The following is a 57,671-nucleotide window of genomic DNA, read 5'->3' on the forward strand; positions in this document are numbered from 1 at the left end:
TAATTCCTACAGGCAATACAGTAAATAAAATTGGGCAATTACTTTACTATACGCCTAAAAAACATAAAGTAGATTTATGCTTACACTTATTACGCAATACCATACAAGGACGTATTATTATTTTTAGACGCACAAAATACGGTGTTGACAAATTAGAGCAAACGCTTTTAAAAAATGGCTACAAAGCAACAAGTGTTCACGGAGATAAAACACAAATTTTACGTAACCAAGCTATTGAAGATTTTAAAAGTAATAAAGTAAATATTTTAATTGCTACCGATGTTGCTGCTCGTGGTATTGATATTAGTAAAATTGATGCTGTTATAAATGTAGACATACCAAATGTACCAGAAACTTATGTACACAGAATTGGTAGAACTGGTAGAGCTGGTAAATCTGGAATTGCATTTTCACTATGTAGTGCCGATGAAACTAGTTACATTAAAGCAATTCAAGAGTTTTTAAAGAGACCTATAAAAATTATTGAAGACCAACCTTTCCTTTTAGTAAAACCTAAGCATAAAAAACAACCAAATACCATTAGTAAAAACAAAAAAGGACGTAAGTCTGAAGCTTCTAAAAAGAAGAAAAAACGCTGGTATTAAATAACAGTTGCTCATAAAATATATCTTTCTAAAACCTCTTCAGTACACATGAAGAGGTTTTTATATTTATAGAAAAGTAATAAAAATGGATTGAAGCTATTTCCCGCTTTTCACACTCGCTCTCTGCGAGGAGCTCAAACAAATGCTTCAATCGGGGCTAAACCTATTTACTTATTATCTAAAAAACATAAAAATCCCTTTTCTTTCAGATAACCATCTGTTCTTATTATAAAAAACAAATCTTTACTTTTACCCCTTTCTTTAATAGTTTTAAAAAACTACAACCACTATGAATATAACATTAGAAGAAGCTAAAAAAGTAATTGCCAATGCAACAGCAAAAGCTGAAGCTTTAAATACTAAAATGAGTATCTCTGTGGTAGACACTAGTGCTAATTTGGTAACTTTCGAACGTATGGATGGTGCTTTTCTAGGCCCTATTGATATTGCTATAAAAAAAGCAAAAACAGCAAGTCTTTTTGGTAAAAATACGGGTGACCTTGGACAATTATCTCAACCTGGAGGTCCTTTATACAATATTGAACATTCTAATAATGGTTTAATTACTTTCCCTGGAGGAATACCTATAAAAAATAAACAAAACATAATTATTGGAGCTATTGGAGTAAGTGGTAGTACTGTTGAAAATGATTTTGAAGTAGCCAAAGCTGGTGTAACTGCACTTTTATAAAGCTATATTTTTAAATAACACTAAACAATTAGGCATGATAAGAACTATTCTATTAGGTTTTATTTTAATCTCTTTTTTAAATTGTAAACCACAAAAAGAAAAAAAAGTTAATGATAAAATTAACACACCTAAGGTTAAAGAATTAAAAAGTGACACTCTTAAAAAAACAACAAATAAAGCAAGTAAAAACGACCGTACTAAAACTCAAAAAAACAACGTTGTATTAGCCACTTTAATTCCAGTAGAGATTTTAAACGCAAAAGAAAAGGATGTATATAAAAAATATGGATTAGCTTTTTCAGGTAACTGCTATAACTGCGATTTAGCTAAATTTAGAATTGAAAACCATAGTATTTTTATAACCAATGTTTGTGCCCCTGAAACCGAATTAAGTTTTGACATTGTAAAGCTATCAACCAATAGAAATATGATTGAAATTAATACTAAAAATTACAGCTTTCAATTTTTAAGAATTGCCAATGACCCAGTATATGAATTAAAAATAATTAATGCTGATTTTAAAAATAAAGACCTGCTAATTAGTAAATATTTTACATTAAAAAAAGACCTAGTAAAATTTGAAGTTCATGATTGTGGAGACTTTGACGGATAACAAAAAATTAACTCACGCTATAAACACAAATAGAACCGATTATTTAAAGCAAAATATAAATAAGCGATTCTAAATAAACTAACTAATAACTTAAAATTAGTTAAAAGATTTAAAGTATATACCAAGAAGTGACTCATACCTCTTAAGCTCTTCAATAATATTTGCGTTTTTTTCAACATCATAAAATGGGATAGATGCCATTAAACTTAACCCTAAATATTTATTCATTGCATGAAACCCCGATAGCGCACTATCGTCAACCTTTAATTCATTAAACAACCCGGTTGCTAAAGTAAATGCTTCTTCAGGCGCATTCCAACTTGTTGTTACAATATAACTCTTGCCATTTAACAAACCTCCTGTACCATAATTATTTTTTGGGTTTTCAGCATTCCTTCCATCACTATTCCAAAGCCCATTTCTATACCCTGCTGTTAACACTTCATCCAAATACTTTTTAAACTTAAAAGGTACAGAAAACCACCAAATAGGTGTGTGATAAATTATAACATCAGCCCAGACAAACTTCAAAACTTCCTTTTCTACTTCATACACTTCATTTATTTCAGTCACTCTAACTTTATAATTATTTTTATCCTCAAAAAAAGATTTACTAATCGTAAATAAAGATTTATTGAATTCTCCTTTTGCATCTGCAAACGAATGCCAACCGTTTATTATTAATATATTTTTCATTAATATTTATTTTTATATCACACAAAAATATAGCAAGAAAACATATAACTAAAATAACACAAATCATACCTTTGTATTATAAAAATAATAGCAATGATAAACCTAGAATGGTACAGAACGTTTAAGGCAGTATATGAAGAAGGAAATTTAACAAGAGCTTCAAAAAAACTATTTTCTTCACAACCAGGAGTTAGTTTACATATTGGTTCTTTAGAATCGTATGTAGGCTACAAACTCTTTGAGAGGACATCTAGAAATATGATTGCCACAGAAAGAGCAATAATTTTATATGACTATATTTTAGAGTCTTTACAAAAATTAGAAAAATCTGAAAATCATTTCAAGAAAATAGGAAACGGCATTAGGCAAACATTAAGCATAGGAATGTGCTCAGAAGTTTTTCAAACTTTTTTCGAACCCAATATGAGTAGTTTTGATTTTGATATTATAGCACATTTTGGTGAATATCCACAAATGTTAAAAGAATTAGAAGAAGGTATTTTAGATTTAGTTATTACACCTAAAAAAAACACGAATCAAAATATTGATTACACTCCTTTTTTTCATCAAGATATATGGTTAGTTGCAAACAATAAAACAGATACAAAAAAAATAGAAACTACTATTGAGAACCAAGATTGGAAATCATTAGAAAACGAACTTAAAAAGCAAATTTGGTATAGTTCTTCTAATGTAACAGGATTTATAAAACAATTCTGGCTTACAAACTTTAATAAAAAAGAGTATAATAAACCGAATTACATTGTTCCAAACATGAATTCAATTATTAGATGTTTAAAAACAAGTAAAGGAATTGCATTAATTCCAAGTTTTTTATGCACTGAAGAACTTAAAAACAAAAACCTAAAGCTTATATGGAAAAGTAACAATCAATTAAAAGATGTTTTTTATTTCGCTAAGAAAAAGAACAAAAAATTAAAAGCCGCAGCAACCATAATAGAAACCATCATAACAGAGGAATCATTAAAATACAAGGAATAAAATCAACACGTTTAATTACAATAGTGTATAAATAACTTAATTAAAACACTTAAAGATCAGTATATAATTATCTATATTTTAATTAAAACACCTTGAAAAATGTCTGATTGAGCGCAGTCGAAACCTATTTTTAACAGGCTAATAATTCTCGACTGCGCTCGAACCGACAATAAAAATTTAATCAAAAAACCAAATACTTAACAGCACGTATTTAATTACTAACTTCTAAAAAAGCATACCTAAACTCTATAAAGTGGTTAGCCCCGATTGTAGCATTTGTTTGAGCTCCTCGCAGAGAGCGAGTGCGAAAAGCGGGAAATAGCTTCAAAAAAATTAGAGAATAAAAACTATTTCTTTTTTTAACGTCCACGCATAACTACTATAAAAAATAAGGTGATTTTGTCAAATCAATTATTAATCGTAATATTGCAATATAATAATTAAACAAATGGGACTTACCAAGTCAGAAATATTTACACCAGAACAAAATGATCTTGCTAAAATAGCAAAGGTACTTGGGCATCCTGCTCGCATTGCCATTTTACAACATTTATTTAAAATAAACTCTTGCGTTTGTGGTGATTTAGTAAATGAAATCGGATTAGCACAACCTACTATTTCTCAACATTTAAAGGAATTAAAAAATATGAAGCTTATTAAAGGTAACATAGAAGGCACGAGTGTTTGTTATTGTATAGACCAAGAAAACTGGAAAGAAATAAAAACATTATTAAATAGCTTTTTAAATCTTGATGGAAACTCAAGTAATTGCTGTTAAAAAAATTTACAATAATCTATCGCAATATTACAATTAAAATAAAAAGACATGAAATTATCAGAAATTAAAAGACATTTAGCTTCATTAAAAACAATTGCTTTTCAATTACCTAATGGAGAATTAGTACCAAATCATTTTCACGTAACTGAAGTTGGAAAAATAACGAAAAACTTTATTGACTGTGGCGGTACTGTAAGAAATGAAGAGGTTGTAAACTTTCAATTATGGAAAGCTGATGATTATGATCACAGGTTACATCCAGAAAAATTGGTTCATATTATTGAACTCTCAGAAAAAACATTAAACATTCCTGATTTAGATATTGAGGTAGAGTATCAAGGTGCTACAATTGGTAAATATGGTTTAGACTTCGACGGAACAAATTTTTTACTTACAACAAAACAAACAGATTGTTTAGCAAAAGATAACTGTGGAATTCCTGAAGAAAAGCCAAAAGTAAAATTATCAAACATACAAGTACAAAATAGTTGCGACCCTAATTCTGGTTGTTGTTAAATTTTAAAATATAAGAAATGTACGCTCAAATAAATAAAAGCATCCATAACTTACCTGTAGTTTCTAACGAAAGGAAAGAAATATTGGCCCCCTTAGTGCAATATATACAAGATAAAGTAAACAAAAAACAGGTTATTAACCTCAACTTTATTTGTACTCATAATTCTAGGCGAAGTCATTTATCTCAAATATGGGCACAGGTAATGGCTTATAATTATAACATTAACAATGTTTATACATATTCTGGCGGTACAGAAGCCACTAGAATGAATGGTACCATTGTTAATACTTTGGTTGATTTTGGATTTAAAATTCAACAATTATCAGATAACAGCAATCCCGTTTTTGCTATAAAATATACAAATAACGGGCTACCTATAATTGGTTTTTCTAAAAAGTATGACGATGATTTTAATCCTGTTTCTGAATTTGGAGCAATTATGACGTGTTCGCAAGCAGATGATGGATGTCCTTTTATAACAGGAGCCGAAGGTCGTTTTCCTATAACGTTTGAAGACCCGAAAGCATATGATAACACACCTTTAGAAAAAGAAAAATATGCTGCTTGTTGTTTATTAATTGCCTCGGAAATGAACTACGTATTTTCGGTTATTAAAAAATAAAAACTTTGATTAATATAAAAAAGGCATTCGATTTTTAATCAAATGCCTTTTTTTATTACTCTTTAGTGAACTTATTTAGCTCTTAAATTTCATTCCTAAATGCACCACTTTTTTAGTTTCAAAGAAATCCTCTTCAAAAAAATCTGGTAAATTATAAATTGTTGCTGATGTATATTTTTCTAACTCTTCGGTTAAATCACCACCTTTTAAATACAAAATTCCGTTTTTTAAATCGTGATTTTGCTTTTTAGCAATCTTCCCTTTTGTCCAACCAACAAAAGTCTCCATTTGTGCAACGGCTCTACTTACAATAAAATCATACGTATCTTTTACCTCCTCTACACGTCCGTTCGTTGTTTTTACGTTTAACAAACCTAAACCTTCAACTACTTCATTTACCACTTTTATTTTTTTACCAATAGAATCAACTAAATGAAATTGTGTTTCAGGAAATAAAATAGCCAACGGAATTCCAGGAAAACCTCCACCTGTACCAACATCCATTACTTTAGAACCTGGTTTAAAAGACATAACCTTTGCAATACCTAATGAATGTAAAACATGACGTAAGTACAATTCATCAATATCCTTACGAGAAACAACATTAATTTTTAAGTTCCAATCTTCATACAAACCTTGTAATTTAGAGAACTGCTCTAACTGTGTTTCAGTTAAATCGGTAAAGTATTTTTTTATAAGTTCCATTAAATATATTTTTCGTTGCAAAAGTAAAAAACTAAATGGTAATTGTCATTTATATAACAAAAGATATCTTTCTTGTTAAAAAGTTGCCTCTTAGCAATAACCATACAGTAAAAACGTTTATTTTTGTCTCTTATAACCCTGAATCAATGAAGACAATAAACTTCTCGAGAACAAATAACACAAAGTTCTTTCGAACTCTAAACAAAAGAGTTAACACATATTTTAAAGAAAACAATATTAAACGTACAGGTAATTGGAAATTATACTCAAAAGCCATAATCATGTTTGCCGCTTTCTTAGTTCCTTTTATATTAATTTTAACCGTAAGCATGCCACAATGGGTAATGGTTTTACTAGTAATGATTACAGGTATTGGTATGGCTGGTGTTGGTATGAATGTAATGCACGATGCTAACCACGATTCTTTTTCAAGCAAAAACTGGTTAAATAAATTAATGGGTAGTAGTATTTACATTTTAGCAGGAAATGTATATAACTGGAAAGTACAACACAATGTACTACACCATACTTTTACAAATATTAAAGGACATGATGAAGATATTGATGCTGGTAGAATTATCCGTTTTTCTAAACATTCAAAATGGTTACCTATACACCAATTTCAGAAATTTTACTCAATTTTCTTATACGGACTATTAACTATTAACTGGGCTATTACTACTGATTTTAAACAAATGAGCAGTTATTTAAAACGTAAATTATCGTACGGTAAGTTCCCAAACCCGAAGGTAGAATGGACAAAGTTGGTAATTTCTAAAGTAGTGTATTACTGTTTATGGGTTATATTACCATTACTTGTTATGGATATTGCTTGGTATAAAGTTTTAATAGGCTTCTTTATAATGCACTACACAGCAGGTATGATTTTAAGTGTTGTTTTTCAATTAGCACACGTAGTACCTAATACAGAAATGCCTTTACCTGATAAAGATGGTAATTTAGAGCACACTTGGGCAGTTCATCAATTATATACTACGTCTAATTTTGCACCAAAAAACTGGTTAGTTAATTTTTATACTGGTGGATTAAATCATCAAGTTGAACACCATATTTTCCCGCATATTTCGCATGTTCATTATAATAAATTAGCGAAAATAGTAAAGGAAACGGCAGAAGAATTTAATTTGCCATACAACGAATACAAAACAATGACAAGAGCTTTTATCGAGCACTTTAAACAATTAGGTTCTTTAGGAAAAGAACCAAAACTAGCATAAACAACACACAACTTAACAACACAATGTCAAACGCATTATCAAACAGAATTAACAGTTTACCTGTATCACAGACTTTAGCAATGGCTGCTAAAGCAAGAGAATTAAAACTAGCTGGAAAAGATATCATTAGCTTAAGTTTAGGAGAACCAGATTTTAATACTCCTGATTTTATTAAAGATTCAGCTATTGAAGCAATTAATCAAGATTATAATTCATACACTCCTGTTGATGGATATGTAGAGTTGAAAGAAGCTATTTGCGTAAAATTTAAACGTGATAATAATTTAAACTACGCTCCTAATCAGATTGTAGTATCAACTGGTGCAAAACAATCTATTGCTAACATCGCACAAGTTTTATTAAACCCAGGAGATGAAGTTTTATTACCTGCTCCTTATTGGGTAAGTTATTCAGCAATTGCAACTTTATGTGAAGCAAAATTTGTTGAAATTCCTTCTTCTATTGAGAATGATTTTAAAATTACTCCAGCGCAATTAGAAGCAGCAATCACACCTAAAACAAAAATGATTTTCTTTAATTCACCTAACAACCCAAGTGGTACTATTTATAGTGAGGCTGAATACAGAGCATTGGCTAAAGTTTTAGAAAATCACCCGAATATCTATATTTTATCTGACGAAATATATGAACACATTAACTATGGTACAAAGCCTTTTAGTTTTGGTGCTATTGAAAGCATGTATGATCGTACAATTACTGTAAATGGTTTAGCTAAAGCATTTGCTATGACCGGTTGGAGAATTGGTTTTATTGGTGCGCCACAATGGATTGCTAAGGCATGTACAAAAATGCAAGGACAAATTACTTCAGGAACAAACTGTATTGCACAACGTGCTGCAATTACTGCCGTTTTAGCAGAACCAAGTAAAGTTCAATACATGGTAGATGAATTTAAAACTCGTAGAGATTTAGTTTTAGATTTATTAGGTAAAATTGATGGTTTTAAACTTAATGTACCTGAAGGTGCTTTTTATGTTTTTCCAGATATATCTGCTTTCTTTGGTAAAACCTTTAAAGGTAAAGAAATTAAGGATGCTAATGATTTTTCTATGCTTTTATTAGAAGAAGCAAATGTAGCTACCGTTACTGGTGCTGCTTTTGGAGCTCCAGATTGTATTCGTATGTCTTACGCGGCGTCAGAATTACAATTACGTGAAGCTATTAAGAGAATTAAAGAAGTATTAAGTTAATCTTTATACGTTTTATATATAAAAAGGGTAGTAATTTTAAAATTACTACCCTTTTTTATTTCTTTTAAGATATTTTTACAAGACTCTAACTTAGAGAAGACCGAACATTCAAAAGTTTTTACTGAACATCAAATGAATATATTACTTGCTATTACTAATATACTTTTTAATCCTTTTTCTTTTTTAATTTTTATATCTTTTTCATTTAAAAAAGATTCGTATTTCTTTACTAAAGAGGGTACAAATGTTACGAAACTGAAATTAGTACCCTATTTACTCTTCTACTCAATTTATCTAACCGCTATACTCTGTGTAACTTATCTTTTTAGTTTTTACATTGATTTTAATTTCTGGGAAGTTTTTATTCCTAAAAACTTATATATTTCATCAATTACTTGGCTAATAACAGTTGTTACTTTACGTACCTACTTAAAAGGAATGGAAGGTAATATTATGGGCTTCATATTTTTCCCCTTACTTATACTATCAATATTAACCTTAACCGCATTTAGCTTTTTTGATATATTATCTTATCCAAAACTACTAACATCAAACCTACCTATACTAAAAATAAATTTCTGGCTTAGACTACTCATACATTCATTTTGCCCTTTTTACATTATAGTTTTTCTTAATTCTAAAGAACATGAGAAAAGAGAAAAAGATGATTTTATTACACCTCTTTTAAGCAGTCTAATACTACAGTTTATGTTTTTTAGTATTAATTGGGTTATTACTTATTTATTTGGCACCCCGCTCACCTTTTCACTATTTTTTGGAGAAGGACAAACCATTGTGTACTATATACCAATGATTGGAGGTTTCTTGCTTTTCGTACTATTCTTTTTATCTAAAATAATACCTACAGAAAAAAGTAAACGATACAAACTAGAAGCCATATCCTACTATGTAACCTTTATTAACTTTGGTCTTATAATTTTAGAACTTATAAATTACCTCAACTTAATAAGTGTTTCTTTTTAATAAAAAAATCTTAGAATTAAAACGGAACTTTCATCATTCTTTTTCGCTTCTTTTTATTTAGTTTTTTAAGATAAAGCACCTTCTTGTCATAATCTATAAAGGCTTTTCCACTCTCTAAGATATCGGCTCCTATAATTCCATCAACTTTTTCAGCATCGTGCTGCGTTAATGCGGTATTAACATGACTCAAGTCAAACAACACCAAATCGCATTGAGCCGTTTTCCATTTGCCTATTTTTAAACTATTACTTACCGATTTTCTTGTCTCCATATCTGTAGCTCCTGCACCAGCAGCTTTTATTTCACTTTCTTCAGATATTAATTTAAAATGTTCAATTAAATCTAATCCAACACAAGAATTTGAAGCACCTGTATCTAAAATAAACCTCCCTTTAACTCCATTTATCTCTGCTTTTAATTCTAAATGATTCGTTACTATCTTTTTCAGCTTTATTTTAAGGTATTTCTTTTTCTTTAATATTTTTTTCAAACTTGCCATTTCTCGTACTTTTGCTTATCGTAAATATACATAAATGATTACCGATACACACACACATTTATATTCAGAAGAATTTGACCAAGATAGAGACGAAATGATGCAGCGCGCTAAAGATGCTGGAGTATCTCGTTTTTTTATACCAGCTATAGACAGTGGATCTACAGAACGAATGCTTGACCTAGAAAAAAACTACCCTAACGACGTATTTTTAATGATGGGACTGCACCCAACCTATGTTAAGGAAAATTACAAGGAAGAACTTGCCCATGTAAGAGAATGGATTGATAAACGTAATTTTTATGCTATTGGAGAAATAGGAATTGACTTGTATTGGGATAAAACGTTTTTAATACAACAACAAGAAGCTTTTAGAACTCAAATTCAATGGGCTAAAGAGAAGAAATTACCTATTGTAATTCATTGCCGTGAAGCTTTTGATGAAATTTTTGAAGTATTAGAAAGTGAAAAAGGAGATGACTTATTCGGTATTTTTCATTGTTTTACAGGCACTTTAGAACAAGCTAAAAAAGCCTTGTCATATAATATGAAATTAGGAATTGGTGGTGTTGCTACTTTTAAAAATGGTAAGATTAATAAATTTTTAAACGAAATAGATATTAAACATATCGTTTTAGAAACTGATGCCCCCTATTTAGCACCGACTCCTTACCGTGGAAAAAGAAATGAAAGTGCTTATGTTAGTAATGTTGTAGATAAATTAGTTGACATTTACGGTTTAACTTTCGAAGAAATTGCCGAAATTACAACACAGAACTCTAAAGATATATTTGGTGTCTAATACACAAACTACATATTATAAAACTCCAATAGGAACCGCCAAAATTGTTGGTAATGAAAACGGAATTCAATCAGTTTCTGTTTTAGATGATGACTTCTCGACTCCGCTCGAAATAACAAAAACTAAAAATACCCCAATCTGCTTACAAAACTGTGTAACCCAATTAGAAGAATATTTTGCAGGAACGAGAACTGTTTTTGATTTAAAATTAAATCCACAAGGAACCGTATTTCAACAATCGGTTTGGAATGAATTACTGAATATTCCTTTTGCAAAAAGCAACACTTATTTAGAACAAACAAAACAAATTGGAGACCCAAAAGCAATTAGAGCTGTTGCTTCTGCAAATGGGAAAAACCCTATTTGGATTATTATTCCATGTCATCGAGTTATAGGCTCAAATGGATCTTTAACGGGTTATGCTGGTGGGATATGGCGAAAAAAATGGTTATTAGAACACGAAAGTGGTTGTAAACAACAAACACTATTTTAATCGCAGGGCAATAGCCTAAAAATTAATTTAACTAAGCCTGTTTAAAAAAGAAACTATTTATATAAACAACTCGTACTCTTATATCACAATCATTCATTTTGTTATTACTAACATAGTGAAGTAGTCTATTAATTCTAATTAAGAAATTTCTTGCTTTTAGTAGCAGTGATTGAGTTAATTCAAATTGCGTTTTTCTATAAAAAATCGTTTTATCAAAAAGCTACATTCTTCTTCTAGCACTCCTGATACAATTTTAGTTTTTGGATGCAATTTTGTTCCCAAAACACTAAACCCTAATCTTGGTTCACTTGCACCATAAACAATTTTACCAATTTGCGTCCAATAACTAGCTCCTGCACACATTTGGCAAGGCTCTAATGTAACATAAAGCACACAGTCTTTTAAATATTTACCACCTAAAAAATCTGCAGCAGCAGTAAAAGCTTGCATTTCGGCATGTGCGGTAACATCATTTAAAAGTTCTGTTAAATTATGAGCCCTTGCAATAATTTTATCTTTAAAAACAATAACTGCTCCTACAGGAACCTCCCCTTTATCAAAAGCTATTTGAGCTTCTCTTAAAGCCTTTTTCATAAAATAAGTATCGTCAAACGGATTTATTTCCATGGTATTCTAAGCGTTTATTACAAAAGTAGCTCAAATTAGTTATTTTTACCAAAAAATACAATTTGATTTCAATTAAAACAACCAATAATAAAAAAGTATATTTCGCTTCAGATCAACATTTAGGAGCACCTACCGCTGAAGCTAGTTTCCCTAGAGAACAAAAATTTATTCGTTGGTTAAATGAAGTTAAAGAAGATGCTGAAGCTATTTTTTTACTAGGTGATTTATTTGATTTTTGGTTTGAATATAAAACCGTTGTTCCAAAAGGATTTGTTCGAGTTTTAGGAAAACTTGCTGAAATTAAAGATAGTGGAATTCCTATTTATTTTTTTGTAGGAAATCATGATTTATGGATGAGTGATTATTTTGAAAAAGAATTAAACATTCCCATATTCCATACTCCACAAAAATTTAACATTGACGGCAAAACACTTTTAATAGGCCATGGTGATGGTTTAGGCCCACATGACAAAGGTTATAAAAGAATGAAAAAAGTCTTTACTTTTAAACCGTTTAAATGGTTATTTCGTTGGTTACACCCAGATTTAGGAGTACGTTTAGGGCAATACATGTCGGTTAAAAATAAAATGATTTCTGGTGATGAAGATTTTAAATTTTTAGGCGAAGATAAAGAATGGCTAGTACAGTATTGTAAACGTAAACTAGAAACAGAAGATTATGATTATTTTGTTTTTGGGCACCGCCATCTTCCTTTAGAAATTAAATTACAAGAAAACAGTATGTATATAAACACTGGTGATTGGGTAAATTATTTTACTTATGGTGTTTTTGAAAATAAAAAATTATCTTTAAAAGAATATAATTCATAAAAAAAAGCACCTTTAAAAAGGTGCTTTTTTTTATGAATTATATGTCTCGTCCTGAAATAGTTTTACATTAAAACTTAAACGTTAAACCAGCTTTAAAAATTGTTCCGCTAAATCCAAATTGATTTACTTCCCAAGGATACTTAAAACGTCCTCCTAAATCAGTTACAACGTCACCTTTAGTATCTATTTGATCTGGATACACGTCAAATAAGTTATTCACTTGTGCAGTGAAAGAAATAACATCTGAGAACTCATAACCGAAAGACAAATCAGTTACAACTTTACCTCCGAATGTTTGATCTTTACCTGCATCAACTGCATGTTGCCATGTTACTTCTCCAAAATACGTATTATTTAAATTTGCTGTAAATTTATTAAGCTTATAATTTGCTCCGAATAAGAACTTTGTATTAGGTCTAGCGCTAATAATTCTTGACTGTTCCTTTCTATTAAAAATAGCGTTTTTATATCCTGATAATTTAGTTGGTGTTTTTACTTCTCCTTCTAATTTTGTGCTATTTATATTTAAAGCTAAATTAAGCCCTAATTTACCTGAGGCAAAATCAATATTTTTATAGTGCATTGAATAATCAAAACCTTGCGTTTTAGTATCGGCAGCATTTATAAAAAATTTAATACTCGTTACACTATTATCATCTAATACTTGTTGTACTTCAGCATTTGCATTACCATTATCATCAACCCCGCCTATTTCACCAGAAAATACAACTCTATCTTCTACTTTAATATTATAATAATCTAACGAAATTGTAAAATCTCTAGATGCTTTTACTGTTAAACCTGCAGAGAAACTTTTAGATGTTTCAGCAAATAACGAAGCGACTCCTAACCCTTTAATTACTGGACTTACATTATTAAAAGTTCCTTGGTTTGAAATTGTACCTTGAGAAACCAATGTTTGTACATTACTTAAATATACTTGATGTAATGATGGTGCTCTAAACCCTGTACCATATGAAGCCCTTAAAACACCTGCTTCACCTAACTTGTATCTTGAGTTTACTTTCCAAGAAGTATTACCACCAAAATCAGAATAATTCTCATAGCGAGCAGCTCCTCCTATTAGGAAGTCATCAGAAATATCCCAATCTAAAGTCGCGTACCCACCTATATTTGTTCTCGTTTCACTTAAAGCATTCCCTGGCTGTATTCCTGGAAAAGATTGTGAATGCCCTCCATCACCAGGTATAAGTCCTTCGTAAGATTCAGCCTGACCAGCAGTTGTATCGAATTGCTCTTGACGTCCTTCTACGCCAAAACCTACACTTATTTCACCAAATGAACGACTTACATCAAAATTACCAATGATGTTACTAAAAGCATAAGCTCCTGCATCAAAAGACCTAGGGCTATTTAAACCTAAAACAGTATTAAATGTATTACCTATTGTATACCCTACAGAGTTTCTACCATAACTAGCACTTAAATCGGCATCAAATCCTCCTAAATTGAATTTGCTTCCTACCGTAAACAAAATATCTTTAATATCAGTTTCAAAAGTTGGTTGAAAACCTTCATAAACTCCTGTCCCATTATTAAATGGATTCTCTGCTGGACCTGTAGGTATCCCAGGAAAACCTGGTAATCTATAAAGTGCAAAACTTTTACCTTGTCTAATATTAAATCCTCCGAAAGCATATAATTTAGTATTCTCATTTAAAGGGTACTCTCCATTAATAAACAAATCTCCTTTTTTCATCTCTGGCTGACCTATTATCATACCCAAAGATGGATTATCTTTTGTCCATTGATTATCAATTCCAAATAAATTATCTCTACCAGGCTCTCCTGCTCTATTTGTTTTTTCTTGGTAACTTACACCTAATGTTGAATTAAAAAAACCTCCATCTCCAAATGTAAAAGTATGATTTACATCAGCTGCTGCATTAAATCCATCTCCTTCTTTTGTTACCCCAGAACTAACATTTACTTGAGTAAAATCTACATCTTTCTTTAAAATAATGTTTATAACACCTGCAACTGCATCAGAACCATATTGAGCAGATGCTCCATCACGTAAAACTTCAACTCTTTCAATTGCCGCTGTAGGTATACTTTTCATATCGACTCCTACCTCACCTTTTCCTGGCGTATCATTTACGTACACTAATGCACTTTGATTTTTACGTTTACCATTTACCAAAACTAAAGTTCTACTTGGTCCCAATCCTCTTAAATCTGCTGGATCAAAATGAGCTGTACCATCAGAAACTGTTTGACTACTCGCATTATAAGAAGGTATTGCATATGTTAACATTTGATCAATACTTGTTTGCCCTGTAGCTTGTAATTCTCTTACACTTACATTATCAATAGGCACTGCTGAATCTAAAATAGTTCTAGGCTTTGAACGGTTACCTGTTAATACTATTTCATTTAATACATTACCTGCTATTAGAGTTATAGTTATATAAGAATCATTAGAGATTTTTTGCTCTACTGTAGCAAAACCTACCGAAGAAAACACTAAAGTCAGTGGTAATTTTTTCACATTCAAAACAAACTCTCCTTCCCCGTCTGTACTAACACCTTTAATTGTATTTTTTTCTAAGACATTTACAAAAGGCAGCGGAGTACCGCTTTCATCAACAACTTTACCTTTAATTTGCTGAGAGAAAATCACAACTGTGGTTAAGAAAAAACTCAAAACAAACAACTTTAATTTTAAATTCATAATTTATAGTTTTACAGATTAGTTTTAACAATAATAACAATTTTTAACATAAAATCATATTAATAACACATCAAAACAAATAAATTATTGAAAATCACATTTTTTATTCTAAAAAAAAATCCTTTTTATCTTTAACCATACTTTAACAGCGCTTATTTTCTTATTATTGTAGTTTTGTTTCACGAAAATTATAATATATTTTAATTACTATGGATGTAGATGTAAGAGCTATTAATGAGAAAATCGAAAGAGAAAGCGCTTTTGTTGATTTACTAACAAATGAAATGAGTAAAGTCATCGTTGGTCAAAAATATATGATTGAACGATTACTTATTGGACTTCTTGGTAATGGACACATATTACTAGAAGGGGTTCCTGGACTAGCAAAAACACTAGCCATAAACACTCTATCTAAAGCAGTACAAGCTAGTTTTAGTCGTGTTCAATTTACTCCAGATTTATTACCTGCTGATATTGTGGGTACCATGATTTATAATGTAAAAGAAAGTGATTTCGTAATTAAAAAAGGACCAATTTTCGCTAATTTTGTATTGGCTGATGAAATTAACCGTGCTCCTGCGAAAGTGCAATCTGCATTATTAGAAGCAATGCAAGAGCGTCAAATTACAATTGGTGATGAGACTTTTAAATTAGACGAACCTTTTTTAGTTATGGCAACTCAAAACCCAGTTGAACAAGAAGGAACATATCCGCTACCTGAAGCTCAGGTTGACCGTTTCATGCTAAAAACAGTTATTGATTATCCAAAACTTGAAGATGAGCAGGCAATTATGCGCGCTAACCTAAATGGAAGTTTTGAAAAAGTAAACCCTGTAATTTCTGTAGAACAAATTATAAATGCTCGTAAATTTGTTAACGAAGTATATATGGATGAGAAAATTGAAAAATATATTCTTGATATTATATTTGCTACTCGTTACCCTGAACGATATAATTTAGAAAAATTGAAGCCTTTAATTAGTTTCGGTGCTTCACCTCGTGGAAGTATTAACTTAGCAAAAGCTGCTAAATGTTATGCTTTTATAAAACGAAGAGGCTATGTAATACCTGAAGATGTTCGTGCAATTGTAAATGATGTTTTACGTCATAGAATTGGAATTACATATGAAGCTGAAGCTGAGAACATCACTTCTCTTGATATCATTAACTCGATTATAAACGAAGTACAAGTGCCTTAAAATATTATATGGACACGAAAGAATTACTTAAAAAAGTTCGTAAAATAGAAATTAAGACACGCCGTTTGTCTAATCATATTTTTGGAGGAGAATACCATTCTACTTTTAAAGGTCGTGGTATGACTTTTTCTGAAGTACGTCAATACCAATACGGAGACGATATTAGAGCTATTGATTGGAATGTAACTGCACGTTATAACGAACCTTATATAAAAGTTTTTGAAGAAGAACGTGAATTAACCATGATGCTGGTTGTTGATGTTTCGGGTTCAGAATCTTTTGGTACTTCTGAACAATTTAAAAAAGATACCGTTACTGAAATTGCTGCAACATTAGCTTTTTCGGCAATTCAAAATAATGATAAAGTTGGATTGATTTTATTTTCAGATCAAATGGAACTTTTTATTCCTCCTAAAAAAGGAAAAAGTCATGTTTTAAGAATCATTCGAGAACTAATAGAGTTTCAACCAAAAAGTAAACAAACGAATATTAGTGAAGCTTTAAAATTCTTATCAAACATTATGAAAAAGAGAGCGATTGTATTTATGCTGTCTGATTTTATGGATGATGATTATGAACGTACTCTAAAAATTGTTGGAAACAAACACGATGTAACAGGTATACGTGTTTATGATAAACATGACGAAGAAATTCCTAATTTAGGAATGGTTCCTATGGTTGATGCTGAGACAGGAAGTACACATTTGGTAAACACTAGCTCAGCATCTGTGAGAAATCAATATAAAGCCAATGCGCTACGATTAGCCGATTATTTCGAAAGTACTTTTAAGAAAAGTGGGGCTGGAACAATTAATACTCGTGTAGATGAAGGCTACGTTAAAAAACTATTAGGCTATTTTAAAAGAAAATAAAAATTGTCTTCTTTAATGACAGCATAAAAAAATGAAAACTAAATTATTCTACATACTCTTATTTATTTATTGCGTTGGATTTTCACAGTCAAACGAAATAAAAGTTGAAGTTGATACCACCAATATTAGAATTGGAGAGCAATTTCAATATAAAATTTCTGTAAATGAGACTGAAAATGTTATTATACCTAAATTAACTAATTTAAAAGGTTTAGAGATTATTGATACTCTAAAAATTGATACAATTAAAAATAAATTAGTTCAAAAATATATTTTAACTGGTTTTGACAGTGGTGCTTTTTACATTCCTCAACAGCAAATATTCATTAAAAATCAAGCTTTTTTAACTGATAGCCTACTTATTAATGTGGCAACTATAGCTATTGACACAACCAAAATTAAAAAATTCCCTATAAAAGGCATTAAGGGTGAAGCTTATCAATTTGATGATTTCAAATATTATGTTTGGTGGGCATTAGGAATACTTATTTTAATTATAGCATTGCTTTATTTCTTTGTCTTGAAAAATAAGAAAGAAGAAACAGAAGACGTTTTTGTTCCGAAAATTCCACCATATGAAGAAGCTATCGAGAAACTTCAAGAACTAGACGAAAAACTACTTTGGCAAAATAATAAAACAAAAAAATATTATAGTGAATTAACAGCCATTGTTAGAAGTTATATTGAAAGAGAATTAAAGGTACCTGCCTTAGAAATAACAACAGATGAATTAATTGATCTTTTAAATGACTTTAGAGACGTAAAATCTATTGATACTGATAAAGAAACTATTTATAAATTAAAAAAATTATTACAAGAATCAGATTTAGTGAAATTTGCAAAATCTAAGCCAATGGCGCATCAAATTGAACAAGATCGTAAAGATGCAAAAACTGTAATAGATAATTTAAAACCTAAAGAAGAAGTAGCAGATGAACTGGAATAATTTTGAATTTCATAGCCCTGAATTTTTATGGTTACTCCTATTAATTCCGTTATTAGCTTTCTGGAATTTTTATTCCAGAAAAAAAGACAGCTCTCAATTAACAATATCTAGTGTTAAAGGTTTTAAAGTACAAGAATCTATAGTATCTAAACTAAAACCTTTGCTATATATATTTCGATTACTAGCACTAACTTCTTTAATTGTTGCCTTGGCAAGACCTAGAAACGTAGCGGTAAGTAAAAAAACTAAAACAAACCGAGGTATTGATATTGTTATGGCAGTTGATGTATCTGCAAGTATGTTAGCAAAAGATTTAAAGCCAAATAGATTGGAAGCTTTAAAAAAAGTAGCTATAGACTTTGTAAATCGTAGACCTAATGATAGGATAGGTATTGTAGCCTATGCTGGAGAGAGTTTTACTAAGACACCTATTACAAGTGATAAATCTATTATAAAAAGAACCATTTCTGAAATTAAGTGGGGACAATTAGAAGGTGGTACTGCTATTGGTATGGGCTTAGGTTCGGCAGTAAACAGATTAAAAGAGAGTAAAGCTAAAAGTAAAATTATTATACTTTTAACTGATGGGGTAAATAATGCTGGATTTGTAGACCCTAAAACAGCAACAGAACTAGCTAAAGGAAATGACATTAAAGTTTATACAATTGGTATTGGAACTAACGGAATGGCTCCTTTTCCTTGGGCAAAAGATCCAAGAACAGGTAGAATTTCGTTTAGAAATCAACAAGTAGAGATAGACGAAGCTTTATTAAAACATATTGCTAAACAAACAGATGGTAAATATTTTAGAGCTACAGATAACTCTAAACTAAAAGCTATTTATGATGAAATTGACAAACTAGAAAAAACAAAAATAGAGGAATTTAAATATTATAATTACACTGAAAAATACCGATTACTGGTATTAATAGCAGGTATTTTTTTATTACTAGAATTCTTATTAAAAAACACACTATTTAAAAGTTTTATATAAACATGTTATATAGATTCGAAGAACCAGTATATTTTTATCTTTTTACAATTATTCCAATAATAATTGTAGTTTTCTTGTTGGTTTTATGGTGGAAAAAAAGAACGCAGAAAAAGTTTGCAAGTGCTAAACTTTTAGCTAAAATAGCACCCAACTCATCAACCTTTAAATCAGTTTTAAAATTAATATTCTTTTTAATTGGACTTTCTTTTTTAATAATTTCTTTAGTAAACCCTAAAATGGGAACTAAATTAAAAACAGTAAAAAGAGAAGGAGTTGACGTTGTCTTTGCCCTAGATGTTTCTAAGAGTATGTTAGCTGAAGACATTGCTCCTAATCGTTTAGAAAAATCAAAGCAAATTATTTCTAAGATTGTAGACAAATTAGGAAGTGACAGAGTTGGAATTATTATTTACGCAGGTAACGCGTATCCATTGCTACCAATTACAACCGATCATGCTGCTGCTAAAATGTTTTTACAAAACGCAAACCCAGACATGGTTTCAAGTCAAGGAACTGCTATTAATGAAGCATTAAACTTAGCTAAAACTTACTACAATAATGATGAGCAAACCAATCGTTTTTTAATTATAATTTCTGATGGTGAAGATCATCAAGAAGAAACAAAACAGGTAGCACAAAACATTTCAAACGAAGGTATAAAAGTTTATACAATTGGAGTAGGTACAGAAAAAGGTGGCCCTATTCCTATAAAATTAAATGGCGCACTTATTGGTTACAAAAAAGACAGAAAAGGTGAAACCGTAATTACTAAAAGGAAATCGGACGTTTTAGAAGATATTGCTCAGGCTTCTAATGGAAAATATATTGATGGTAATAAAACAGATAATCCTGTTAAAATCATTGAAAATATTATTACCAATGCACAAAAGAGTGAATTTGAAACAAAACAATTTTCAGATTACAAGGATCAATTTCAATGGTTTTTAGGTATCGGATTACTATTTTTAATCATTGATTTATTTTTCTTCGAAAGAAAAACTAAATGGGTTAAAAAAGCAGATTTATTTAATGAACATTCAAAAAAGTAACAAAAGAAGATGAAAATTTTACCATACACTATGTTCTTGCTACTAATTATGTTCTCTGCAAATAATTATGCGCAACAAGATACTCTAAAACTAAAGCGTGAAGCTAGAAATTTATTACGTGAAGGAAATAAATTATACAACAAGCAAAAGTTTGGCGACGCTGCAATTTCTTACCGTAAGGCATTAGGAAAAGATAGTCAATATGGCAAAGCCAGTTATAACTTCGGAAATACTTTGTATCAAGAAAAAAAATACAAAGAAGCTATTGCTCAATTTGAAGTGACGGCGAAAACAGCAAAAAATAAATTTGATAAAGCAGAAGCGTATCATAACATAGGAAATTCTCAAATGGAGCAAAAACAGTTCCAACAGGCTGTAGATGCTTATAAAAGTGCATTAAGAGAAAACCCTAATGATGATGAAACTCGTTATAATTTGGCTGTTGCCCAGAAAAATCTAAAAAAACAACAGCAAGAAGACAAGAAAAAAGATAAGAATAAAGACAAGAACAAGGATAAAAAAGATAAGGATAAGAAAGATAAAAAGGACCAAAACGACAAAGACAAGCAAAAAGATAAAAACAAAGACAAAAAAGGCGACGACAAAGACAAAAAGGATGAAAAAAAGAATCCTGAAGATCAAAAAAAGCCCAATGAAAAAGATAAAAAAGATCAAAAACAGAAGCCTCAAGCAGGAAAAATGTCTCCTGAACAGATGAAGCAATTGTTAGAAAGTCTAAACAATGAAGAGAAGAAGACTCAAAAGAAAATGAATGTTAAAAAATCGAAAGGAAGAAAAGTAAAACAAGAAAAAGATTGGTAAATTTACAATTGTTAAAATCTTAAATTATTTTTACGCTTTTTGAAAATGAATATAAAATTGAAATTATACATATCATTATTAATCTGTTTTGTAACATTTAGTTTTAATGCACAAGAACCTGCATTAAAAGCTAGTGTTAATAAAAGCGAATTGAGTGTAAACCAACGTTTACGCATCAAGTTTTCTACAAACAAACAAAATGCAGATAATTTTAAAGCGCCTAACTTCTTAAACTTTAAAGTAATCAGTGGTCCTAGTCAATCTGTTACACATTCGTCGGTAAACAATAAAATTACTGTTTCTAAATCCTATTCTTATATTATTCAACCTAAGCAAGAAGGTGAATTTAATATCCCCGCAGCTAGTATTGATATTGAAGGTAAATCTGTTTTATCTAATACCATAAAAATAATTGTTCTGAACCCTGTTCACACTCCTAAGAACAATAATAACGTCAATTATATTACTAATCAAAATGTACACTTAGTTGCTGAACTTTCAAAAACAAAACCTTATGTAGGCGAAAGTATTAATCTAAAATATGTGTTATATATAAGCGATAAAGTAAAAATACATGATTCTCCAATTATTCATATTCCAAAATACAAAGGTTTTTGGAGTAAACAGATAAATAAAAAAAAGTTTCAAACAAAGAAAGAAAATTTTTATGGTAAACACTATCAAGGTTTTGTTTTACATGAAACTTTATTAATCCCTACTAAAGATGGCCCGTTAACAATACCTACTTTTAACGCAAATGTTACCATCCTTGTGCAAACTGACCTCATAGATTTATTTGAAAAGACGACAACACGTAAAGTTAAAAAACAATTATATTCACCTCAAAAGATCGTATATGTAAAAAAATTACCGATCAAAAACAAACCCACAAATTTCAGTGGAGCTGTAGGTCAATTTACCATTAACACTACCCTTTATAAATACAATTTAAAAAATACAGAAATCCCTCAAATAAAGTTTACCATTAATGGGGAAGGGAATTTAGAATTATTTGAGTTACCAAAAATTAAAAACCCAAAAGGAGTAGGAATTAATTACTTATACAAAAAAGAAAAAATCATTGTTAATTCTAATAATTTAAAAGGTAAAATAACAACTATTTATACAATTATCCCTCAGCAAAAAGGAAAATATAAAATCCCAAAAATTAATTTTTCTTATTTTAATCCAAAAGAAGAAAAATATAAAACAATTACCAGTGATGATTTAAGTGTTGATATTTTAGATGTTAAGAAATCAACAAAGAACGACAACTCTAATAAAAAGAAAGCGAATCCATAACCACGGAAACATTTACTGAAAATAATTATTTGAGACTTTAAATCAAACCCGTAATTTTACACTATTAGAATAATTTTATGAAGTTGAAATTATATATATCTTTATTAATCTATTTTATAACACTAGGTCTTAATGCACAAGATTCAGCATTAAAAGCTAGTGTTAGTAAAAACAAATTAGGAGTAAACCAACGTTTACGTATTGAATTTTCTACAAACAATCAAAGTGCGGATAATTTTAAACGCCCTAATTTCACTAATTTTAGAATTGTAAGTGGTCCTAGTCAGTCAGTCAGCCAATCTTGGATAAACGGAAAAGTTAGTTTTTCTAAATCTTATACCTATATAATTCAACCAAAACGTAAGGGTGAATTTAATATACCAGCTGCCACAATTGATATTGATGGCGAAAAAGTTTTATCTAACACCATAAAGGTAATTGTTCTAAGCGCTGTTGATATTCCAAAGAACCCTAATGATCCTAATTATATTGCTGATCAAAACATACATTTGGTTGCTGAACTCTCTAAATCAAAACCTTACGTAGGTGAGAGTATTCATGTTGAGTATCGTTTGTATTTTAGTGATAATGTAGGTATTTATGATAATGCAATTACTCAAAATCCACAATATAATGGCTTCTGGAATCAAGAAATTAAAAGAAACGGAACTTCTGTAAAACAAGGAAAATATAACGGAGAAAACTATCGTTACGCAGTACTACACAAAGCTTTATTAATACCTACCAAAGAAGGTAAATTAACAATAGACCCTATGAAAATGGATATTATTGTTGCTGTTCCTACTGGTGGTGCCGATTTTTTTGGAAATTTATCTACAAAACAAATTCGTAAAGAATTCTTTTCTCCTAAAAAAACGATTTATGCAAAAGCATTACCACTTAATAATAAACCTTTAAATTTTACAGGTGCAGTTGGTGAATATTCTTTTAATGTTTCTTTAAACAAACATACCTTAAAAGCAAATGAATCTTCTCAAATGAAAGTAGCTGTTAAAGGAAAAGGGAATTTAAAATTGTTTGAACTTCCAAAAATTACAACACCTAAAGAACTAGAAGTATATCAACCCGAAAGAAAAGAAAGAGTTAGTGTTACCTCTAGTGGATTAAAGGGTTCGGTTGCTGATACCTATACTGTAGTTCCTGAATTTAAAGGAAAATATAAAATTCCTAAAACTAGTTTTTCTTACTTTAACCCTAAACAAGAAGTATATCAAACTATAACGACAAATGATTTATATGTTGATGTTTTAGAAGGAAAAGAGTTACCTACAAGTAAAAATAACAAAACAACAGACAAACAAGAGGTTAAGATTACTGGAGATGACTTTAGATATATCCAAACATCAAGTGATTTCCAACCAATAACTACAAGTGATTTTTTTAAATCTATATTATTTTATGCTTTATTACTCTTGCCTATTATAACCATTCCTATAGCTATTTACATTAATAAGAAGAAAGAAGAGCGTAACGGTGATATAATTGGAAACAAGCAAAGAAAAGCTGATAGGTTAGCTAAAAAATATTTATCTGAAGCGCAAAAAAAACTAGGTGATAAAGAACCTTTTTATGAAGCCTTAGAAAGAGCCTTACATAATTATTTAAAAGCCAAATTAGGTATAGAAACGCTAGATATTAGTCGTGATAAAATCACTGAGTTATTAGAAGAAAAAAGTGTTAGTACAGAAACTATAAAAAACTTTATTGCCGTTTTTAACGATTGTGACTTTGCGAGGTATACTCCTATTACAAAAGTGCAAATGAAAGAGGAATATGAAAAGGCTAAACAAGTAATAACAGAATTAGATAAGCAACTATAATGAAACAGGTTATTATACTATTATTGTTTTTAATTTCAAACATTGTATCATCACAAACCGCTGATGAACTGTTTGATAGTGCTAATAATTTATATAAAGATGGTAAATATCAAGAAGCTATAAAATTATATCAAAAAATAGAAAGCAGTAAAAATATTTCATCTGAATTATATTTTAATTTAGGTAATTCATTTTCTAAATTAAACCAAATTGCTCCTTCTATTTATAATTATGAAAAAGCACTTCAATTAAATCCTTTAAACGAAGATGCTCAAAATAATTTAATTATAATAAAACGTTTAACTTTAGATAGGATAGAAAAATTACCTGCTTCAATTCTTCAAAAAATAAATAAAAATTTCTTTCAAAAATTCTCATATAATACTTGGGCTATTTTTACCATAATACTATCTTTTTTAGCATCTTTCTTATTTTTATGCTATTACTTCTCTTATTCTTCTACTAAAAAAAGATTGTTTTTTACTACTAGTATTTTATCCTTTTTAATATTAGTTATTACTTTAACTATTACCTACTCACAATATAATCAATCAAAAAACACTATTGAAGCTATTATTTTCTCTGAAATAATTAAAGTAAAAAATGCACCTACAAAAGATGCTCACCAGTTATTTACTTTACACGAAGGAACGAAAGTAAGCATACTAGATAATGTAGATGAATGGAAAAAAATAAAGTTAGTAGATGGAAAAATAGGATGGGTGTTATCTAAAAATTTAAAGGAACTATAACATTTAAACTATAAAAATTTAACTACTTTCGTTAGCACATATAAATATATGGCTCAACTATTTAAAAACAGCTATTTAAAATATTTTCTTTTAGTGATTCTAGCTCTAAAAGGAATAGACTTTGTTGTTAAAAATATAAGCTCTATAACTAATAATGAAATTTGTTACCAACTAGATACTGATGATTTTGAGGATGAAACTGAAGATCAGAAAGAACTTAATGAACTTGAAAAAATAAATCAAATTTCACATATTTTCTATAATTTTTATAAAAGCAAGCTAGTAAATGAAAATATAGTAATTATTAGAGAATATCGGATTGAATATATCGAATTCACTACACCACCTCCTCAACTTACATAAGCTTATTACTTTTTAAAGTAGCCTACTTTAAATACACTCACACATATTTAATAAAATTTCTTATCTAAAAAAAGAAAAGAATTATCGCATATTTAAACACATGAAAAATTTATTTAGCAATTTTAAAGGAGATTTATTTGGTGGTATAACTGCAGGTATTGTAGCATTACCATTAGCTCTAGCCTTTGGTGTAAGTTCTGGTTTAGGCCCGAGTGCTGGATTATACGGTGCAATTTTCATTGCCTTTTTTGCGGCTTTATTTGGTGGTACTGATACTCAAATATCTGGTCCTACCGCACCAATGACTGCTGTAAGTATGGTTGTAATAGCAAGTATCCTTGCTACTAACGAAGGAGACATTGCCAAAGCAATGCCAACCATTTTAATGGTTTTCTTATTAGCTGGTGTATTTCAAATATTATTAGGAGTATTAGGATTAGGTAAATACATACGATATATACCATACCCTGTAGTTTCTGGTTTTATGACTGCAATTGGTGTAATTATCTTAGTAACACAAATATTACCTTCTGTTGGTTATTATGCTAAGGAAGACACTAAATTTGTTGAACAATTTAAACCGCTAGCAGAAGAGTTAATTTTAGAAAACATTTTAAAAGATGAAGCTGGTGAAGGAATTTTAGTTCTTGAAAATTTTAAAGAAACTATTAAAAGATCTGAAGCAACAACACAAGCTGATATTTTAAAAGAAAGTAAAACTTTAGCAGGTAAAGAAGCTTCTGGTGTTTTAGGAACGTTTAAAGTATTACCCAGAGCTTTACAAAATATTAATTGGTTAGAGCTAATTTTAGCTTTAGGTACAATATTTATTATATATGGTTTTAAACGTATTACAACTGCCGTACCAAGTACTTTAGTTGCTCTAGTAGTTATGACTCTTATTGCCATTGGTTTTGTATTACCTTATCGTCCTATCGAAGAAATTCCTGGAGGGTTTCCAATGCCGAATCTAAAGATCTTTACAACCTTTAGTCTATCTAGTATCACTCCATATATTTTTACGGCTTTAACCTTATCATTATTAGGAGCAATTGATTCATTACTAACTTCGGTAGTTGCAGATAATATGACGAAGACAAAACATAAACCAAATAAAGAATTAATTGGTCAGGGTATTGGAAATACTATTGCTGCTATCTTTGGTGGAATACCTGGAGCAGGTGCAACAATTCGTACTGTTGTAAACATTAATTCTGGTGGTAAAACCAAATTATCAGGTATGGTTGCTGGTGTTATGCTTCTTATAATATTATTAGGTTTGGGACCTATTGCTTCATTAATTCCTGCTGCTGTGTTGGCTGGTATTTTAATTACAGTTGGTATTGGTGTTATGGATTATAAAGGCCTAAAAGCTATTCCCAATTTACCTCGTGATGCTAAAATTGGCCCTTTTAAAGTAAGCTCTGAAGTTATTATTATGCTAGTCGTATTACTATTATCAACTTTTTGGAACTTAGTATATGCGGTTGGTATTGGTTTAGTAATTGCCTCTTTAATGTTTATGAAAAAAATTGGAGATTTAAGTGCCGAGCGTTCTGATGTAAAATCATTAGACGAAGAAGCTTGGGGTGATGAAAAAGATTTCCCTAAGAATTTAGCAGAAGAAGTATTTATAAAACATATTAAAGGACCTTTGTTCTTCGGTTCTACTAGTGATTTTCAAGCACTAACAAAACAAATTCCCACTACGGCATCTGCTGTGATAGTTCGTATGGGAAGAATGCAGTATATAGATCAATCTGGTTTATATGCACTAGAAGATATGTTAATCGATTTAGAAAAAAACGGAATTACAGTTTTATTAGTAGATCTTTTAAAACAACCACGTTATATGATGGAACGTATTGATATCATTCCTGATTTAATTTCTGAAGAACATATTTTCACTAATTTCAATGAATGCCTGACTTGGATAAAGTCAAACGTAAAAGATAATAATTAAAAAAAGATAAGATGAGAGATACAGCTTTAACAAAAAACATACAAACGGCATTAACACCGAAAGGAATTTTAACAGGTTTATTAGAAGGTAACGAACGTTATGTTGCTAATAATTTGACCCCTTCTAATGTTAACAAATTAGTACAACAAACTATTGACGGACAGTTTCCAAAAGCTGTAATTTTATCATGTATTGATTCTCGTGTACCAGTAGAATTAGTTTTCGATCAAACTATTGGTGATGTTTTCGTTGCTCGTGTAGCAGGGAACTTCGAAAACGTTGATATTTTAGGAAGCATGGAATATTCTTGTGCTGTTGCAGGAAGTAAATTAGTATTTGTTTTAGGTCATGAAAGTTGTGGGGCTGTAAAAGCTGCTTGCGACGGTGTAGAACTGGGAAATATTACTGCAATGCTAGATAATATTATTCCTGCTGCAAAAATGGCATCTGATCAAGTAGAAGGAGAGGCAAATTCAACAAACAAAGCATTTGTTGCTAAAACTGTTGAAAATAATGTAAAACTAACCATTGAACGTATTCGTGAAAAGAGTAAGATTTTACAAGAAATGGAAGATAATGGAGAAATTGCTATTGTTGGTGGAGTCTATTCATTACATACGGGTAAAGTAACCATGTTATAATTCAGTTCTATTTTATAAAACTAAAAAACCGAAGCTAATAACTTCGGTTTTTTAGTTTTATATTTCTGGTACTTCAATTTCTATTTCTCCATCTCCTTTAATTATAGATGGAAAAATCATTGGAGCAATATTCTTAACAGGTTTATATAATATAGATTCCTCTAAACTTTCTTTTTTTACAAACGGAAAAGTATCATTCATTTTTCCGAAGAAAATAAAAACCACACTTAAAATTAATCCGATTTTTAAAGCACCAAATACACCTCCTAATATTTTATTTAAAACTCCTAGAGAAGCAAAATCTGCAATTTTTGTTAATACCTTCCCTAACAAAGCTATCGTAATTATAATTACTACAAATGTTGCTGCAAAGGCTGCTAATGAAATGTATTTCTCATCCCAAGTAACGCTGTCTTTTAACCAATCTCCAATAAAATAAGAAAAATGAATTGCTCCATAAACTCCTGCAATTAAAGCTACCAGCGAAGCTACTTCAACAAATAATCCTTTCATTAATCCACGTACAAAACCAAAAAGTAACAATGCTGCAATAATAATATCAAATGTACTCATGCTATATTTAAAATAAAAACACACAAAAAACAATTATGTGTGTCAATCCGACACAAATATACATAACTCAGTTGTATCTTTGTATATTCAAAAAACACAGATGACTAAAGAAGTTAAGTTAAAAGAAAAATGGGATTTTCTGGTAAAAAATTTATCTCAACAATTTGCTGATGGAGATGAGTTAAATGTAGATGCTATTATTTATCTAATTGGTGTACAAGAATTAGGGCAAGGGCAACGAAAATTTAAAAAAGATGAAAAGGTAAACCTAATGCATATTGCTATATGTAAACTTTTAGAACCTTATGGATATTATGAATTTGACTTTTTTGATGAAGAAGGATGGCCACACTATAAAACTTTAACTGAACTACCTAATTTAAAACCAGGAGAACAATCAGTATTAATAAAAGAAGCTATTATTAACTATTTTGATTTAATTGATTTTTTCAAATAAAATTAAGTAACTTTTATTTTTCGAATCATTCTTGATAAAAACTTAGGAAAAAAACGCTTTGCATATACCGCTAACTTTTCTTTTGCGCCAGCTATATAAACCTCTTCTTGTTTATTCTTTATTGCTTTTACCATTAATTTAGCAAATGTATCTGGGTGAATTCCATTAGCTGTTGCTGTATCCATTTTATTTTGAGGAATTCCATCTCCAGTTAAGGCATTTTTAGACACATTTGTTTTTACAAACCCTGGACAAATCAATGTAACAGCTATGTTATCTTTGTAATGCTCAGCTCGTAAACTATCAAAAAAACCATGTAAAGCATGTTTTGTTGCTGCATATGTAGATCGTAATGGCGTACCTATTTTACCTACAATACTCGTTGTAACTACAAAATAACCTTCTTTTCTTTTAATAAAATGAGGTAACAATGCTTTTGTTAAAGCCACTGTACCTAAATAATTAACATCCATTAAGCGCTTGTCAACAGAAATATCAGTATCCTTTACTAATGACCGTTGACTAATCCCTCCATTATTAACTAAAACATCTACCCTACCATAACATGAAATTGCTGCTAACACTTTAGAATTCATGCTTTCATATTTTTCTAAATCTAATACTACTATTTTTACATTAGATGGATTTTTGCATTTACTTTTAACCTCATTTAACTTATTTTCGTCTCTTGAAGATAAAATTAAACTCACATCATAATTTGATAATTCAATCGCTAATGATTTACCTATGCCAGAAGAGGCTCCGGTAACCCAAAATACTTTATTTTTGAACTCCATATTTTTCATTTTGTTTGTAAAATTCCCCTAAAATAAACAAGAAAAAATAAAAATGGTACACTTCTTGGAAAGAAGTTAGCAAATGATTAGTTTTAAAACCTTATTAATAATCCTTTAAATTATAATAATGAAAAAATTACTGGCTCTTTTAATGTTCGCCACCTCAATAGTTAACGCTCAATACACCATTAAAGGAACGATGACTCCTCCTGAAAAAAGTGATTGGTTAGCTCTTTATAAAATTGAAGGTGCTAAACAAAAATTTATTACCAATACAACCATAAAATTTGATACAATAGCTGTTGGTGGAGAAAAACAAGTACTAGGAAGATTTCAACTTGATTTACCAAAAAGTACTAAACCTGGTGTTTATAGAGCAACTTATAGAAATAAAGGTGCTGGTTTTGTAGATTTCTATTTCAATAAAGAAAACGTTGAGTTTATATTCAATCCTAAATACCCTGATGAATCAGTTGTATTTACATCTTCTAGAGAAAATAAATTGTTTAATGAATATTTAGAAGCTTATACTTTAGTACAAAACAAAATTGACAAGAATCAACTTGCTTTTATTAAAAGTGAAGATAAAGACGCTAAAAAAGCTTACAAAAAAGCTATAAAAGAACTTGAAGACGTACAAGAAACTTATGAAAATAAGTCTGAGGGGATGTTAGTAAATAACTTTATTGTAGCTTCACAAAGATATAACCCATCAAGTCCTTTTGATAATATGCAGGAGTACTTATCATCAACTGTAGGTAATTTCTTTAAAAACGTTAATTTTAATAATGATGCGCTTTATAATTCGTCTTTTATAATTGATAAAATTACTGACTATGTTTTTTACTTAAACTCTTCAGAAAATAAACAATTACAACAAAAACTATATAGAACATCTATTGTAAAAGTAATGGAAATTCTTCCTAAAGGTAAATTAAGAAAAGGAGTAACAGAATTTTTAATTACTTCTTTAGCTGATAAACGTAATGGTGAAGCTGTAGATTGGATGTTTTCTACCTATTATGATGTATTACCAGAAGACCAACAAGATGCTGAATTTAAAAAAGAAAAAATACAATTATTATTAGCTTCAGTTGGTAGAATTGCTCCTGACTTTTCTTGGAAAGAAGAAGGTAAAGAAGTTATGTTATCTACTTTAAATGATAATGAAAGATATTTATTAGTTTTTTGGAGTACAGCTTGTCCTCACTGTGTTAAAGATGTTCCTAAACTATATGAATTTATGCAAGCACATAAAAATGTTTCTGTAATTTCTTTTTCTGTTGAAGATGCTAACGGTATTAACAATTGGAACGAGTTTATAAAAAAATTACCTAACTGGCATAATGTTATGGGAACACACCCTGACCATAAGTGGGATAACGAAACTGTTAGATCATATAATCTATTAGGTACACCTTCTTTCTTTGTATTAGATCAAAACAAGAAAATAATTGCTGCACCTGATCAATTAGAAGACGTTAAAAATTATTTTGCTAAATAATTACAAATCATATTTTAAAACAAAAAACCAACAATTTAATTGTTGGTTTTTTGTTTTAAAAATATAAAAAAGCATCTTTTATATGATGTATATTATAAGTCTCTTTGTTTCTTAAAATTGCAATTATATCAAATCGTATCTCTACATCTAAATCTCTTTTTACTACATAATCATCTATTGCAGTAACAAGTAATTTTATTTTTTTAGGATTTACGAAATCTTGCGGGTTTCCAAAATAGTTAGAAGACCGCGTTTTAACCTCAACGACTACTAATACTGTATCCTTCCTTGCTATTATATCTACCTCAGCTTTTCTATACCGATAATTTTTCTCTACAATTAAATACCCATTCTTTTCTAGATACTCAATTGCTAGTTCCTCTCCCTTTAAACCAAGATCATTGTGCTGCGCCACTTAATTAAAGTTTATAATTGCTTTTTTTTCTAGAATACTAACGTTAACAGTTCTACCCATTATTAAAGCTCTATTATCAGGCTCATGACCAGCAGGAAAATTAAATACAATCGGAACGTTTTTAGGAATAACGTCTAAAATTAGTTGCTCTATAGAGCTTCCCCAAGGAGTTGAATTTTTCTTAACCTTCGTCATATCACCAACTATAATCCCTTTAACTTTCGTAAAATATCCAGCACGTTTTAAACTCTGCAACATACGATCGATCGAATACTTATACTCACCTATCTCTTCAATAAACAAAATTTTATTATCTGTTGATATTTGGCTACTAGACCCTAACATTGACGTTAAAATAGCAATATTACCTCCTACTAACTCTCCTTCAAATTCACCTTGCCTGTTATATTTAGAAAAAGATGTTTCATAATGCAAACGCTCACCAAATAATGCTTTTTTAAGCGATGTAACACTCTTTTCAATTACCTCTGGTTTATCTTGCATACTTGTACCCATTATTCCATGAATAGTTTCTACACCTATATTATGAATATGATTATGAAACGCAGTTATATCAGAATAACCAATAACCCACTTAGGATTCTGCTTAAATTTTGAAAAATCTAATTTATCTAGTATTCGAACAGAACCATAACCTCCACGAGCTGACCAAATTGCTTTTATATTCGGATTATCTAAAGCATCTTGAAAATCCTGGCATCGTTGATCATCAGTTCCAGCAAAGTGGTGTGCTTGATTAAACATATGTTTACCATAAATAACTTTTAAACCCCAACTTTCGGCAAGTTTTTTCGCTTTATCAATAACGTGTTTTCTATTTTTTAAAATTCCTGCAGGTGCAACAATTGCAATTGTATCACCCTTTTGTAATGAAGGTGGTGTTATTAATTTCATAGGTTTATTTTGAGCATTTATTATCGTTAAAAAAAATAACGAAAAACATAAAAGAAATTGCTTCATAGAAAAATCAATTATTTAGATTAATTCTGCTCAAAGTAATAAAACTAACAATAACCAACTAGTTTTTTAAGCTGTTTTAACAAACTAATAATTAAAAGAAATTGTATTATTATATGTTATATGGTTTTATAAACATCAATTCGAGTGAATTTCACGAAGTAATAATACAGAGAACTAAACGAACATCTAAAATTCTTATGCTATCTATAATTTTCATTTACTTATATCGCAAAACCCACTCTAATTGACTGCATCTAATAAAATACACTGCGGGGGAACTGTCTATTTTTATTCTATATTTAAATTAGTTATAACTTTTACTCTAGTAGTGTTGTATTTTTTCCCTTTATAAACACCACTTATTTTCTTTTCTGTTTGATAAATAGCTTGATAGGTTCCTTTTACGTAAGGCGTAAAATTAAACAGACCGTTTTTGTCAGTTTTAGCTATTGAAATCCATCCATCAGGACTATAAACTTTTATTTCTTTTTGTATAGCTACTTTTCCATCAATATAAAATACAGCGAATACTTTTTCCTTTACTCTCCAAGTAGCTTTATGACTATTATAGTTTCCATAACCATTTTTAGCAGGAAAAGGAACAATATCATACTTCATCATTGGTGATAAATTAACCTCTCCTTTTTGCTTTTCTCTCCACGAAGTTGCTTCGAAAGTAGTACGTAAATAGGTAGAGTCTTTTAACAATCCTAAACCATGCTTTGTATAATCTTTTACAGTACCTGTTTCATTAAATGCTATAATTTGATAAATACCTGCTCTTTTTGGGGTAAAAACTGCTGATAATGATTCTTTTGAAGGAGTTAATAATAAAGCCTCTTTATTTAAAGAACTGTGCGGTTTTACATAAGCCTTAAATTCTTTAAAAATTGCACCTTCATACCATTTTAAACCTTTTTCTATAACTTGTTTTCTTATTTCACCAAAATACATATTTACGATAGCCTTGCTTCCAATTTTACCTGTATTGTTTACATATATCCAAACACTATGAGACATTAGTACTGGAATTACAATTAATAATATTAATAACTTACTTCTTTTCATTTTTTTGTTTTTAAAACCGACACGATTATAATAATCGCATCGGTTCTTAGGGTACAGGGGGAATTAAAAACTTGTATATTGTAATTGTATTAAATTGCTTCGGTTATATTAGGTTACCATATCTATAGATAAAAAAACATCTAAAAACATTTGTAACTTTCTAATTAATATCAAACTTATTATACTCTAAAGTAACACCAGTGTTTAACAAAGTATATACCTTTTAAATATTAAAAAGTGTTACAGATATAATTAATAATATTGTCACGTTAATTGTTTTAAACAAGGCAAAAATAGAACCTTATTTTTATTTAGACAAAATATAAATAAGGTTTTTTAAGTGTTACTCCATAACATTAAGCGAAGTGCTTAATTTTAAGTATTTTTGCGCTTTAAATTTTAGGATAAAAAATGAGTACACCAAAAAGATATACAATTACAGCAGCATTACCTTATACAAACGGACCAATTCATATTGGTCATTTAGCAGGCGTATATGTTCCTGGAGATATTTATGCACGTTTTCTTCGTCAAAAAGGAAAAGACGTAGCTTACATTTGTGGTTCTGATGAACACGGTGTTGCAATACCAATGCGTGCAAAAAAAGAAGGTGTTACTCCACAAGATATTATTGATAAGTATCACGGAATCATTAAAAAATCTTTTGTTGATTTTGGAATTTCGTTTGATAATTATTCTCGTACATCTTCTGAAATTCATCATAAAACAGCCTCAGAGTTTTTTATAAAATTATATAATGATGGCGAATTTATTGAAGAAGTTACCGAACAGTTATATGATGCAGAAGCAAATCAATACTTAGCTGATCGTTTTGTTGTGGGTACATGCCCAAAATGTGGAAACGAAGAAAGCTATGGTGATCAATGTGAAAAGTGTGGTACAAGTCATAACGCTACCGATTTAATCAACCCTAAATCGGCAATTACTGGTAACGTTCCTTCTTTAAAAGAAACTAAACACTGGTTTTTACCTTTAGATAAACATGAAGATTTTTTACGTAAATGGATTGTTGAAGGACATAAACATGATTGGAAACCTAATGTTTTAGGTCAATGTAAATCTTGGATTGATGACGGATTACGACCTAGAGCCGTAACCCGTGATTTAGATTGGGGAATTCCTGTTCCTATTGAAGGAGCTGACGGAAAAGTATTGTACGTTTGGTTTGATGCACCTATCGGTTATATTTCTGCAACCAAAGAATGGGCTGCTCGCGAAGGTAAAAACTGGGAGGATTATTGGAAAAAAGACGATACTAAGTTAGTACACTTTATTGGTAAAGATAATATTGTATTTCACTGTCTTATTTTCCCTAGTATGTTAAAGGCACATGGTGATTTCATTTTACCAGAAAATGTACCTGCAAACGAGTTTTTAAATTTAGAGGGTAATAAATTATCTACTTCTAAAAACTGGGCGGTTTGGTTACATGAATATTTAGAAGAGTTTCCTAACCAACAAGATGTGTTACGTTATACCTTAACGGCAAACGCACCAGAGAGTAAAGACAATGATTTTACTTGGAAAGATTTTCAGGCAAAAAACAATAATGAGTTAGTTGCTATTTTTGGTAACTTTATAAATCGTGTAGTTGTTTTAACTAACAAATATTATGGTGGGCAGGTCCCACCTGCTGGGGAGCTATCTGAGATTGATGAAGACACTTTAGCTACTCTGAAAGAATTCCCTAATGTAATTGCAAAATCTATAGAGCGTTACCGTTTTAGAGAAGCTTCTCAAGAGTTAATGAATTTAGCGCGTTTAGGTAATAAATACTTAGCAGATGAAGAGCCTTGGAAAATGATTAAGGTTGATGAAGAGCGCACTAAAACAATTATGAATGTTGCTTTACAAATTGCTGCAGGATTAGCTGTTTTATCAGAACCTTTTTTACCTTTTACTTCTACGAAGTTAAAATCAATTTTAAATATTGATGCTAATTTAACTTGGGAGGATGTTTCTGAAAAACAAGTTTTAATTGCTGCTGATCATCAAATTAACGAAGCTGAATTATTGTTTTCTAAAATTGAAGATGTTGAAATTGAAAAACAACTAGCAAAACTAGAAGCTACTAAAAAAGCAAACGAAGCTGAAAACAGAGTTTTAGATCCTCAAAAAGATACTATTGAGTTTGATGATTTCACAAAAATAGACATTCGTGTAGGTACAATTATAGAAGCTGAAAAAGTTGCTAAAACTAAAAAGCTTTTAAAACTTACTGTTAATGTTGGTTTAGATACTCGTACCATTGTTTCGGGTATTGCTGAAAGCTTTAAACCAGAAGCTATTATTGGACAACAAGTAAGTGTTGTTTGTAATTTAGCACCACGTAAATTAAAAGGAATAGAAAGTCAAGGAATGATTTTAATGACTGATACTCCTGATGGTAAACTAGCCTTTGTTCAGCCTTCTGAAAAAGTAACTAACGGAGAGTTTATTTCTTAAAGAAAACAACATTTTAATATATTCGTAGCCTCGCAATAATTTGCGAGGCTTTTTTATTATGTATCACATACTAAATACATATTAGTTTTAAGTTTAGTTAATCTCTTTATAACTTCCTTAACCTTAAAGTAAGATTTAAAAAATATACTTGTAACTTTCTACTAACTTTTATAAAACTTAATTAGCGGTAAATAGAAATAATTTTGTCAGCAACAAAAATTCACCAAATGAATAAAATATTTCTATTACTTACAGTATTAACTACTTCCATCATTTTTTCTCAAAAAAAAGCTGGAATAAAAGGTAGAATCTTAGATGAAAACAATATGCCTTTAACAGGTGCAACCATTATCATTAATTCTGAAAACCACGGAAATTATGCCGATTTTAATGGTTATTATGAAGTATTAAATTTAACAAAAGGAGTTTATCAACTTCACGTTTCATTTATAGGTTATCAAACCCTAAGTAAAACAATTACGGTAACCAATACTATTCAGTTAGAAAACTTCTTTTTAAAACCAAAAACAAACAACTTAGAAGAAGTTATTATTAAAGGAAGTATTACTCGCGGACAAGCCAAAGCTTTAAATCAACAAAAAAGTAAAGATAATATCACAAATATTATTGCAGCAGATCAAATTGGAAAATTTCCAGACGCAAATATAGGAGACGCCCTAAAAAGAGTTTCGGGTATTACAATGCAAAATGACCAAGGGGAAGCACGTGATATTATAATTAGGGGATTAGCTCCACAATTAAACTCAGTAACTTTAAATGGCGATAAAATTCCTTCTGCAGAAGGTGATAATCGTCGCGTTCAAATGGATTTAATTCCAACCGAAATGATTCAATTAATAGAAGTAAACAAAGCTGTTACTGCAGATATGGAAGGAGACGCTATTGGAGGTTCAGTAAATCTTGTTACTCGTTCTGCTCCTGCTAATTTTAGAGCTTATTTAACTGGTTCTTACGGGCAAAACCCTATTCGACAAACTCCAAACTATAATTTTTCTGCTTTAATAGCTAATAGAATTGCTAATAAAAAATTAGGTTTTGTAATTAATGCCACATATAATTCTAATGAATATGGATCAGATAATGTAGAATTTGAATGGGATTCTCCTACTGAAATTAAAGAGCATGATATTCGTCGTTACGATGTTAAACGTAACCGTATGAGTGTAGCTGCCAATTTAGACTACTCAATAAATCAAAACAGCACCCTATATTTTAAATCAATTTACACCAAACGAAATGATTATGAAAATCGTTATCGCTTGCGCTATAAAAAGAAAGGTGATGATTATAAAATTTCAAGACAAACCAAAGGAGGTATTAATAATAATGAAAATGATAATACTCGTTTAGAAAGACAAAGTGTTTATAAATTCTCTTTAGGTGGTGAACACATTATATTTGGTAATATAAAATTAAACTGGAAAACAGGTTTATCAAAAGCAAAGGAAGAACGACCAAATGAGCGTTATATAACATATCAAGCTAAACAAGAAGATCCTGATATTGATATTTCTCAAGAAGGATTAAATACTCGTTTTCCTTATTTTACTTCAGCCTCTGGATTCGATAATGACCCTAGTGAATTTGAATTAGACGAAATTTCTGAAGAAAACAAATATACCGAAGAAAAGAAGTATAGCTCTAAACTCGATATCAAAATACCTTTCAACAATTCTAGTGATTATAAAAATTCTTTAAAATTTGGTGCTAAAAATAAGTACAAAGAAAAATTAAGAGATAATATTTTTTATGAGTTCGATACTGATGATTTTAGCTCATACGAAACACTAGCAACTACACCAAGTGCAAATTATACTTTAAAAGGATTTTTGCCAGGAAGCCAATATAAATCAGGAACATATGCAAGTAGAGAGTTTTTAGGAGATTTAGATTTAAAAAACGGTGAGTTCGTTTTAGATGAATTTGTACCAGAAAATTACAATGCAAACGAAAATATATTTGCGGCATACGCATTATGGAAACAACGTTTAGGTAATAAATTAAGACTTTCAGCTGGTTTACGTGTAGAAAAAACAAATACAGAATACACAGGGTATTCTATTGATATTGAAACGGCATCTAATTTAGATGATGTAACAACTATTACACAAACTAAAAATTATACTAATTGGTTACCTAACTTACAAGCAAAATATAATTTTACAAGTAACACTATTGCTAGAATAGCATGGACAAACACTATAGCACGTCCTAATTATTTCGATTTAGTTCCTTATCGTAATTTAAATAGTGATGATCAAGAAGCTGAATTTGGTAATCCGAACTTAAAACCTACCGAATCTATGAATTTCGATTTAATGTTTGAACATTATTTTGCTAATGTTGGTATTATTTCTGTCGGAGGATTTTATAAAAATTTAGATAATTTTATTTATGAAATCACAAAAGATGAAGATTTAACAATCGGTGGAACTACAGATACTTACCAAGTAACTCGTCCTTTAAACGGTGGTACTGCTGAAATATATGGATTTGAAGCGTCAATACAACGAAAATTAAACTTTTTACCAGGTTTCTTACGTAATATTACAGTTTATGGTAATTATACTTATACCGATTCAAAAACTACTGGAATTCAAGAAAGAGAAGATGGTTTAGCATTGGCTGGTGCGGTAAAAAATATGATAAATGGTTCTTTAGCTTATGAAACAAATAAGTTTACATTAAGAGGTTCATTAAATTATGCAGGTGATTATATAGACGAATATGGTAGCGAAACTTTTAAGGATAGGTTCTACGACTCACAATTTTTTGTTGATATAAATACAAGTTACACCATTACTAAAAATTTACGTGTTTTTGCTGAAGCTAAAAACTTAACCAATCAAGAATTGCGTTTTTATCAAGGAACAAAAAATCAAACTATGCAATCAGAATTCTATAATTTTAATTGGAATGCTGGTATAAAATATAATTTTTAATTGATGAAAAACTTTTTAATACTTAGTATAATATGTGCAATTTTAGGCGCATGTAAAGCAGAAAAAATACTACATACTAACCCACACTTAAAACCTGTAGTAGCAATAACAGCCAATGCAGAAACTACACCAGTTACTTCTTTTGATGATGCTGCTGATGACCCTTGTGTTTGGATAAACCCAAATAACGTAATGCAATCAGTAATTATAGGAACCAATAAAAAAGAAGGTTTAGAAACCTATAATTTAGATGGTAAACGTTTGGCAACCTATAAAATAGGACGCGTTAATAATATTGATATTCGTAATGGTTTCATTTTAAACGGAAAACCTGTTTCTGTTGTCACAGGAAGTAATAGAACCTATAATACATTATCTATTTTAATTGTAAAAGAAAACGGAGAGTTACAAGATATTGCGGCACGTTCTATTAAATCAACTTTAAAAGAAGTATATGGTTTAGGGATGTATAAAAACCCAAAAGCAAATATTTTTTATGTTTTTATTGTTGGTAAAAAAGGTGGAGTAGAGCAATGGGAGTTATTCGAAAGTAACGGAAAAATAGATGCTAAAATTGTTAGAAATATTGTTTTAGGCGGACAAGGAGAAGGTATTGTTGCCGATGATTTTCATGGAAAAGTATATATAGGTCAAGAAGATAAAGCGCTTTGGAAATATGATGCAGAACCAACTTTATCAAACAACAGAGTAAAAGTTATAGGAACAAGAGACTTAAATATGAAAGACGATTTTGAAGGTGTAACTTTATATGATTCTGGAAACGGAAAAGGCTATATTTTATTATCTTCTCAAGGAAACAATAGTTACGCAGCTTTCGATAGAATTACTAATCAATATTTAGGAAGTTTTTCATTAAAAAATGGTATTGTTGATGGTACAAATGACACGGATGGTATTGATGTCACTAGTGTTTCATTCGGCGATAAATATCCTAAAGGATTTTTTCTTGCCCAAGACGGAACTAATAATACAGCCAAAGATAGTTTAGCACAAAACTTTAAAATAGTAGATTGGCGAAAGATAGAAAATGCTTTAAAGCTTAAATAAAAACAATATTTTAATATATTCGTAGCCTCGCAATAATTTGTGGGGCTTTTTATTTTAAATAAAGATTGACATGAAAAATATACTAGTAATTACATTATATATTACTTGCTTTACCATGTATGGACAAGAAAAACTAACCCAATTTAAAAACACGTTAAGCTTTTCTAATTCAAACTTGAAAGATATTTATACATTAGTAAACGATAAAAATGATTTTTTTTCGATTTTTATTACCGATGCTAAAAATGTGTATATCTATGATTTTGATAATAATTTTTCTATAAAAGACAAAAAATTATTTAAAAATAAAAGAAGAAAATACAAAGATATTATTGGTTATAGTATCCTTGAAAACGGAGATTACAAACTTTACCTTAAGAACAAGAAAAATGATTTTTTAGAAATTCATTTTGACATGGGAAAAAAAAACTCAACAGCTAAAGAATTTAAACTCTTAAGAGACTACGAAACCTACTTACAATCTGTTACTATTAATAATAAGTTTTACCTTATCTCTAGTTCAAAAAATGTTAATGGATTATATTTTTACACGTTTGGCAGTGGTAATCCTAAAAGAAATAAAATAGATGTAAATAAATTAACCTTTTTGTCTTCATCAGGACAAAAAGAAGAACTAATGTCTATCCTAACTAAATCCTTACCCTTACTTAAATTTGATGAGAGTACACCGAATTCAATCGAAGTCTCATCTAAAAAACAAAAAATGTATGTTCAAGGCGAAACAATTATTTTCACTCTAAATAATAACTCAGAATACACACAACTTGTAAAAGTAGATTTAAAAACATTTACAGCATCATCTTTTAAATTAGAAACTCCATTCAAAGAAATTAAAAGACGTAAAAAGGAATCTAATTCCTATTTAATAGATAATAATCTTTTTACTGTAACACTTTCAAAGGAAAGGTTTAATTTTAGAATTACAGATTTAACCAATAAGGAAATTAAAAAAGAGTTTTTAGTTTCAAAAACAGATACTATTAAATTTAAGAACACTCCAATTACAACATCTTATAGTGCGTTTAAAAAGTTTAAAGAATTAAAAACAACAAAAAAATTCTTACGAATGATGAGTAATTATGCAAAACCTGCTATCAATGTTCAATTAAACAATAATAAATACTATGTAACTATTGGCGGCTTATTAGGAGCCCCTTCTACACATAGTGGAAATATAGGAAGTGGAGATATTTTTTCTTTTTCTAACAATATAAATTACAGTTACAATAGTTACATGTATTCCTCTAATTTTATAAAGTTTTCTAGTATACTTGATGAAAAATTTTCTCACTTAAAAAATGAAAAAACTATTAATGCTTTTGAAAAAATTAAAAATCATTTAGACCCAGAGAGGGCAAAACTTAAATTTTCTGATTTTTTCAACATACCTTTTAAAGCAGAAAAATACGATACAAGCAACGCTGTTTTTAAATACAAAGATTTTTACATCTACATTGATTATAATAAAAAAGAAAAGTCTTTTGAACTTCTAAAATTTACTAATTAAAAATCAGACTACATTCATAGTCTTAAAAATTATTATGAAGCTTTTTTTATCAAAAAACTATGAAAAAAAAACACTTATTTATTCTTATACTAGGGTTTATCTTTGGTTCTTTATCTGCTCAAAATGAAATTTTCAACTTTAAAAACTCTCTAAAAGAAAATTCTACTGATATTAAAAATGTTATTCCTATTGTAAATAAAGAAAATGGAAACCTTGCTTATTTTATAGCAGATGCAAAAAATGTATATGCATATAAATTCAATGAAAATTTTGTTTTACAGGATAAACTATCTTCAGAAGAAAAAAGAAGGAAGTTTAAAACATTAATTGGTTATAGTATTTCTAAAAATGGTAGTTATAGTGCTTTTCTTACCAACAAGAATAAAAAGAAATTCTTAATGGTTAATTTTTCTTTTTTAAAGAAAAAAACTACTTCAAAAGAATTCAAGCTTGAATCTAATGGTGAGAAATTTATTCAAACTGCTTCAGTTAAAAACAATTTTTACTTAATTTCTACTAAAACCGGTATTGATGGTCTTTTTATTTATGAATTCAATGAAAAAGGTACTATAAAAAGAAATAAGATTGATTTATCTCACTTAAAATTCACCTCAAGACTAGGACGAAAAACTAAAATAGTAAATTTACTTTCCTACTCTAAAAAAGACATTAATAAAATAGATGAAAACTCACCTAATCCAATAGAAATTGTAGCTGATAAGGAAAAAATGTACGTTAGAAAAAACAAAATAATTTTCACCTTTGATAGTAATAAATCATTTTCACAAGTTCTTATTATTGACTTAAATACATTTAAAGCAACTTCAAAAATATTCAACAAACCTCTTCCTGAAATAAAGTCAATTAAAAAGAAGACGAATTCGTTCATTCTTCATAATAATATTTTTGTATTAGCTTCTACAAAAAACGAATTGATTTTAGATATTATTGATTATGATTCTGGTAAATCGAAAAAAAAACTTACCATTTTTAAAGAAGAACCTATTCTTTTTAAAAATACTCCAATAATTCAAGAAGGTGGTTACTACGCTAACTATAGAGAGCTGAATAAAACAAAAAAATTTCTCAGAAAGATAAACGCTGGGAAAATAGGAATTTCAGCAAGAAAATATAACGAAAAATTTCAGCTAACTATTGGTGGTCATACAATACAACACAATTCTGGAATGATGATAGGAAGTATGATTGGAGGAATATCAACTGGAATAGCTATCGCTTCATTAGGAAATACTACTGTTTTTTTCAACCCAACGCAATTTACCTTTAACGCTACCCTTAACTCAAAATCTACTAGAATAGAATGTCTGTTTGATCAAAATTTTAATCATATTAATGGAGAAATTGACAAAAATGTTTTTGACAAAATGCAAAAAGATAATGAAAATTTCACCAATGACATGACAGTTATAAAATATAAAAACTATTTTATTAAAGGCTCGTATAATAAAAAAATGAAAATGTACACTTTAAAAAAGTATACTGATTAAAAAATATTCACGAGCTATAATTACAATCTTTTACTTAATATTTCACCTATGAAAAAACTATTTAAACGTGTTTATTTAATCATCAATTTAAAAACAGTTATTATCGCTGGTTTATCTGTTTTATCAACTATTGTTTGTTTACATTATCACATTAAAGCAAACTTTCCATTAACATTAATAAGTACGGCTATTGTTTTTCCTATTGTCTTTTCTATTGGTGGTGCGTACAAGCGTAGAGAGGTTGCTTTAGATGAATATGGATCAATAAAAGCACATGGTAGAGCTTTATATTTTGCAGTAAACCATTGGTTAGAAAATCCTCCTAAAGAATTAACTACAGAATTAAAAAAACATTTAAGAGAATTGCTGCAATCTTGTAAGGAAATGTTTACACACCCTATACCAGAATTAGAAAAAAGAGAAAAAGATATTTACAATAGCTTTGAAAGCTTATCGTTGTTTATAAAAAAATTAAGAAGCCACGGATTGCCTTCTGGTGAAGCCTCTCGTTCAAATCAATTTTTAAGTAAAATGATGATTTCTTTCGAACGCATTAAACATATTTATCAATATAGAACTCCGAGAACATTACGAACCTATAGTGATATTTTCATTGTATTCCTTCCAATTGTTTACGGTCCTCATTTTGCTGAAAATGCCACAAATTTTAATTACGGATTGCAATTTGCTGTTCCGGTTTTATTTAGTGTTATTTTGGTTGCTTTAGATAACATTCAATCGCATTTAGAAAATCCGTTTGACCAACAAGGAGAAGATGATATAGATATTAACGTAGATAAGTTTATTAAAAACTTAGGATAATACCCTACCTCTTTAAAATACATATAACAAACCTCACAAATTTAAAATATATGAGGTTTGTTCGTTTTAATTATTTCTTTACAACTTCTTTAATTTTTGATAAAAACTTTTCTCCATCAGATTTCCCTAAACGGATAATAATTAAATCTTCACTAGGTACTATGTATACTATTTGTCCTAAAATACCCAATGCATAATAATCTTCAGAACACTCATAACTATACCATTGGTATTGGTAACAATCATTCTCTTTATTCCCTTTCGTTAGTTTGTTAATCCATTTTTCAGAAACTATTTGCTTTCCTTTAAACCTACCCCCATTCATAATTAAACGTGCAATTTTTGCCAAATCAATTGCTGTAGTATTTAAACAACAAAACGCTTTTGTATTTTTACGTGTTTTATCATCAATACTCCAAGTTGCATTATTTTCCATTTGTAGAGGTTTCCATATTTTTTTCTCTAAATATTTCCCTAATTCCTCTTTTGTTACTCTTTCAATTGCTATTCCTAAAAGTGTTGTACAAACACTTTGGTAATCATGGTAAGTTCCTGGTACATGAATAAAATCCAACTTAGAAATTTGTTTAACCTGATTTGTTCCATAATACAGTTTACTAACCTCATCAAATGGGCTACGGTAACTTTCATTGAATTTTAATCCAGAACGCATATTTAATAAATGCTTTATAGTTAGTTTATCAAATGTTTTATTTGCAATAGAAAGTTCAGGAATGTATTTAGTAATTGGATCATTTACATCTTTTATCAGCCCTTCATCTATAGCAATTCCCATTAATAAAGATGTAACTGATTTTGATACCGAAAATATATTTGAAATAGAATCACGTTTATAGCCTTCATAATATTTTTCAAAAAGAATCGTATCATTTTTTATAACTAGAAAGGAAGTCGTTTCAGTTTTATTCTTTAAAAAATCATTTATAAAATAATTCTCATCACCTTTAGTAACACTAATATTATTTATCCTATTCGCTAATTCTGAATTTGTACCATCTTTAAAATAAAAGATTTCTTCTCCTTTGTTAACCTCTGTGTAAGGAAAAATTTTATGATCGTCTATATCTGCCTTATAATACCTAATCATCCTTCCAATATGGCAAGATTGCAAACATAATAGTACTAAAAGGAATGTGATTTTTTTTATCATTATCTTATTTTTAAATTAATTTGATATGACAAAAATATCTTAGACACTTCTCAAAACCTCTTTAAAAATAGAGCTTGTGGCGAAATGTTACTTATTTGTGGCTATTTGTAATTCACTTTTAATTGAGGCTTGTAAATTTCTAGAAACAGGTATTCGATAACCAAACCCTACCTCTATTAAAAGTTTCTTATTTTCAGTTTTAAAATGTTTAAAATGTATTGGGTTTATTAAAAACGAACGATGCGTTTTTAATAAAAAAGGAAATGATCTTTGTATTTCCGAAATGGTTTCTCTTATTATTTTTTTTTTGATAATATCTTTTTCAATAAAATTAACCTCTATATAATTATCTGAAGATTGAACAAAAACTAATTCATTTGGTTTTAATGCAATAAAATCAAGTTTCCCTTTTCCTTTTATTACGATCTTATCTTCAATAATATTATTCTCAGAGAATTTTCCGGTAATATATCTTCCTATTAAAATGAATGGAAGTATGATTGCCAATGCAGGTAAATAAACCCATTTAAAATAATGATAATAATTATAGGTTCCTAGCTCATTGTAAGCAACAAAGTTTTTGTAAAACAAAAAATTAATACAAAAACCAATAAGAATCATTAATCCAATAAAAATAAATTCTTTTTTAAACGACCATTTATTCTGGTTGAATTTATGTTGATACCATAAAGGAATGCAATAACAAATACTTTGAATAATGCCATAGATAGGTAATAGTGTAATTTTCTCAATTTTGGTAAATCGATTAATATCAAAGGGTTCTGCAAAATATAGAAACATAAAAACCCAAATACCTAATGCCAAAGAAATCCATAAGTGATTTTTTATATTTTTATTTAAAGGATATTCTTTATTCACAATTTTATTTTTAAATTCAAATCTAACAAATTAGATTGTTTATCTAAGACTACATTCAACTCATTTTTATCTATTTTTGTTATTAATACAGTAATTAACGCCTATTCTTTTGATAAACTACATTTCATCTCGCACAGATATTTCTTTAAAATCAATTCAAAACACTGTTGAATTATTAAATGAAGATTGTACCATTCCTTTTATTTCTCGTTACCGAAAAGAAAAAACAGGAAACTTAGATGAAGTTGAAATTGGTAAAATAGTACAGTTAAAAGAACAGTTTGATACTATTGAAAAGAGAAAAATAACCATTCTTAAAGTATTAGAAGAACAAGCTTGTTTAACAGATGATTTAAAGATTAAAATTAACAAAACCTACGACCTTACCGTTCTAGAAGATATTTATCTTCCATATAAAAAGAAACGAAAAACAAAAGCTGAGACTGCTCGTAAAAATGGACTGGAGCCTTTAGCTAAAATGATTATGAGTCAGCGAATAAATGATTTAGAGTTTACAGCTGCTAAATACATAAATGATGCCGTTGATACAGATGAGAAGGTTTTAGAAGGAGCACGACATATTATTGCTGAATGGGTAAATGAACGTACTGATGTTCGTAATAACATTCGTCATCAATTAGAACGATATGCTGCAATTTCAACCAAAGTTGTTAAAACTAAAAAAGACGATGAAGGCGCTCAAAAATTTAAAGATTATTTTGATTGGGAGGAAAACTTAAACCGTATTCCTTCACATAGGTTACTTGCTATTTTACGTGCCGAAAAAGAGGGGTTTATTCGTGTAAAAATTGAGATAGACGATGAACGTACGCTTCAAAAAATAGAAAACAGAATTATTAGTTCTCAAAATGAATGTGCTCATCAAATTGAACTAGCAATTGCTGACTCTTATAAACGATTATTACTTCCTTCATTAACAAACGAAGCTGTATCAATTGCTAAAGACAAAGCAGATGAAAGTGCCATAACTGTATTTGCTAAAAACTTACAGCAACTTTTATTAGGAGCCCCATTAGGTGAAAAACGAATTTTAGCTATTGACCCTGGCTTTAGATCGGGTTGTAAAGTGGTTTGTTTAAATGAACAAGGCGATTTATTGCATAACGAAAACATATATCCGCATGCACCTCAACATCAATCTACCAAAGCTATCGAAAAAATTAATTCTTTAGTTGATACTCATAAAATTGAAGCCATTGCTATTGGTAACGGAACTGCTTCTAGAGAAACCGAACAATTAATAAAACGTATTCCGTTTAAAAATAATATTGAAATATTTGTGATAAGTGAAGCTGGTGCTTCTATTTATTCAGCTTCAAAAATTGCACGTGATGAATTTCCTACATACGATGTTACGGTACGTGGTGCCATTTCTATTGGTCGTAGATTGGCTGATCCATTAGCCGAATTGGTTAAAATTGATGCTAAATCAATTGGTGTAGGACAATATCAACATGATGTAGAACAATCTAAATTAAATAAATCATTAGATACCGTTGTTGAACATTGTGTTAATAAGGTAGGTGTCAATATTAATACGGCAAGTGCTTCTTTACTAAGTTATGTTTCTGGTATTGGACCCAAATTAGCTGAAAAAATTGTGAATTACCGAAATGAAAACGGTGCCTTTATTAATAGAACTGCTATAAAAAAAGTACCTCGATTAGGAGGAAAGGCTTTTGAACAATCTGCTGGTTTTTTACGTATTAAAAACGGTAATAATCCGCTAGATGATTCTGCTGTTCACCCAGAGCGTTATACTTTAGTCAAACAAATGGCGAAAGATTCTGGTAGTAAAATAATTGATTTAATAGGAAATACCACTGCTCTAAAACAATTAAAACTGCAACAGTATGTTACTGATTCTTTCGGATTACCTACATTACAAGATATTGTAAAAGAATTAGAAAAACCAGGATTAGATCCTCGTGAAAAAGCGAAAGCTTTTAGTTTTAATGAGCATATTAAAACAATTGATGATATAAGAACAGGTATGATACTTCCTGGAATCGTAAATAACATTACCAATTTTGGCTGCTTTGTTGATATTGGTGTTAAAGAAAGTGGTTTAGTGCATGTTTCTAACCTATCAAATACTTTTGTTAAAGATGTAAATGAACACGTAAGTTTAAGTCAACACGTACAGGTAAAAGTATTAGAAGTTGACATTCAAAGAAAACGAATTCAACTTTCTATGAATTATAAATAATTCATAGAAAGTTGAATTGTTTATTTAATTTCTCTTGAAGAACCTAATAATTCTGTTGCCTCTAAGACAATCATATATGCCTCAGGATCGTGTTTTTCAACAAGGTTCTTAAGCGTCATAATCCTATTCTTATTTATCGATAAAAAAATAACATTTCTTTGATTGGTTTGAGATAAATCATTTCCTTGTATTAATGTACCTGAAATTCCCATTTTTGAGGCAATTATACTTTTAAGTGCATTTAAATCTTCTGAGGCTATGTGTACAATTTTATTTTGCTTTCGTCCAGTAAGTACTAAATCTATAAATTTACTTGCAACAAAAATACTAAGCATAGCCCATAACGCAAGTTCCAGATTTTTAAAAACAATTGCTGATAAAAGAACCACTAAGATATCTAATGTTAAAATTACTGACCCTGGTTTAAAACCGTACTTGTCTTTTAAAATACGAGCTATAATAGCTCCTCCCCCTGCCGAAGCATCTCCTTTAAAAATAACTCCAATTCCTAACCCTACAAGAGCTCCTCCATAAATAGTAGAAAGTAGTGTATTAGTACTTAATGTTGGAAAGTGCATAATTTCTCTAAATAAATCAATAAATAAAGCTAGAGAAATAATAGAAATCATTGTTCTAAAAGCAAATCGTTTCCCTATGTATTTTACACTTATTAAAAGTAATGGAGCATTTAAAAATAATAATAACATTCCTATTGGAATATTAGAAATGTAATTTAAAACAATTGACAATCCCGAAGTTCCACCAGTTGCAATTTTATTTGGCGCTAAAAAACCAACAACACCAACAGCTAAAATCAAACTACCACTAAGTATAAATAAATAATTTTTTAGTTCTCTCTTTAGTTTCTCTCGTATCATTCTCTTAATATTTACTGGCACAAAAGTACTCTTAAAATAAAAATTAGTTGCTGTTATTTACTTTAAGTTTAAAACAAAAAAACTCAGAATTAAATATAATTCTGAGTTCTAAAACATAAAACGATTATGATTTTCTGTTACTCACCTACTTATTACCTAACATTAACAACTCATTGCAAACAACCTCAGTAACATATCTCTTTTCCCCCTCAGAAGTTTCATATGAACGAGAGGTTAATTTTCCCTCAATAGCAATCTCACTTCCTTTCTGAAGGTATTTTTCTATGATTTCTGCGGTTTTATTCCATGCAACAACATTGTGCCATTGTGTATCGATTATCTTCTCTCCTTCTGAATTTTTATAGCTTTCATTCGTTGCAATAGAGAATTTTGCTAATTTTTTACCACTATCTAAAGTTATAATTTCTGGGTTATTTCCTAAATTTCCAATTAACTGCACTTTGTTTCTTAACGTACTCATAAGATAAGTTTTAATGATTATTATTTGCCAATTCGTTTTGACACTGCAAAGATGAAACACTACACAAATTAAAATCGGTTAGTAATCGTTTGTTTTCGTTTGTAAATGAATGTAATCGTTTGTTTATTTTTAATATATTTGTTATCAAATAATTACATCATGAAATTCTATTTAGAAACAGACAGATTAATTTTAAGAGAATTAAAAGAAACAGACGTTGAAGGAATGTTTGCATTAGATTCTGATAAAAAAGTTCATCAATATTTAGGAAACAGCCCTATAAAAACAAAACTAGAAGCAGAAAAAAATATTCAGTTTATTCTTAATCAATATAAAGAATTGGGTATTGGTAGATTTGCCTGTATAGAAAAATCTTCTGGTGAATTTATTGGATGGTCTGGATTAAAATTAAACACTGGAGAGAAAGAAGAGCTAAACGGATATCAAAATTTTGTTGATATCGGCTACCGATTTATCCCAGAATTTTGGGGCAAAGGTTATGCTTCTGAAACAGCTTTTGCTTGTTTAGATTTTGGCTTTAAAAAAATGAACTATGATATAATTTATGGCGCTGCTGATGTAAAAAATACAGGCTCTAATAAAATTTTAAAAAAGATAGGGTTACAATTTGTAAATCAATTTAATTTTAAAGGAACACCAGTAAATTGGTATGAGCTAAAAAATGTTAATTATGAAAAGTAAAAAATGTTTAGAATGCAATGATAAGGTAATCGGTAGAATTGATAAAAAATTCTGTTCAGATTATTGTAGAAACTCTTACAATAACAAAATTAATAAAGAAAGTAAAAATCTAATAAGAAATACAAATAACCGCTTACGTAAAAATTATAAAATTCTTACAGAACTTAACATTTCTGGTAAAACTAAAGTTAGTAGACGTATGTTATTTGATAAAGGTTTTGATTTTAAATTTATCACATCATTATATATTACCAAAACAAATAACACTTATTTTTATGTTTATGACCAAGGTTATTTAGAATTAGAAAATGAACGTTATTTATTAGTTAAGCAAGATTAACTACTTCCAAGTATTTCCCTTAAGCATTATTGCTGCTTTTAATACATCTTTCTGGCTAATCTGACCTACTAACTTACCGTTTTCAATAATAGGAAATCGTCTTCTTTTCGATTCTAAAAACTTGTTTGCAGCGTCAAAAATATTCATATTTCCATCAATTGTTTCTACTTGTTTAACCATTGATTTTCCAACAGTATTATTTTTATCAATTGGTAAGTTATAATACCTACTTTCAGATATTTGCTTTATACAATCTCCCTCTGAAATAACACCAACTAATTCATTTTTATCATTTACTACTGGTCCTCCAGATATTTTATTTTTAATCAATGAATCTATAACGTCTTCTATTGATTCATTTTCTTTAAAAGTAATTAAATTCCTAGTCATATAATCTGAAACTAATAATTTTGTTACTTTGTTTTCTGTTTGTCCCGTTCGTTTTCCTTGAAAGTTTATAATCCCCATAATAGTTTACTTATATCTATAAATATACTAATTACCAACCACTTAACAACAATTTTAATTAACCGATTAATTTTGCTTATTTTTATAACGTATAAAATATTACTATGAAATCATCTAATAATTTTCTTGCTGTTATAATTATCTTATTTACTGTTTATTGGAGTTTTAGTGATATAACACCAACACTTATACCTGATGACAAGGAATTAAAACCTACAGATTTCTCAATAAATAATGCGCTTTATCATTTAAAAAATATATCAAAAAAAGCACATCATACAGGTTCTCCTGAACACAAATTAGTTCAATATTATATTATTAATGAATTAAAAAAACTAGGATTAACTGCCGAAGTTCAACAAAAAACAGCAATAAATAAAAAGTGGAGAGCAAGTACAACAACCGAAAATATTGTTGCTAAAATTAAAGGAACAGAAAAAGGAAAATCGTTATTACTACTAACACATTACGATTCAAACCCACATTCATCATTAGGTGCAAGTGATGCAGGTTCGGGCGTTGTAACAATTCTTGAAGGACTTCGCGCTTTTTTAGCCAAAAATGCTCAACCAAAAAACGATATTATTATTCTTTTTTCTGACGCAGAAGAATTAGGCTTATTGGGTGCTCAGGCTTTTGTTGAAAATCACCCTTTTGCAAAAAATATTGGATTGGTATTAAATTTTGAAGCTAGAGGAAGTGGTGGTGCTAGTTATATGTTGATGGAAACAAACGGAAAGAACAAAAAAATACTAACAGAGTTTTTAAATTCAAAACCAAACTATCCAGCTGCCAACTCCTTAATGTACAGTATTTATAAAAAACTACCTAACGATACTGATTTAACAGTATTTAGAGAAAACGGAAATATAAACGGTTTTAATTTCGCTTTTATTGATGATCATTTCGATTACCATACCGTTCAAGATTCTTATGAGAGACTTAATAGAGAAACATTACAACATCAAGCAGAATACTTCACGACTTCTATCAACTATTTTGCAAATTCAAATTTAAACGACACAAATAGTAATGAAGATTATATCTACGTTAATTTTCCTTTTACAAAACTTTTAATTTATCCCTTTTCATGGGTTTTACCTATGTTTATTCTAGCATTAGTAATTTTCTTAGCATTATTATATCTGGGTATTAAAAATGAAAAATTAACATTAAGTGGATTACTAAAAGGGTTTATTCCTTACTTTATATCTATTACTCTTTGTGTAGGTCTTTCATACGGATTATGGAAATTAATTTTATTAATTCACCCTGAATATACCGACATTTTACATGGTTTTACCTACAATGGATATCAATACATTATTGCATTTATCTTCTTAAATAGTTGGATTTTATTTAAAATTTATAATAAATTTAATACTAAAAAAACTGCTGATCTTTATATCGCACCCATTTTTACAGGGCTTGTTTTAAACTATTTTATTATGCAATATATGCCTGGTGCAGGATTCTTTATAATTCCTATATATGCTTGCTTAATAATTTTAGCAATTTTAATTTTTATGGATCTTAGAAATCGATCTAGGGCTACATTATTTGCTATAATTTCTATACCAACGATATATATGATTTCACCTATGTTACAATTATTTCCTGTTGCTTTAGGCTTAAAAATATTATTCGTTTCCGCTTTTTTACTTACACTAATATTTGGCTTTACCCTACCTGTTTTTCATCAACAAAAAAAGAAAAATGGTTGGCAAGTAATTGCTGGATTTGTTTCAATTGTATTTTTCGGACTTGCAACTTTTAATAGTGGTTATTCTATTGATAAAAGAAAACCTAACAGCATTGTTTTTATACAAAACTCAGATACTGATACTTCTTATTGGGCTACTTATAATAAAAAACTAGATGGTTTTACTAAGCAAGTTTTTAAAAATGATTATTTAGAGGGAACAATCCCTTTTATTGAAGGAAAAAGTAAATACAATACAGGCTTTAGTTATCATAAAAAAGCAGAAAATAAAAACTTCCCTATTTCTAACATAACTATTAATAAGGATACCATTATTAATAATGAAAGAGAGTTAAATTTTACAATAACTCCTACTCGCAAAATAAATAGGTATGAATTTAATAACAATTCAATTCTTAAATTAAAAAACTTAACAATAAATGGTGTTTTTTATGATGGTGGTAAAGAATTTACAGCCAATAAAGGAACTCTTTTAATTTATCAAATGGCAAACTCTGATAAAAATGTAACCATATCTTTTTCTATTGATAAAAACATAAAACCAGATATTACATTAAACGAAATATCTTACGACTTGTTATCTAATAAAAAATTTAATTTAAAACCACGAAGTGAAATTATGATGCCAATGCCTTTTGTGGTAAATGACGCTATTATTTGCTCAAGAAAAATTAAGTTATAACAAAAAGAGCCTTTTTCTTCTAGAAGAAAAAGGCTCTTTTTTACATCTTTAAAAAAGATATTATTCTATATGAGAAACACGTAAAGTGTTTACCATTCCTTTTGCTTTAACAGGCATAGATGATAAATTAATCATAAAATTCCCTGTCTTAACAAAACCTTTTTCTTTTGCTATTTCATTTATATCTTCAAGCGTATCATCAGTACTTAAATCTCTGTCGTAATAATAAGCTCTAACACCCCATAAAAGATTTAACTTACCAAGTATCCTTTTTTCAGAAGAAAAGGCTAAAACGTGTGATTTTGGCCTCCATGCTGAAACTTGGAATGCAGTATATCCACTATTTGTTAATGTTGTAATAGCTGCAGCATTCATATCATCTGCCATTAAAGCTGCATGATGACAGATTGATTTTGTAACAAATCTATTCGTACGAATATGTGGTGGTGATTGTGGAACTTTTATTAAATCAGAAAACTCAACACTACCAATAATTTCGGTCATCTTTTTAATAACTCTTAAAGGGTGTTTCCCTACTGATGTTTCTCCTGAAAGCATTACAGCATCAGCACCATCCATAATTGAATTTGCAACATCGTTTACTTCAGCTCTTGTTGGAACAGCGTTTTCAATCATCGTTTCCATCATTTGAGTTGCAATAATAACAGGTATTCTTGCTTCTTTAGCCCTTCTAACTAACATCTTCTGAATTAACGGTACGTCTTGCATAGGTACTTCTACCCCTAAATCACCACGCGCTACCATTAATCCATCACAATATGGTATTAAAGCATCTATGTTTTCTACTGCTTCTGGTTTTTCAATTTTAGCAATTACAGGAACTCTATATCTTGACTTCTGCTTAATTAAATCTCTAAGAATACGTAAGTCTTCAGGTGTTCTTACAAACGATAATGCAATCCAATCAACTTCTTGCTCTAAAGCAAAAGTTGCATCTTTTTTGTCTTTATCAGTTAAAGCAGGTAACGATATGTTTGTGTTTGGTAAATTAACTCCTTTCTTAGACTTTAAAGCACCTCCAATAATAACCTTCGTAACTACTTCTTTATCCTTATCTGTAGAAACTACTTCAAATAATAGTTTACCATCATCTACTAAAATTTGTTCTCCAACTTTAACATCTTTAGGAAAACGTTTATAAGTCATAAACGCTTTTTCTTTAGTTCCTTCACATTCCTCTGTTGTAAAAACAAAAGCATCACCTGCTTTTACTTCTACTCCTTCCTTCATTATTCCTACTCTTAATTTTGGTCCTTGTAGGTCAGCTAAAATTGCCACGTTGTAACCTCTTTCCTCATTAATTTCTCTTATTTGTCGAATACGTTCTTTTACATCATCATAATCTGCATGAGAAAAATTAACTCTAAAAACATTTACTCCTGCAGCAGCCATATCAGCTAAAATCTCTTTTGTGTTTGTTGCGGGTCCTAATGTTGCTACAATTTTTGTTTTTTTGTTGTGTGGCATAATTTAAAATATTAAAAAGTCTTTCGACTTTAAAGATTCTACCTCTACTTCGTATGAGGTTATAATTTGTGGAATTTGATTTATCTTTTCAATTGTCTTTACAATATATTCAAAATCAAAACCTCCTTCTATTTTTAAAAAAAAATCAACTTTCTTTTTCTCTGGTATAAGGCAACTTATTGAATCGCTTTCATTAAAAAGGTTTGTTGAAGTTGCTTTAAGGGTTGATTTACACACATTCGCTATTAAGAACCAATCATAATCTAATTCTGTATTTGTATATTCATATACAGTATAAGAAGCTTGATTTTTTTTTTGAGTAAAATCTAAATTGTAACTCGCTTTGCTAAATTTTATATGTAAATGCTTATTTAGCAAATATGCTAATTGATATTCACTAAGTACTGTATGAATAGCTATTAACGCAAAATCATTAGTAGAAAATTCATTAATATTTAATGCATAAGTAACCATAAAAACAACTGTTTGTTTTTTGCTAAATTACTGAATGTATCTAAAATATAATGTAAAATTTACGAAAAGGTTTTCGCATTAATGTTAAGAGTTTTCCATTTGAGTTTGCATAGCATAATATACTCTTTTCGCTGCTATTTCCTCTGCTTTTTTCTTTGAAGTCGATCTTCCTTTACCAATAACATTACCATCGATGCTAACCCTTACACTAAAGTGTCTTTTACTCTGGTTTCCAGAATCTTCATATGATTCGAACTTATATTTCCTCTTGTTCTTTTGGCACCATTCAATAATATATCCTTTATAACTCGAAATTTTACCTTCTAGTTTCTCTATATTAACATAAGGTAATACAACTTGTTCGTAAATAAATTGATGGCAATAATTGTAACCTCTATCTAAATAAATGGCTCCAATTAAAGCTTCAAAGATATTTCCGTAAAGATTATTACTAATATGTTCTTTAGCTATATTACTTTTTACAAATCTAATTAAGTCTAAATCCTTACCTAAAGTATTTAAGTGCTCTCTACTAACCACTTTAGATCGCATTTGAGTTAAATACCCTTCGTCGCCTTCTGGAACTTTCTTATACAAGTATGAAGCCATTACTGACCCTAAAATTGCATCTCCTAAGAACTCTAAACGTTCGTAATTAATCGGATTCCCCTTTTTATCTATTAATTTCAAAGACCTATGTGTAAAAGCTTTCTTGTAATGCGAAAGCTTTATAGGTTTAAAATTAAGCAGTTCTTTTAATTCGTAGTAAAAATTCTCGTCCTCTTTATTTTGGGGTTTAACTATTCTACGAAGAAAATTCATAAAGGATTAATCTAGTTTTCTAAAAGCTACACAAGCGTTATGCCCTCCGAAACCAAATGTATTGCTCATTGCAACTTTAATTTCTCGTTTTTGAGGTTTGTTTAACGTTAAGTTTAACTCTGGATTAATATTTTCATCAACATTAACATGATTAATTGTTGGAGGAATAATACCATGCTCCATAGCTAAAATAGATGCTATAGATTCTACAGCTCCAGCAGCACCAAGTAAGTGCCCTGTCATAGATTTTGTTGAATTAATATTAATACTCTTAGCATGGTCTCCAAAAACTTCAGAAATAGCCTTTAACTCAGCTACATCTCCTAATGGTGTAGAGGTACCATGTGTATTAATATGATCTACATCTTCTGGTTTTAAACCTGCATTTTCAAGACAGTTTTTCATTACAGCAATTACACCTATACCTTCTGGATGTGGTGCTGTCATATGGTAAGCATCTGACGACATACCTCCACCAATAACTTCTGCATAAATTTTTGCTCCTCTTGCTTTTGCGTGTTCGTATTCTTCTAATACAAGTGCTCCTGCTCCTTCACCTAAAACAAAACCATCACGTTCACTATCAAAAGGTTTTGATGCTGATTTATGATTCTCGTTGTTTGTAGAAAGTGCATGCATTGCATTAAATCCGCCAACACCAGCAATTGTAACTGCAGCTTCACTACCACCTGTTACGATTACATCACAGTGTCCTAATCGGATATAGTTTAATGCATCAATCATCGCATTTGCAGATGATGCACATGCAGATACTGTTGTGTAGTTAGGTCCCATAAATCCATTGTTTATAGAAATCCAACCTGGTGCAATATC

General features: G+C 29.5%; 56 protein-coding genes (2 of these 56 running past the window's edge). 37 read left to right on the forward strand and 19 right to left on the reverse strand.

Annotated elements, in window-relative coordinates:
- From H518_RS0100930 to H518_RS18970, 3 genes are all read left to right on the forward strand, one after another.
- On the forward strand, positions 1 to 605 hold the 3' end of the coding sequence (locus H518_RS0100930) for a DEAD/DEAH box helicase (RefSeq protein WP_028887331.1). The gene continues 628 nt to the left of window position 1, outside the view; only the last 605 of its 1,233 coding nucleotides appear in the window; its start codon lies beyond the left edge, outside the window; the stop codon is at positions 603 to 605.
- Positions 606 to 894: 289 nt separating this feature from the next.
- Positions 895 to 1,296: a GlcG/HbpS family heme-binding protein gene (locus tag H518_RS0100935; protein WP_028887332.1), complete on the forward strand. Its 402-nt coding sequence runs from the start codon at positions 895 to 897 to the stop codon at positions 1,294 to 1,296.
- 34 nt (positions 1,297 to 1,330) lie between these two features.
- The gene (locus H518_RS18970) at positions 1,331 to 1,909 is read left to right on the forward strand and encodes a hypothetical protein (RefSeq protein WP_051263616.1); all 579 of its coding nucleotides are present in this window, start codon (positions 1,331 to 1,333) and stop codon (positions 1,907 to 1,909) included.
- Between the two features lie 96 nt (positions 1,910 to 2,005).
- On the opposite strand, the gene H518_RS0100945 is transcribed toward H518_RS18970, so the two are convergent.
- The gene (locus H518_RS0100945; protein ID WP_028887333.1) at positions 2,006 to 2,605 is read right to left on the reverse strand and encodes an NAD(P)H-dependent oxidoreductase; all 600 of its coding nucleotides are present in this window, start codon (positions 2,603 to 2,605) and stop codon (positions 2,006 to 2,008) included.
- 93 nt (positions 2,606 to 2,698) lie between these two features.
- Between H518_RS0100945 and H518_RS0100950 the strand changes: the two genes are divergently transcribed.
- The 4 genes from H518_RS0100950 to H518_RS0100965 all read left to right on the forward strand — a co-directional run bounded on the left by H518_RS0100950 (position 2,699) and on the right by H518_RS0100965 (position 5,524).
- The gene (locus H518_RS0100950; RefSeq protein WP_028887334.1) at positions 2,699 to 3,607 is read left to right on the forward strand and encodes a LysR family transcriptional regulator; all 909 of its coding nucleotides are present in this window, start codon (positions 2,699 to 2,701) and stop codon (positions 3,605 to 3,607) included.
- Positions 3,608 to 4,055: 448 nt separating this feature from the next.
- Complete coding sequence (locus H518_RS0100955) at positions 4,056 to 4,385, forward strand: ArsR/SmtB family transcription factor (protein WP_028887335.1); 330 nt, start codon at positions 4,056 to 4,058, stop codon at positions 4,383 to 4,385.
- Between the two features lie 48 nt (positions 4,386 to 4,433).
- A complete protein-coding gene (locus H518_RS0100960) occupies positions 4,434 to 4,901 on the forward strand; it encodes a DUF6428 family protein (RefSeq protein ID WP_028887336.1) in 468 nt (155 codons plus the stop codon).
- A 17-nt stretch (positions 4,902 to 4,918) separates the two neighbouring features.
- The gene (locus H518_RS0100965; protein ID WP_028887337.1) at positions 4,919 to 5,524 is read left to right on the forward strand and encodes a low molecular weight phosphatase family protein; all 606 of its coding nucleotides are present in this window, start codon (positions 4,919 to 4,921) and stop codon (positions 5,522 to 5,524) included.
- 75 nt (positions 5,525 to 5,599) lie between these two features.
- Here H518_RS0100965 and rsmG read toward each other — a convergent pair whose 3' ends face one another.
- A complete protein-coding gene (rsmG, locus tag H518_RS0100970; RefSeq protein ID WP_028887338.1) occupies positions 5,600 to 6,229 on the reverse strand; it encodes a 16S rRNA (guanine(527)-N(7))-methyltransferase RsmG in 630 nt (209 codons plus the stop codon).
- A 146-nt stretch (positions 6,230 to 6,375) separates the two neighbouring features.
- On the opposite strand from rsmG, the gene H518_RS0100975 reads away from it, so the two are divergent.
- From H518_RS0100975 to H518_RS0100985, 3 genes are all read left to right on the forward strand, one after another.
- The gene (locus tag H518_RS0100975) at positions 6,376 to 7,467 is read left to right on the forward strand and encodes a fatty acid desaturase family protein (protein ID WP_028887339.1); all 1,092 of its coding nucleotides are present in this window, start codon (positions 6,376 to 6,378) and stop codon (positions 7,465 to 7,467) included.
- Positions 7,468 to 7,490: 23 nt separating this feature from the next.
- Positions 7,491 to 8,678, forward strand: a complete 1,188-nt coding sequence (locus H518_RS0100980) for a pyridoxal phosphate-dependent aminotransferase (RefSeq protein ID WP_028887340.1) — start codon at positions 7,491 to 7,493, stop codon at positions 8,676 to 8,678.
- Positions 8,679 to 8,810: 132 nt separating this feature from the next.
- Complete coding sequence (locus H518_RS0100985) at positions 8,811 to 9,662, forward strand: hypothetical protein (RefSeq protein ID WP_028887341.1); 852 nt, start codon at positions 8,811 to 8,813, stop codon at positions 9,660 to 9,662.
- 16 nt (positions 9,663 to 9,678) lie between these two features.
- Here the strand turns inward: H518_RS0100985 and H518_RS0100990 are convergent, their stop codons facing one another.
- Positions 9,679 to 10,161, reverse strand: a complete 483-nt coding sequence (locus H518_RS0100990; protein WP_028887342.1) for a retropepsin-like aspartic protease — start codon at positions 10,159 to 10,161, stop codon at positions 9,679 to 9,681.
- A 34-nt stretch (positions 10,162 to 10,195) separates the two neighbouring features.
- Here H518_RS0100990 and H518_RS0100995 point away from each other — a divergent pair, with 34 nt between their 5' ends.
- On the forward strand, positions 10,196 to 10,960 hold the full coding sequence (locus H518_RS0100995) for a TatD family hydrolase (protein ID WP_028887343.1): 765 nt from the start codon (positions 10,196 to 10,198) through the stop codon (positions 10,958 to 10,960).
- Positions 10,953 to 11,453, forward strand: coding sequence for a methylated-DNA--[protein]-cysteine S-methyltransferase (locus H518_RS0101000; protein ID WP_043706295.1), 501 nt, complete (start codon positions 10,953 to 10,955; stop codon positions 11,451 to 11,453). The genes H518_RS0100995 and H518_RS0101000 overlap by 8 nt, the downstream gene beginning before the upstream one ends.
- 174 nt (positions 11,454 to 11,627) lie before the next feature.
- Here the strand turns inward: H518_RS0101000 and H518_RS0101005 are convergent, their stop codons facing one another.
- Positions 11,628 to 12,080 carry a nucleoside deaminase gene (locus tag H518_RS0101005; protein WP_028887345.1) on the reverse strand — a complete coding sequence of 151 codons (453 nt, stop codon included), beginning with the start codon at positions 12,078 to 12,080 and terminating at the stop codon, positions 11,628 to 11,630.
- 62 nt (positions 12,081 to 12,142) lie between these two features.
- On the opposite strand from H518_RS0101005, the gene H518_RS0101010 reads away from it, so the two are divergent.
- Entirely contained in the window at positions 12,143 to 12,910 is a 768-nt protein-coding gene (locus H518_RS0101010) for a UDP-2,3-diacylglucosamine diphosphatase (protein ID WP_028887346.1), read from the forward strand.
- A 67-nt stretch (positions 12,911 to 12,977) separates the two neighbouring features.
- Here the strand turns inward: H518_RS0101010 and H518_RS0101015 are convergent, their stop codons facing one another.
- Positions 12,978 to 15,605, reverse strand: a complete 2,628-nt coding sequence (locus tag H518_RS0101015; RefSeq protein WP_043706296.1) for a TonB-dependent receptor — start codon at positions 15,603 to 15,605, stop codon at positions 12,978 to 12,980.
- A gap of 209 nt (positions 15,606 to 15,814) precedes the next feature.
- Between H518_RS0101015 and H518_RS0101020 the strand changes: the two genes are divergently transcribed.
- From H518_RS0101020 to H518_RS0101075, 12 genes are all read left to right on the forward strand, one after another.
- Entirely contained in the window at positions 15,815 to 16,804 is a 990-nt protein-coding gene (locus H518_RS0101020; RefSeq protein WP_028887348.1) for an AAA family ATPase, read from the forward strand.
- Positions 16,805 to 16,812: 8 nt separating this feature from the next.
- Positions 16,813 to 17,676 carry a DUF58 domain-containing protein gene (locus H518_RS0101025; protein ID WP_028887349.1) on the forward strand — a complete coding sequence of 288 codons (864 nt, stop codon included), beginning with the start codon at positions 16,813 to 16,815 and terminating at the stop codon, positions 17,674 to 17,676.
- Positions 17,677 to 17,707: 31 nt separating this feature from the next.
- Entirely contained in the window at positions 17,708 to 18,622 is a 915-nt protein-coding gene (locus H518_RS0101030) for a hypothetical protein (protein WP_028887350.1), read from the forward strand.
- The gene (locus H518_RS0101035) at positions 18,609 to 19,616 is read left to right on the forward strand and encodes a vWA domain-containing protein (RefSeq protein ID WP_028887351.1); all 1,008 of its coding nucleotides are present in this window, start codon (positions 18,609 to 18,611) and stop codon (positions 19,614 to 19,616) included. The genes H518_RS0101030 and H518_RS0101035 overlap by 14 nt, the downstream gene beginning before the upstream one ends.
- Positions 19,617 to 19,618: 2 nt before the next feature.
- Positions 19,619 to 20,665 (forward strand): VWA domain-containing protein, encoded by a 1,047-nt coding sequence (locus H518_RS0101040; RefSeq protein ID WP_028887352.1) that lies wholly within the window; start codon positions 19,619 to 19,621, stop codon positions 20,663 to 20,665.
- Between the two features lie 9 nt (positions 20,666 to 20,674).
- The gene (locus tag H518_RS0101045) at positions 20,675 to 21,487 is read left to right on the forward strand and encodes a tetratricopeptide repeat protein (RefSeq protein ID WP_028887353.1); all 813 of its coding nucleotides are present in this window, start codon (positions 20,675 to 20,677) and stop codon (positions 21,485 to 21,487) included.
- Positions 21,488 to 21,544: 57 nt separating this feature from the next.
- Positions 21,545 to 22,789 carry a BatD family protein gene (locus H518_RS18975; RefSeq protein WP_162143096.1) on the forward strand — a complete coding sequence of 415 codons (1,245 nt, stop codon included), beginning with the start codon at positions 21,545 to 21,547 and terminating at the stop codon, positions 22,787 to 22,789.
- Positions 22,790 to 22,866: 77 nt separating this feature from the next.
- Positions 22,867 to 24,630, forward strand: a complete 1,764-nt coding sequence (locus H518_RS0101055) for a BatD family protein (protein ID WP_028887354.1) — start codon at positions 22,867 to 22,869, stop codon at positions 24,628 to 24,630.
- Positions 24,630 to 25,382, forward strand: a complete 753-nt coding sequence (locus H518_RS0101060; RefSeq protein WP_028887355.1) for an SH3 domain-containing protein — start codon at positions 24,630 to 24,632, stop codon at positions 25,380 to 25,382. The genes H518_RS0101055 and H518_RS0101060 overlap by 1 nt, the downstream gene beginning before the upstream one ends.
- Before the next feature lie 48 nt (positions 25,383 to 25,430).
- Positions 25,431 to 25,745: a hypothetical protein gene (locus H518_RS0101065; RefSeq protein WP_028887356.1), complete on the forward strand. Its 315-nt coding sequence runs from the start codon at positions 25,431 to 25,433 to the stop codon at positions 25,743 to 25,745.
- 100 nt (positions 25,746 to 25,845) lie between these two features.
- Positions 25,846 to 27,708, forward strand: a complete 1,863-nt coding sequence (locus tag H518_RS0101070) for a SulP family inorganic anion transporter (protein ID WP_028887357.1) — start codon at positions 25,846 to 25,848, stop codon at positions 27,706 to 27,708.
- An 11-nt stretch (positions 27,709 to 27,719) separates the two neighbouring features.
- A complete protein-coding gene (locus H518_RS0101075; RefSeq protein WP_028887358.1) occupies positions 27,720 to 28,349 on the forward strand; it encodes a carbonic anhydrase family protein in 630 nt (209 codons plus the stop codon).
- Between the two features lie 57 nt (positions 28,350 to 28,406).
- Here the strand turns inward: H518_RS0101075 and H518_RS0101080 are convergent, their stop codons facing one another.
- On the reverse strand, positions 28,407 to 28,922 hold the full coding sequence (locus H518_RS0101080; RefSeq protein WP_028887359.1) for a CvpA family protein: 516 nt from the start codon (positions 28,920 to 28,922) through the stop codon (positions 28,407 to 28,409).
- A gap of 100 nt (positions 28,923 to 29,022) precedes the next feature.
- Between H518_RS0101080 and H518_RS0101085 the strand changes: the two genes are divergently transcribed.
- Complete coding sequence (locus H518_RS0101085; protein ID WP_028887360.1) at positions 29,023 to 29,379, forward strand: hypothetical protein; 357 nt, start codon at positions 29,023 to 29,025, stop codon at positions 29,377 to 29,379.
- Positions 29,380 to 29,381: 2 nt separating this feature from the next.
- Here the strand turns inward: H518_RS0101085 and H518_RS0101090 are convergent, their stop codons facing one another.
- On the reverse strand, positions 29,382 to 30,176 hold the full coding sequence (locus H518_RS0101090; protein WP_028887361.1) for an SDR family oxidoreductase: 795 nt from the start codon (positions 30,174 to 30,176) through the stop codon (positions 29,382 to 29,384).
- Between the two features lie 127 nt (positions 30,177 to 30,303).
- Here H518_RS0101090 and H518_RS0101095 point away from each other — a divergent pair, with 127 nt between their 5' ends.
- On the forward strand, positions 30,304 to 31,680 hold the full coding sequence (locus H518_RS0101095; RefSeq protein ID WP_043706298.1) for a TlpA family protein disulfide reductase: 1,377 nt from the start codon (positions 30,304 to 30,306) through the stop codon (positions 31,678 to 31,680).
- Positions 31,681 to 31,735: 55 nt separating this feature from the next.
- Here H518_RS0101095 and H518_RS0101100 read toward each other — a convergent pair whose 3' ends face one another.
- The 3 genes from H518_RS0101100 to H518_RS0101110 all read right to left on the reverse strand — a co-directional run bounded on the left by H518_RS0101100 (position 31,736) and on the right by H518_RS0101110 (position 34,144).
- Positions 31,736 to 32,095, reverse strand: a complete 360-nt coding sequence (locus H518_RS0101100) for a YraN family protein (RefSeq protein WP_028887363.1) — start codon at positions 32,093 to 32,095, stop codon at positions 31,736 to 31,738.
- Positions 32,096 to 33,010 (reverse strand): S66 peptidase family protein, encoded by a 915-nt coding sequence (locus tag H518_RS0101105; protein ID WP_155995099.1) that lies wholly within the window; start codon positions 33,008 to 33,010, stop codon positions 32,096 to 32,098.
- Between the two features lie 354 nt (positions 33,011 to 33,364).
- Complete coding sequence (locus tag H518_RS0101110; RefSeq protein ID WP_028887365.1) at positions 33,365 to 34,144, reverse strand: hypothetical protein; 780 nt, start codon at positions 34,142 to 34,144, stop codon at positions 33,365 to 33,367.
- Between the two features lie 411 nt (positions 34,145 to 34,555).
- On the opposite strand from H518_RS0101110, the gene metG reads away from it, so the two are divergent.
- The 6 genes from metG to H518_RS0101140 all read left to right on the forward strand — a co-directional run bounded on the left by metG (position 34,556) and on the right by H518_RS0101140 (position 44,499).
- Positions 34,556 to 36,610: a methionine--tRNA ligase gene (gene metG, locus H518_RS0101115; protein ID WP_028887366.1), complete on the forward strand. Its 2,055-nt coding sequence runs from the start codon at positions 34,556 to 34,558 to the stop codon at positions 36,608 to 36,610.
- 227 nt (positions 36,611 to 36,837) lie between these two features.
- Positions 36,838 to 39,573 carry a TonB-dependent receptor gene (locus tag H518_RS0101120; protein ID WP_028887367.1) on the forward strand — a complete coding sequence of 912 codons (2,736 nt, stop codon included), beginning with the start codon at positions 36,838 to 36,840 and terminating at the stop codon, positions 39,571 to 39,573.
- Positions 39,574 to 39,576: 3 nt separating this feature from the next.
- Positions 39,577 to 40,641 (forward strand): phytase, encoded by a 1,065-nt coding sequence (locus H518_RS18980; protein WP_051263618.1) that lies wholly within the window; start codon positions 39,577 to 39,579, stop codon positions 40,639 to 40,641.
- Positions 40,642 to 40,711: 70 nt separating this feature from the next.
- On the forward strand, positions 40,712 to 42,169 hold the full coding sequence (locus tag H518_RS0101130; RefSeq protein ID WP_028887368.1) for a hypothetical protein: 1,458 nt from the start codon (positions 40,712 to 40,714) through the stop codon (positions 42,167 to 42,169).
- Positions 42,170 to 42,228: 59 nt separating this feature from the next.
- A complete protein-coding gene (locus tag H518_RS0101135) occupies positions 42,229 to 43,677 on the forward strand; it encodes a hypothetical protein (protein WP_028887369.1) in 1,449 nt (482 codons plus the stop codon).
- A 48-nt stretch (positions 43,678 to 43,725) separates the two neighbouring features.
- Positions 43,726 to 44,499, forward strand: coding sequence for a hypothetical protein (locus H518_RS0101140; protein ID WP_028887370.1), 774 nt, complete (start codon positions 43,726 to 43,728; stop codon positions 44,497 to 44,499).
- Between the two features lie 70 nt (positions 44,500 to 44,569).
- On the opposite strand, the gene H518_RS0101145 is transcribed toward H518_RS0101140, so the two are convergent.
- Together H518_RS0101145 and H518_RS0101150 are read right to left on the reverse strand one after the other, a co-directional pair.
- The gene (locus H518_RS0101145; RefSeq protein WP_043706299.1) at positions 44,570 to 45,670 is read right to left on the reverse strand and encodes a serine hydrolase domain-containing protein; all 1,101 of its coding nucleotides are present in this window, start codon (positions 45,668 to 45,670) and stop codon (positions 44,570 to 44,572) included.
- Between the two features lie 87 nt (positions 45,671 to 45,757).
- Positions 45,758 to 46,549 carry a LytTR family DNA-binding domain-containing protein gene (locus H518_RS0101150; RefSeq protein ID WP_043706300.1) on the reverse strand — a complete coding sequence of 264 codons (792 nt, stop codon included), beginning with the start codon at positions 46,547 to 46,549 and terminating at the stop codon, positions 45,758 to 45,760.
- A 103-nt stretch (positions 46,550 to 46,652) separates the two neighbouring features.
- Here H518_RS0101150 and H518_RS0101155 point away from each other — a divergent pair, with 103 nt between their 5' ends.
- Positions 46,653 to 48,779, forward strand: coding sequence for a Tex family protein (locus H518_RS0101155; protein WP_028887373.1), 2,127 nt, complete (start codon positions 46,653 to 46,655; stop codon positions 48,777 to 48,779).
- Between the two features lie 20 nt (positions 48,780 to 48,799).
- Here H518_RS0101155 and H518_RS0101160 read toward each other — a convergent pair whose 3' ends face one another.
- Together H518_RS0101160 and H518_RS0101165 are read right to left on the reverse strand one after the other, a co-directional pair.
- Positions 48,800 to 49,657 (reverse strand): YitT family protein, encoded by an 858-nt coding sequence (locus H518_RS0101160; RefSeq protein WP_043706302.1) that lies wholly within the window; start codon positions 49,655 to 49,657, stop codon positions 48,800 to 48,802.
- Positions 49,658 to 49,802: 145 nt separating this feature from the next.
- Positions 49,803 to 50,138, reverse strand: a complete 336-nt coding sequence (locus H518_RS0101165; protein ID WP_028887375.1) for a single-stranded DNA-binding protein — start codon at positions 50,136 to 50,138, stop codon at positions 49,803 to 49,805.
- Between the two features lie 159 nt (positions 50,139 to 50,297).
- On the opposite strand from H518_RS0101165, the gene H518_RS0101170 reads away from it, so the two are divergent.
- The gene (locus H518_RS0101170; protein ID WP_028887376.1) at positions 50,298 to 50,840 is read left to right on the forward strand and encodes a GNAT family N-acetyltransferase; all 543 of its coding nucleotides are present in this window, start codon (positions 50,298 to 50,300) and stop codon (positions 50,838 to 50,840) included.
- A complete protein-coding gene (locus H518_RS0101175; protein ID WP_028887377.1) occupies positions 50,830 to 51,180 on the forward strand; it encodes a hypothetical protein in 351 nt (116 codons plus the stop codon). The genes H518_RS0101170 and H518_RS0101175 overlap by 11 nt, the downstream gene beginning before the upstream one ends.
- Here the strand turns inward: H518_RS0101175 and H518_RS0101180 are convergent, their stop codons facing one another.
- A complete protein-coding gene (locus H518_RS0101180; protein WP_028887378.1) occupies positions 51,181 to 51,648 on the reverse strand; it encodes a CBS domain-containing protein in 468 nt (155 codons plus the stop codon).
- Between the two features lie 104 nt (positions 51,649 to 51,752).
- Here H518_RS0101180 and H518_RS0101185 point away from each other — a divergent pair, with 104 nt between their 5' ends.
- Positions 51,753 to 54,053: a M20/M25/M40 family metallo-hydrolase gene (locus tag H518_RS0101185; protein WP_028887379.1), complete on the forward strand. Its 2,301-nt coding sequence runs from the start codon at positions 51,753 to 51,755 to the stop codon at positions 54,051 to 54,053.
- A gap of 60 nt (positions 54,054 to 54,113) precedes the next feature.
- Here the strand turns inward: H518_RS0101185 and pyk are convergent, their stop codons facing one another.
- From pyk to fabF, 4 genes are all read right to left on the reverse strand, one after another.
- The gene (gene pyk, locus H518_RS0101190; protein WP_028887380.1) at positions 54,114 to 55,541 is read right to left on the reverse strand and encodes a pyruvate kinase; all 1,428 of its coding nucleotides are present in this window, start codon (positions 55,539 to 55,541) and stop codon (positions 54,114 to 54,116) included.
- 3 nt (positions 55,542 to 55,544) lie between these two features.
- Positions 55,545 to 56,015 (reverse strand): IPExxxVDY family protein, encoded by a 471-nt coding sequence (locus H518_RS0101195; protein WP_028887381.1) that lies wholly within the window; start codon positions 56,013 to 56,015, stop codon positions 55,545 to 55,547.
- A gap of 84 nt (positions 56,016 to 56,099) precedes the next feature.
- A complete protein-coding gene (gene rnc, locus H518_RS0101200) occupies positions 56,100 to 56,837 on the reverse strand; it encodes a ribonuclease III (protein ID WP_028887382.1) in 738 nt (245 codons plus the stop codon).
- 6 nt (positions 56,838 to 56,843) lie between these two features.
- Positions 56,844 to 57,671 carry the 3' portion of a beta-ketoacyl-ACP synthase II gene (fabF, locus tag H518_RS0101205; protein ID WP_028887383.1) on the reverse strand. Its footprint extends 423 nt past the window's final position, so the window shows 828 of its 1,251 coding nt (coding positions 424-1,251); its start codon lies beyond the right edge, outside the window; its stop codon occupies positions 56,844 to 56,846.

This window comes from Tenacibaculum ovolyticum DSM 18103 (assembly GCF_000430545.1).
Lineage (GTDB): Bacteria > Bacteroidota > Bacteroidia > Flavobacteriales > Flavobacteriaceae > Polaribacter > Polaribacter ovolyticus.

Excerpts from the sequence above, each read along its gene's own strand:
- H518_RS0100960 (WP_028887336.1), top strand. The coding sequence starts at position 4,434 with ATGAAATTATCAGAAATTAAAAGACATTTAGCTTCATTAAAAACAATT.
- H518_RS0101025 (WP_028887349.1), top strand. The coding sequence starts at position 16,813 with ATGGACACGAAAGAATTACTTAAAAAAGTTCGTAAAATAGAAATTAAG.
- rnc (WP_028887382.1), bottom strand. The coding sequence starts at position 56,837 with ATGAATTTTCTTCGTAGAATAGTTAAACCCCAAAATAAAGAGGACGAG.
- H518_RS0101140 (WP_028887370.1), top strand. The coding sequence starts at position 43,726 with ATGAAAAAACTATTTAAACGTGTTTATTTAATCATCAATTTAAAAACA.
- H518_RS0101120 (WP_028887367.1), top strand. The coding sequence starts at position 36,838 with ATGAATAAAATATTTCTATTACTTACAGTATTAACTACTTCCATCATT.
- H518_RS0101070 (WP_028887357.1), top strand. The coding sequence starts at position 25,846 with ATGAAAAATTTATTTAGCAATTTTAAAGGAGATTTATTTGGTGGTATA.
- H518_RS0101170 (WP_028887376.1), top strand. The coding sequence starts at position 50,298 with ATGAAATTCTATTTAGAAACAGACAGATTAATTTTAAGAGAATTAAAA.
- H518_RS0101090 (WP_028887361.1), bottom strand. The coding sequence starts at position 30,176 with ATGGAGTTCAAAAATAAAGTATTTTGGGTTACCGGAGCCTCTTCTGGC.
- H518_RS0100980 (WP_028887340.1), top strand. The coding sequence starts at position 7,491 with ATGTCAAACGCATTATCAAACAGAATTAACAGTTTACCTGTATCACAG.
- H518_RS0101085 (WP_028887360.1), top strand. The coding sequence starts at position 29,023 with ATGACTAAAGAAGTTAAGTTAAAAGAAAAATGGGATTTTCTGGTAAAA.
- H518_RS0100985 (WP_028887341.1), top strand. The coding sequence starts at position 8,811 with ATGAATATATTACTTGCTATTACTAATATACTTTTTAATCCTTTTTCT.
- H518_RS0101145 (WP_043706299.1), bottom strand. The coding sequence starts at position 45,670 with ATGATAAAAAAAATCACATTCCTTTTAGTACTATTATGTTTGCAATCT.
- H518_RS0101015 (WP_043706296.1), bottom strand. The coding sequence starts at position 15,605 with ATGAATTTAAAATTAAAGTTGTTTGTTTTGAGTTTTTTCTTAACCACA.
- H518_RS0101035 (WP_028887351.1), top strand. The coding sequence starts at position 18,609 with ATGAACTGGAATAATTTTGAATTTCATAGCCCTGAATTTTTATGGTTA.
- H518_RS0101165 (WP_028887375.1), bottom strand. The coding sequence starts at position 50,138 with ATGAGTACGTTAAGAAACAAAGTGCAGTTAATTGGAAATTTAGGAAAT.
- H518_RS0101080 (WP_028887359.1), bottom strand. The coding sequence starts at position 28,922 with ATGAGTACATTTGATATTATTATTGCAGCATTGTTACTTTTTGGTTTT.
- H518_RS0101045 (WP_028887353.1), top strand. The coding sequence starts at position 20,675 with ATGAAAATTTTACCATACACTATGTTCTTGCTACTAATTATGTTCTCT.
- H518_RS0100995 (WP_028887343.1), top strand. The coding sequence starts at position 10,196 with ATGATTACCGATACACACACACATTTATATTCAGAAGAATTTGACCAA.
- H518_RS0101195 (WP_028887381.1), bottom strand. The coding sequence starts at position 56,015 with ATGGTTACTTATGCATTAAATATTAATGAATTTTCTACTAATGATTTT.
- pyk (WP_028887380.1), bottom strand. The coding sequence starts at position 55,541 with ATGCCACACAACAAAAAAACAAAAATTGTAGCAACATTAGGACCCGCA.
- H518_RS0101130 (WP_028887368.1), top strand. The coding sequence starts at position 40,712 with ATGAAAAATATACTAGTAATTACATTATATATTACTTGCTTTACCATG.
- H518_RS0101075 (WP_028887358.1), top strand. The coding sequence starts at position 27,720 with ATGAGAGATACAGCTTTAACAAAAAACATACAAACGGCATTAACACCG.
- H518_RS0101175 (WP_028887377.1), top strand. The coding sequence starts at position 50,830 with ATGAAAAGTAAAAAATGTTTAGAATGCAATGATAAGGTAATCGGTAGA.
- H518_RS0101185 (WP_028887379.1), top strand. The coding sequence starts at position 51,753 with ATGAAATCATCTAATAATTTTCTTGCTGTTATAATTATCTTATTTACT.
- H518_RS0101005 (WP_028887345.1), bottom strand. The coding sequence starts at position 12,080 with ATGGAAATAAATCCGTTTGACGATACTTATTTTATGAAAAAGGCTTTA.
- metG (WP_028887366.1), top strand. The coding sequence starts at position 34,556 with ATGAGTACACCAAAAAGATATACAATTACAGCAGCATTACCTTATACA.
- H518_RS0100955 (WP_028887335.1), top strand. The coding sequence starts at position 4,056 with ATGGGACTTACCAAGTCAGAAATATTTACACCAGAACAAAATGATCTT.
- H518_RS0101055 (WP_028887354.1), top strand. The coding sequence starts at position 22,867 with ATGAAGTTGAAATTATATATATCTTTATTAATCTATTTTATAACACTA.
- H518_RS18980 (WP_051263618.1), top strand. The coding sequence starts at position 39,577 with ATGAAAAACTTTTTAATACTTAGTATAATATGTGCAATTTTAGGCGCA.
- H518_RS0101030 (WP_028887350.1), top strand. The coding sequence starts at position 17,708 with ATGAAAACTAAATTATTCTACATACTCTTATTTATTTATTGCGTTGGA.
- H518_RS0100935 (WP_028887332.1), top strand. The coding sequence starts at position 895 with ATGAATATAACATTAGAAGAAGCTAAAAAAGTAATTGCCAATGCAACA.
- H518_RS0101135 (WP_028887369.1), top strand. The coding sequence starts at position 42,229 with ATGAAAAAAAAACACTTATTTATTCTTATACTAGGGTTTATCTTTGGT.
- H518_RS0100990 (WP_028887342.1), bottom strand. The coding sequence starts at position 10,161 with ATGGCAAGTTTGAAAAAAATATTAAAGAAAAAGAAATACCTTAAAATA.
- H518_RS0101040 (WP_028887352.1), top strand. The coding sequence starts at position 19,619 with ATGTTATATAGATTCGAAGAACCAGTATATTTTTATCTTTTTACAATT.
- H518_RS0100950 (WP_028887334.1), top strand. The coding sequence starts at position 2,699 with ATGATAAACCTAGAATGGTACAGAACGTTTAAGGCAGTATATGAAGAA.
- rsmG (WP_028887338.1), bottom strand. The coding sequence starts at position 6,229 with ATGGAACTTATAAAAAAATACTTTACCGATTTAACTGAAACACAGTTA.
- H518_RS0100975 (WP_028887339.1), top strand. The coding sequence starts at position 6,376 with ATGAAGACAATAAACTTCTCGAGAACAAATAACACAAAGTTCTTTCGA.
- H518_RS0101110 (WP_028887365.1), bottom strand. The coding sequence starts at position 34,144 with ATGAAAAGAAGTAAGTTATTAATATTATTAATTGTAATTCCAGTACTA.
- H518_RS0100945 (WP_028887333.1), bottom strand. The coding sequence starts at position 2,605 with ATGAAAAATATATTAATAATAAACGGTTGGCATTCGTTTGCAGATGCA.
- H518_RS0101105 (WP_155995099.1), bottom strand. The coding sequence starts at position 33,010 with ATGAAATTAATAACACCACCTTCATTACAAAAGGGTGATACAATTGCA.
- H518_RS0101180 (WP_028887378.1), bottom strand. The coding sequence starts at position 51,648 with ATGGGGATTATAAACTTTCAAGGAAAACGAACGGGACAAACAGAAAAC.
- H518_RS0101020 (WP_028887348.1), top strand. The coding sequence starts at position 15,815 with ATGGATGTAGATGTAAGAGCTATTAATGAGAAAATCGAAAGAGAAAGC.
- H518_RS0101160 (WP_043706302.1), bottom strand. The coding sequence starts at position 49,657 with ATGATACGAGAGAAACTAAAGAGAGAACTAAAAAATTATTTATTTATA.
- H518_RS0100965 (WP_028887337.1), top strand. The coding sequence starts at position 4,919 with ATGTACGCTCAAATAAATAAAAGCATCCATAACTTACCTGTAGTTTCT.
- H518_RS0101060 (WP_028887355.1), top strand. The coding sequence starts at position 24,630 with ATGAAACAGGTTATTATACTATTATTGTTTTTAATTTCAAACATTGTA.
- H518_RS18970 (WP_051263616.1), top strand. The coding sequence starts at position 1,331 with ATGATAAGAACTATTCTATTAGGTTTTATTTTAATCTCTTTTTTAAAT.
- H518_RS0101065 (WP_028887356.1), top strand. The coding sequence starts at position 25,431 with ATGGCTCAACTATTTAAAAACAGCTATTTAAAATATTTTCTTTTAGTG.
- H518_RS0101095 (WP_043706298.1), top strand. The coding sequence starts at position 30,304 with ATGAAAAAATTACTGGCTCTTTTAATGTTCGCCACCTCAATAGTTAAC.